Source organism: Streptomyces sp. NPDC107575 (assembly GCF_055657265.1).
This window is the reverse complement of the sequence record NZ_JBVKBG010000004.1, coordinates 108030-164204: the sequence shown is the minus strand read 5'-3', so window position 1 is coordinate 164204 and position 56175 is coordinate 108030. Positions and strand designations below refer to the sequence as shown.

The 56175-nt window shown below is 71.9% G+C and carries 52 protein-coding genes and 1 riboswitch (2 of these 53 running past the window's edge); of the genes, 29 read left to right on the top strand and 23 right to left on the bottom strand.

Translation table 11 applies throughout. The features are described from left to right. From ACZ7L4_RS20300 to ACZ7L4_RS20285, 4 genes are all read left to right on the top strand, one after another. Window positions 1–1323, top strand: partial view of an MFS transporter gene (locus tag ACZ7L4_RS20300; protein ID WP_472104329.1) — the 3' portion only. Its footprint begins 84 nt before the window's first position; 1323 of the gene's 1407 nt are visible here — the last part of the coding sequence; its start codon lies beyond the left edge, outside the window; it ends in the stop codon at window positions 1321–1323. A gap of 66 nt (window positions 1324–1389) precedes the next feature. Beyond that, the gene (locus tag ACZ7L4_RS20295; RefSeq protein ID WP_472104327.1) at window positions 1390–1866 is read left to right on the top strand and encodes a DUF2771 domain-containing protein; all 477 of its coding nucleotides are present in this window, start codon (window positions 1390–1392) and stop codon (window positions 1864–1866) included. Beyond that, window positions 1836–2531 carry a futalosine hydrolase gene (locus ACZ7L4_RS20290; RefSeq protein WP_472104325.1) on the top strand — a complete coding sequence of 232 codons (696 nt, stop codon included), beginning with the start codon at window positions 1836–1838 and terminating at the stop codon, window positions 2529–2531. The genes ACZ7L4_RS20295 and ACZ7L4_RS20290 overlap by 31 nt, the downstream gene beginning before the upstream one ends. Further along, on the top strand, window positions 2528–3400 hold the full coding sequence (locus tag ACZ7L4_RS20285; RefSeq protein ID WP_472104323.1) for a 1,4-dihydroxy-6-naphthoate synthase: 873 nt from the start codon (window positions 2528–2530) through the stop codon (window positions 3398–3400). Before ACZ7L4_RS20290 ends, ACZ7L4_RS20285 begins: the two co-directional genes overlap by 4 nt. An 18-nt stretch (window positions 3401–3418) precedes the next feature. Here the strand turns inward: ACZ7L4_RS20285 and ACZ7L4_RS20280 are convergent, their stop codons facing one another. Continuing rightward, the gene (locus tag ACZ7L4_RS20280; RefSeq protein WP_385769608.1) at window positions 3419–3802 is read right to left on the bottom strand and encodes a cold-shock protein; all 384 of its coding nucleotides are present in this window, start codon (window positions 3800–3802) and stop codon (window positions 3419–3421) included. Between the two features lie 207 nt (window positions 3803–4009). Between ACZ7L4_RS20280 and ACZ7L4_RS20275 the strand changes: the two genes are divergently transcribed. Next, on the top strand, window positions 4010–4270 hold the full coding sequence (locus ACZ7L4_RS20275) for a hypothetical protein (RefSeq protein WP_472104321.1): 261 nt from the start codon (window positions 4010–4012) through the stop codon (window positions 4268–4270). Here the strand turns inward: ACZ7L4_RS20275 and ACZ7L4_RS20270 are convergent. Further along, on the bottom strand, window positions 4249–4908 hold the full coding sequence (locus ACZ7L4_RS20270) for an HAD family hydrolase (RefSeq protein ID WP_472104319.1): 660 nt from the start codon (window positions 4906–4908) through the stop codon (window positions 4249–4251). The genes ACZ7L4_RS20275 and ACZ7L4_RS20270 overlap by 22 nt on opposite strands. Before the next feature lie 110 nt (window positions 4909–5018). On the opposite strand from ACZ7L4_RS20270, the gene ACZ7L4_RS20265 reads away from it, so the two are divergent. Continuing rightward, window positions 5019–5987, top strand: a complete 969-nt coding sequence (locus ACZ7L4_RS20265; RefSeq protein WP_472104317.1) for an ABC transporter substrate-binding protein — start codon at window positions 5019–5021, stop codon at window positions 5985–5987. 9 nt (window positions 5988–5996) lie between these two features. Here ACZ7L4_RS20265 and ACZ7L4_RS20260 read toward each other — a convergent pair whose 3' ends face one another. Further along, window positions 5997–7109: an HAAS signaling domain-containing protein gene (locus ACZ7L4_RS20260; RefSeq protein WP_472104315.1), complete on the bottom strand. Its 1113-nt coding sequence runs from the start codon at window positions 7107–7109 to the stop codon at window positions 5997–5999. Window positions 7110–8092: 983 nt separating this feature from the next. Between ACZ7L4_RS20260 and ACZ7L4_RS20255 the strand changes: the two genes are divergently transcribed. Continuing rightward, window positions 8093–10549: a helicase-associated domain-containing protein gene (locus ACZ7L4_RS20255; protein WP_472104313.1), complete on the top strand. Its 2457-nt coding sequence runs from the start codon at window positions 8093–8095 to the stop codon at window positions 10547–10549. A gap of 63 nt (window positions 10550–10612) precedes the next feature. Next, window positions 10613–12256, top strand: coding sequence for a DNA repair helicase XPB (locus ACZ7L4_RS20250; protein ID WP_450811388.1), 1644 nt, complete (start codon window positions 10613–10615; stop codon window positions 12254–12256). Between the two features lie 487 nt (window positions 12257–12743). Here ACZ7L4_RS20250 and ACZ7L4_RS20245 read toward each other — a convergent pair whose 3' ends face one another. Beyond that, window positions 12744–13901, bottom strand: coding sequence for a glycosyltransferase 87 family protein (locus ACZ7L4_RS20245; protein WP_472104311.1), 1158 nt, complete (start codon window positions 13899–13901; stop codon window positions 12744–12746). A 66-nt stretch (window positions 13902–13967) separates the two neighbouring features. Continuing rightward, the gene (locus ACZ7L4_RS20240) at window positions 13968–16253 is read right to left on the bottom strand and encodes a heavy metal translocating P-type ATPase (protein ID WP_472104309.1); all 2286 of its coding nucleotides are present in this window, start codon (window positions 16251–16253) and stop codon (window positions 13968–13970) included. Between the two features lie 200 nt (window positions 16254–16453). On the opposite strand from ACZ7L4_RS20240, the gene ACZ7L4_RS20235 reads away from it, so the two are divergent. Continuing rightward, window positions 16454–17149, top strand: a complete 696-nt coding sequence (locus ACZ7L4_RS20235; protein WP_472104307.1) for a copper homeostasis protein CutC — start codon at window positions 16454–16456, stop codon at window positions 17147–17149. Window positions 17150–17309: 160 nt separating this feature from the next. Here the strand turns inward: ACZ7L4_RS20235 and ACZ7L4_RS20230 are convergent, their stop codons facing one another. Beyond that, window positions 17310–19274, bottom strand: coding sequence for a HelD family protein (locus ACZ7L4_RS20230; protein WP_472105599.1), 1965 nt, complete (start codon window positions 19272–19274; stop codon window positions 17310–17312). A 366-nt stretch (window positions 19275–19640) separates the two neighbouring features. Here ACZ7L4_RS20230 and ACZ7L4_RS20225 point away from each other — a divergent pair, with 366 nt between their 5' ends. Both ACZ7L4_RS20225 and ACZ7L4_RS20220 read left to right on the top strand, forming a co-directional pair. Continuing rightward, window positions 19641–20297: an HD domain-containing protein gene (locus ACZ7L4_RS20225; protein WP_472104305.1), complete on the top strand. Its 657-nt coding sequence runs from the start codon at window positions 19641–19643 to the stop codon at window positions 20295–20297. Between the two features lie 163 nt (window positions 20298–20460). Next, window positions 20461–21696: a Cmx/CmrA family chloramphenicol efflux MFS transporter gene (locus ACZ7L4_RS20220; RefSeq protein WP_472105597.1), complete on the top strand. Its 1236-nt coding sequence runs from the start codon at window positions 20461–20463 to the stop codon at window positions 21694–21696. Window positions 21697–21706: 10 nt separating this feature from the next. Here the strand turns inward: ACZ7L4_RS20220 and ACZ7L4_RS20215 are convergent, their stop codons facing one another. Both ACZ7L4_RS20215 and ACZ7L4_RS20210 read right to left on the bottom strand, forming a co-directional pair. After that, on the bottom strand, window positions 21707–21967 hold the full coding sequence (locus ACZ7L4_RS20215; protein WP_422475092.1) for a DUF4031 domain-containing protein: 261 nt from the start codon (window positions 21965–21967) through the stop codon (window positions 21707–21709). 7 nt (window positions 21968–21974) lie between these two features. Continuing rightward, entirely contained in the window at window positions 21975–22355 is a 381-nt protein-coding gene (locus ACZ7L4_RS20210; protein WP_472104303.1) for a hypothetical protein, read from the bottom strand. A 75-nt stretch (window positions 22356–22430) separates the two neighbouring features. Here ACZ7L4_RS20210 and ACZ7L4_RS20205 point away from each other — a divergent pair, with 75 nt between their 5' ends. From ACZ7L4_RS20205 to ACZ7L4_RS20190, 4 genes are all read left to right on the top strand, one after another. Beyond that, window positions 22431–23360 (top strand): MurR/RpiR family transcriptional regulator, encoded by a 930-nt coding sequence (locus ACZ7L4_RS20205; protein WP_472104301.1) that lies wholly within the window; start codon window positions 22431–22433, stop codon window positions 23358–23360. Between the two features lie 194 nt (window positions 23361–23554). Continuing rightward, complete coding sequence (gene murQ, locus ACZ7L4_RS20200) at window positions 23555–24502, top strand: N-acetylmuramic acid 6-phosphate etherase (protein ID WP_472104299.1); 948 nt, start codon at window positions 23555–23557, stop codon at window positions 24500–24502. Window positions 24503–24558: 56 nt separating this feature from the next. After that, on the top strand, window positions 24559–26109 hold the full coding sequence (locus ACZ7L4_RS20195; RefSeq protein WP_472104297.1) for a PTS transporter subunit EIIC: 1551 nt from the start codon (window positions 24559–24561) through the stop codon (window positions 26107–26109). Between the two features lie 168 nt (window positions 26110–26277). Then, a complete protein-coding gene (locus tag ACZ7L4_RS20190) occupies window positions 26278–27360 on the top strand; it encodes a MupG family TIM beta-alpha barrel fold protein (RefSeq protein WP_472104295.1) in 1083 nt (360 codons plus the stop codon). A gap of 18 nt (window positions 27361–27378) precedes the next feature. Here the strand turns inward: ACZ7L4_RS20190 and ACZ7L4_RS20185 are convergent, their stop codons facing one another. After that, on the bottom strand, window positions 27379–27762 hold the full coding sequence (locus tag ACZ7L4_RS20185; protein ID WP_472104293.1) for a MerR family transcriptional regulator: 384 nt from the start codon (window positions 27760–27762) through the stop codon (window positions 27379–27381). An 85-nt stretch (window positions 27763–27847) separates the two neighbouring features. On the opposite strand from ACZ7L4_RS20185, the gene ACZ7L4_RS20180 reads away from it, so the two are divergent. The 4 genes from ACZ7L4_RS20180 to ACZ7L4_RS20165 all read left to right on the top strand — a co-directional run bounded on the left by ACZ7L4_RS20180 (window position 27848) and on the right by ACZ7L4_RS20165 (window position 29661). After that, window positions 27848–28474 (top strand): DsbA family oxidoreductase, encoded by a 627-nt coding sequence (locus ACZ7L4_RS20180; protein WP_472104291.1) that lies wholly within the window; start codon window positions 27848–27850, stop codon window positions 28472–28474. Window positions 28475–28551: 77 nt separating this feature from the next. Then, the gene (locus ACZ7L4_RS20175) at window positions 28552–28872 is read left to right on the top strand and encodes a DMT family transporter (RefSeq protein WP_472104289.1); all 321 of its coding nucleotides are present in this window, start codon (window positions 28552–28554) and stop codon (window positions 28870–28872) included. A 52-nt stretch (window positions 28873–28924) separates the two neighbouring features. Beyond that, window positions 28925–29314, top strand: coding sequence for a DMT family transporter (locus ACZ7L4_RS20170; protein ID WP_472104287.1), 390 nt, complete (start codon window positions 28925–28927; stop codon window positions 29312–29314). A 59-nt stretch (window positions 29315–29373) separates the two neighbouring features. After that, complete coding sequence (locus ACZ7L4_RS20165; RefSeq protein WP_472104285.1) at window positions 29374–29661, top strand: hypothetical protein; 288 nt, start codon at window positions 29374–29376, stop codon at window positions 29659–29661. 235 nt (window positions 29662–29896) lie between these two features. Here ACZ7L4_RS20165 and groL read toward each other — a convergent pair whose 3' ends face one another. The 4 genes from groL to thrC all read right to left on the bottom strand — a co-directional run bounded on the left by groL (window position 29897) and on the right by thrC (window position 34096). Then, window positions 29897–31522, bottom strand: a complete 1626-nt coding sequence (gene groL, locus ACZ7L4_RS20160; RefSeq protein WP_472104283.1) for a chaperonin GroEL — start codon at window positions 31520–31522, stop codon at window positions 29897–29899. 307 nt (window positions 31523–31829) lie between these two features. After that, entirely contained in the window at window positions 31830–32036 is a 207-nt protein-coding gene (locus tag ACZ7L4_RS20155; protein WP_030576453.1) for a cold-shock protein, read from the bottom strand. Between the two features lie 432 nt (window positions 32037–32468). After that, on the bottom strand, window positions 32469–32744 hold the full coding sequence (locus ACZ7L4_RS20150; protein ID WP_306322932.1) for a ubiquitin-like small modifier protein 1: 276 nt from the start codon (window positions 32742–32744) through the stop codon (window positions 32469–32471). 50 nt (window positions 32745–32794) lie between these two features. Beyond that, window positions 32795–34096: a threonine synthase gene (thrC, locus tag ACZ7L4_RS20145; protein ID WP_472104281.1), complete on the bottom strand. Its 1302-nt coding sequence runs from the start codon at window positions 34094–34096 to the stop codon at window positions 32795–32797. An 18-nt stretch (window positions 34097–34114) separates the two neighbouring features. Continuing rightward, window positions 34115–34269: riboswitch (SAM riboswitch) on the bottom strand. Between the two features lie 161 nt (window positions 34270–34430). Here thrC and ACZ7L4_RS20140 point away from each other — a divergent pair. From ACZ7L4_RS20140 to ACZ7L4_RS20130, 3 genes are all read left to right on the top strand, one after another. Continuing rightward, the gene (locus ACZ7L4_RS20140) at window positions 34431–35378 is read left to right on the top strand and encodes a glucosyl-3-phosphoglycerate synthase (RefSeq protein ID WP_472104279.1); all 948 of its coding nucleotides are present in this window, start codon (window positions 34431–34433) and stop codon (window positions 35376–35378) included. Window positions 35379–35416: 38 nt separating this feature from the next. Continuing rightward, window positions 35417–37240, top strand: coding sequence for a DUF7927 domain-containing protein (locus ACZ7L4_RS20135; RefSeq protein WP_472104277.1), 1824 nt, complete (start codon window positions 35417–35419; stop codon window positions 37238–37240). An 87-nt stretch (window positions 37241–37327) separates the two neighbouring features. After that, the gene (locus ACZ7L4_RS20130) at window positions 37328–38719 is read left to right on the top strand and encodes an alpha,alpha-trehalose-phosphate synthase (UDP-forming) (RefSeq protein ID WP_472104275.1); all 1392 of its coding nucleotides are present in this window, start codon (window positions 37328–37330) and stop codon (window positions 38717–38719) included. Here the strand turns inward: ACZ7L4_RS20130 and otsB are convergent. The 3 genes from otsB to ACZ7L4_RS20115 all read right to left on the bottom strand — a co-directional run bounded on the left by otsB (window position 38696) and on the right by ACZ7L4_RS20115 (window position 41195). Then, a complete protein-coding gene (gene otsB / locus ACZ7L4_RS20125) occupies window positions 38696–39526 on the bottom strand; it encodes a trehalose-phosphatase (protein ID WP_472104273.1) in 831 nt (276 codons plus the stop codon). The two genes, ACZ7L4_RS20130 and otsB, sit on opposite strands and share 24 nt — an antisense overlap. A gap of 159 nt (window positions 39527–39685) precedes the next feature. Next, entirely contained in the window at window positions 39686–39913 is a 228-nt protein-coding gene (locus ACZ7L4_RS20120; protein WP_472104271.1) for a DUF3263 domain-containing protein, read from the bottom strand. Between the two features lie 10 nt (window positions 39914–39923). Continuing rightward, window positions 39924–41195 carry an ABC transporter substrate-binding protein gene (locus tag ACZ7L4_RS20115; protein WP_472104269.1) on the bottom strand — a complete coding sequence of 424 codons (1272 nt, stop codon included), beginning with the start codon at window positions 41193–41195 and terminating at the stop codon, window positions 39924–39926. 141 nt (window positions 41196–41336) lie between these two features. On the opposite strand from ACZ7L4_RS20115, the gene ACZ7L4_RS20110 reads away from it, so the two are divergent. From ACZ7L4_RS20110 to ACZ7L4_RS20100, 3 genes are all read left to right on the top strand, one after another. Next, window positions 41337–42278, top strand: coding sequence for an ROK family protein (locus tag ACZ7L4_RS20110; RefSeq protein WP_472104267.1), 942 nt, complete (start codon window positions 41337–41339; stop codon window positions 42276–42278). Then, entirely contained in the window at window positions 42278–43414 is a 1137-nt protein-coding gene (gene nagA, locus ACZ7L4_RS20105) for an N-acetylglucosamine-6-phosphate deacetylase (RefSeq protein WP_472104265.1), read from the top strand. Before ACZ7L4_RS20110 ends, nagA begins: the two co-directional genes overlap by 1 nt. A gap of 104 nt (window positions 43415–43518) precedes the next feature. Further along, window positions 43519–44448, top strand: coding sequence for a 1-phosphofructokinase family hexose kinase (locus tag ACZ7L4_RS20100; RefSeq protein ID WP_472104263.1), 930 nt, complete (start codon window positions 43519–43521; stop codon window positions 44446–44448). A 71-nt stretch (window positions 44449–44519) separates the two neighbouring features. On the opposite strand, the gene ACZ7L4_RS20095 is transcribed toward ACZ7L4_RS20100, so the two are convergent. Continuing rightward, window positions 44520–45452, bottom strand: a complete 933-nt coding sequence (locus tag ACZ7L4_RS20095; protein ID WP_472104261.1) for a carbohydrate-binding protein — start codon at window positions 45450–45452, stop codon at window positions 44520–44522. A gap of 111 nt (window positions 45453–45563) precedes the next feature. Then, on the bottom strand, window positions 45564–47249 hold the full coding sequence (cdgB, locus tag ACZ7L4_RS20090; protein ID WP_450811362.1) for a diguanylate cyclase CdgB: 1686 nt from the start codon (window positions 47247–47249) through the stop codon (window positions 45564–45566). A 303-nt stretch (window positions 47250–47552) separates the two neighbouring features. Between cdgB and ACZ7L4_RS20085 the strand changes: the two genes are divergently transcribed. After that, entirely contained in the window at window positions 47553–48137 is a 585-nt protein-coding gene (locus tag ACZ7L4_RS20085) for a flavin reductase family protein (protein WP_472104259.1), read from the top strand. Between the two features lie 208 nt (window positions 48138–48345). Here ACZ7L4_RS20085 and arfB read toward each other — a convergent pair whose 3' ends face one another. Continuing rightward, the gene (gene arfB / locus ACZ7L4_RS20080; RefSeq protein ID WP_472104257.1) at window positions 48346–48771 is read right to left on the bottom strand and encodes an alternative ribosome rescue aminoacyl-tRNA hydrolase ArfB; all 426 of its coding nucleotides are present in this window, start codon (window positions 48769–48771) and stop codon (window positions 48346–48348) included. Window positions 48772–48972: 201 nt separating this feature from the next. Here arfB and ACZ7L4_RS20075 point away from each other — a divergent pair, with 201 nt between their 5' ends. Further along, complete coding sequence (locus tag ACZ7L4_RS20075; protein ID WP_399234125.1) at window positions 48973–49548, top strand: TerD family protein; 576 nt, start codon at window positions 48973–48975, stop codon at window positions 49546–49548. 279 nt (window positions 49549–49827) lie between these two features. Then, a complete protein-coding gene (locus ACZ7L4_RS20070) occupies window positions 49828–51396 on the top strand; it encodes a M4 family metallopeptidase (protein ID WP_472105595.1) in 1569 nt (522 codons plus the stop codon). Here ACZ7L4_RS20070 and ACZ7L4_RS20065 read toward each other — a convergent pair. From ACZ7L4_RS20065 to ACZ7L4_RS20050, 4 genes are all read right to left on the bottom strand, one after another. Next, the gene (locus ACZ7L4_RS20065; RefSeq protein ID WP_472104255.1) at window positions 51389–52798 is read right to left on the bottom strand and encodes a M1 family metallopeptidase; all 1410 of its coding nucleotides are present in this window, start codon (window positions 52796–52798) and stop codon (window positions 51389–51391) included. The two genes, ACZ7L4_RS20070 and ACZ7L4_RS20065, sit on opposite strands and share 8 nt — an antisense overlap. Before the next feature lie 49 nt (window positions 52799–52847). Then, window positions 52848–53975 (bottom strand): YncE family protein, encoded by a 1128-nt coding sequence (locus ACZ7L4_RS20060; protein WP_472104253.1) that lies wholly within the window; start codon window positions 53973–53975, stop codon window positions 52848–52850. After that, window positions 53972–54574, bottom strand: a complete 603-nt coding sequence (locus ACZ7L4_RS20055) for an ankyrin repeat domain-containing protein (RefSeq protein ID WP_472104252.1) — start codon at window positions 54572–54574, stop codon at window positions 53972–53974. Before ACZ7L4_RS20055 ends, ACZ7L4_RS20060 begins: the two co-directional genes overlap by 4 nt. A 224-nt stretch (window positions 54575–54798) precedes the next feature. Further along, window positions 54799–55368 carry a GlcG/HbpS family heme-binding protein gene (locus ACZ7L4_RS20050; RefSeq protein ID WP_472104250.1) on the bottom strand — a complete coding sequence of 190 codons (570 nt, stop codon included), beginning with the start codon at window positions 55366–55368 and terminating at the stop codon, window positions 54799–54801. Between the two features lie 344 nt (window positions 55369–55712). On the opposite strand from ACZ7L4_RS20050, the gene ACZ7L4_RS20045 reads away from it, so the two are divergent. Further along, window positions 55713–56175: the 5' end (the start) of a sensor histidine kinase gene (locus ACZ7L4_RS20045; RefSeq protein ID WP_472105593.1), read on the top strand. It continues 812 nt past the right edge of the window; the window shows 463 of its 1275 coding nt (coding positions 1–463); the start codon lies at window positions 55713–55715; its stop codon lies beyond the right edge, outside the window.

Below are 56175 nucleotides of genomic sequence, written 5' to 3'. Positions count from 1 at the left end.
GGCCGCGCCCTGCACCTGCCTTTCACCGGCACCGCACGCGGCATCCGCAAAGCGACGCACGCGCACGGGGCGGGCGAGTCGGGGCTCGGAAAGCTGATCGAACTGCACGCGCTGAACGGCGCGGGCGACGTCATGATCACGGTCGCCCTCGCCTCGACGGTGTTCTTCTCCGTGCCGACGGACGAGGCGCGCGGCCGGGTCGCCCTGTATCTCGCGATCACCATGGCGCCGTTCACGCTCCTCGCGCCCGTCATCGGGCCGCTCCTCGACCGGGTGCCGCACGGGCGGCGCGCCGCGATGGCCGCGTCGATGCTGGCCCGGGCGCTGCTCGCCCTCGTCCTCGCGGGCGCAGTGGCGGGCGGCGGGCTCCAGCTGTACCCGGCGGCGCTCGGCGTCCTCGTCGCGTCGAAGGCGTACGGGGTGGTGCGCTCGGCGGTCGTGCCGCGGCTGCTCCCGCCGCGCTTCTCGCTGGTGAAGGCGAACTCGCGGGTCACGCTCGGCGGGCTGCTCGCCACGGGCGCGGCGGCCCCGGTCGGGGCGGGCCTGCAGGCGATCGGCCCACGCTGGCCGCTCTACGGGGCCTTCGTGCTGTACGTGTGCGGGGTCTTCCTGTCGTACTCGATGCCGCACAAGGTGGACTCGGCGCGGGGCGAGAGCAAGGCGCTGCTCGCGGCCGACGAGGAGCATCTGCACGGTCCCGCGCGGGCCAAGGCGCGCAGGCCGGGCCTGCGGACGGTCGGCCCGGCGGTCACCCACGCCCTCGCCGCGAACGCCACGCTGCGGTGTCTGTCCGGCTTCCTGATCTTCTATCTGGCGTTCCTGCTGCGCGAGCATCCGCTGACCGGGCAGAGCGCGGCGGTCTCGCTCGGGCTCGTGGGCGTGTCGGCCGGGGCGGGGAACGCGCTGGGCACGGCGGTCGGGGCCTGGCTGAAGGCGCGGGCACCCGAGGTCATCATCGTGACGGTGCTCGCGGTGGTGCTCGCGGTGGCCGTGCTGTCCGCCGTCTTCTTCAGCGCGCTCATGACGGCGTGTCTCGGCGCGGTCGCCGGGTTCGCGCAGGCGCTGGCCAAGCTGTCCCTGGACGCGACGATCCAGCGGGACGTCCCGGAGGCGGTGCGCACCTCGGCGTTCGCACGCTCGGAGACATTGCTGCAGATGGCGTGGGTGGTCGGCGGGGCGATCGGGATCGCGCTGCCGCTGAACGGGGTGCTCGGCCTGTGTGTCGCGGCGGCGATCGTGGCGGCGGGCTGGCTGTCCACGGTGCGCGGCCTGCTGGCGTCCGCGCGGCACTCGGGGCCGACCGGCCGGGCACGAGTGGCGTAGAGGCGCAAACGCGACACCAGCTCCCCCACTCGGAGCGGGAGCGGTGGCGCCAGATAGCCTTCCGCCATGACCTCCCAGCGTTTCGCCCAGCGCCACCGCCGCGCCGCTGCCGCCGTCGGTGTTGTCGGCGCCGGACTGCTCGTCCTCTCCGCCTGCGACAAGCCGACTCCGCTGGCCACCGTCACGGTGGACCGCGAATCGGTGAACTCTGAGGCCAGCTGCTACAACGACGGCGATCCCCTGAAGCCGACCGCCCTCCAGGGCTGCCTGAAGGACAAGGACGCCAAGTCCATCAAGGTGGACCCGGACGCCACGGTCCGCTTCGGTGTCGACCCGGAGATCGCGGAGAAGGGCTGGACGCTCCTGATGAACGGCCAGCCGCTCACGGACGCCAGCAAGAAGACCTACCGCACCGTTCCGGGCAGCGTCTTCTTCAACCAGCAGTACGGCGCCTCCGGCTCCGCGACCACCGTCACGATCCTGTCGGGCGGCAACTCCAAGGCGTACGGCCTGTGGTCGTTCAAGCTCGAGAAGGACTCCTGACGAATACCGCGACACCTCGCGTCCTGATCGCCACCGCCGTCCCGGCCGAACGGGACGCGGTGGCGGGCGCGCTGAACGATCACCCCTCGCTCGATGTCGTAGCGGTCGGCGTGGGCCCCGCGGCCGCCGCGGCCGGCACCGCGACCGCGCTCACCAGGGCCGAGCTCGCGGGCACCCCGTACACGCTGGTCGTCTCGGCCGGCATCGGCGGCGGCTTCACGGCCGCGCCGGGCGCGGTCCTGGTCGCCGACGCGATCACCGTCGCCGACCTGGGCGCCGAGACCGCCGAGGGCTTCGTGCCCGTCACCGAACTCGGCTTCGGCACCGTCACCCACACGCCGCCGGAATCCCTCGTAAGGGACCTCGCGTCGGCCGCCTCCGCCACGGTCGGCACCGTGCTCACCGTCTCCACGGTCACCGGCACCGCCGACCGCGCCGCACTCCTCGCGCAGCGGCACCCCGGCGCCGTGGCCGAGGCGATGGAGGGCTTCGGGGTCGCCGAGGCCGCCGCCGCGCACGGCGTTCCGGTGGCCGAGATACGCGCCGTCTCCAACGCCGTAGGACCCCGCGACCGCGACGCCTGGCGCATCGGTGACGCGCTCGCCGCGCTGGCCTCCGCGTTCGGGAAGACCGCGCCCGTACTGGAGAGTTGGAAGAACACATGACCGACACCGCAGCGGGGGCCGAGACCGCCCGCATCGCCTTCTCGCCCTGCCCGAACGACACGTTCGTCTTCGACGCCTGGGCCCACGGCCGCGTCCCCGGCGCCCCCGCGCTGGACGTGACCTTCGCCGACATCGACATCACGAACGGCGTCGCCGAGCGCCGCGAGGACGCCTACGAGCTCCTCAAGGTGTCGTACGCGGTCCTGCCGTACGTCCTCGACGACTACGCGCTGCTGCCGTGCGGCGGCGCGCTCGGGCGCGGCTGCGGCCCTCTCGTCCTCACGCGCGAGCCGGGCGTCGACCTCTCCGACAAGCGCGTCGCGGTGCCGAGCGAGACCTCGACGGCGTACCTGCTGTTCCGGCTGTGGGCGGCCGACGTCGTCCCCGGCGGCGGCGTCGGCGAGATCGTCGTCATGCCGTTCCACGAGATCATGCCGGCCGTGCGCGACGGGAAGATCGACGCCGGGCTCGTCATCCACGAGGCCCGCTTCACGTACCAGAACTACGGCCTGCACAAGCTCGCCGACATGGGCGAGCACTGGGAGGCCACGACGGGCCTGCCGATCCCGCTCGGCGCGATCATCGCCCGCCGCTCGCTGGGTGCGGAGAAGCTGCGTTCGTACGCGGACGCCGTGCGCACCTCGGTCCGGATGGCCTGGGACGACCCCGAGGCCAGCCGCGGTTACGTCATGGACCACGCGCAGGAGATGGACCCGGCCGTCGCCGACCAGCACATCGGCCTGTACGTCAACGAGTTCACGGCCGACCTCGGCGAGGACGGCTACGCGGCGATCCGCGGTCTGCTGACCCGGGCCGCCGCCGAGGGCCTGGTCCCGGCGCTCGCGCCGGACGCGCTGTCCTTCCCGTAGCCCGTCGGACGTCGCGCGTCAGACGTCCAACTGGTCCGCCACCGCCCGGAGCAGACCGGCGATCTTCTTGCCCGCCGTCTTCTCCGGGTACCGGCCGCGCTCCAGCATCGGCGTGATGTTCTCGAGCAGCGTCGTCAGGTCCTGGACGATCGACGCCAGTTCGTCCGGCTTGCGGCGCTGCGCGGCCGCGATCGAGGGCGTCGGGTCGAGGATGGTGACCGAGAGCGCCTGGTCGCCGCGCTGTCCTGCGACCACCCCGAACTCGACGCGCTGGCCGGGCTTGAGGGCGTCCACGCCTGCGGGAAGTACGGAGGAATGCACGAAGACGTCGCCGCCGTCGTCGCGGGAGAGGAAGCCGAAGCCCTTCTCGCTGTTGAACCACTTGACCTTGCCGGTAGGCACGTGAAGTCCTCGTCCTCGTACTAGAAGAAATCGCTGGGATAAAGCGGCTGGATAGCAGGACAGCGGGCCGTGGTCCGACCCGCCGTCACCAAGACTATTGGTCTCGGGCCCGGTGACAAGATGTCGCCCGAGGGTTCGCCCGCCGGTCTCCGCCCGTCTGTGCTCGGCCCGTGTTTGTCTCTCTGCGCTGGGAACTACCCTGGTGGGGTGCGCGACAAAACCCAAGCCAATTCCGCGGTGGCCGAGACAGGACCCGGCGACGGCCTCGTGAAAGCCGGCGGCATCGTCTTCGTCGTGGGGGCGATCGCCACCCTCGTCACGATGGCGCCGTTGTTCCTCGGCACCGACCCGTTCCCGCCCATTTCCTATGCGGTGTGCATGCTGATGGGCGTCGGATTCGTCATCGCCGCCGTCGGCGTCCTACGGGGCATCGCCGCGCAGCGCCGTCAGGCGCGCTCCGCCGCGTAACCCGCAAGCCAGGCCGGGAACTCCGTCAGGTCCTTCAGCACCACATCGGCGCCCGCCGCCCGCAGTTCGGCGGCGTCGCACGGCCCTGTCGTCACGCCCACGGACAGCGCCTCGGCGGTGCGTGCCCCGCGGACGTCGCCGACATGGTCGCCGACGTAGACGCTCGCGCCGTGCTCGCGCAGGGCGTGGCCCTTGCCCTCGGCCCACAGGTCGCCGACGACGGCGTCCGCGTCGATGCCGAGGTGCGCGAGGTGCAGCTTGGCGTTCGGCTCGTACTTGGCGGTGACGACGATCGCCCGGCCGCCCGCCGCGTGCACGGCGGCGATGGTCTCGCGCACGCCCGGCATCGGCAGCGTCGGTGTGATCGCGTATGTGGGATACATCTCACGGTAGCGGTCGGCCATGGCCGGGATCTCCTCCGGCGGGCACCAGTACGCCAACTCCTCGGTCAGCGGCGGCCCCAGGCGCGAGACGATCAGATCCGCGTCGATCCGCATCCCCGTCTCCTCGGACAGTGCGACCCAGGTGGCACGGATGCCGGGCCGGGAGTCGATCAGCGTCATGTCGAGATCGAAACCGACGGTGGGGCCGGTGGAGCCGGTGGGCCCGGCGGACGTGGGGTCTGTGTGGGGAGCCATGGGCAACATTCTGCCTCTCCGCTCTCGGCGCCCCCGAAGCCGATCCCGGCGGCCACGCTTCTCCGGTGACGGGTTCCCCACAGGCGGTCCCAAGGGCACCATGGGCACTCATGAAGCACACCCGCCACACCCTCGGTGCCGCGCTCGCCCTCGCCCTCGCGCTCGGCCTCTCCGCCTGCGGCTCGGACGACGACGGGGGCGCGGCCAAGCCCGCCGCCAAGGCCTCCGGCAGCCACACGGTCGACACCGCCATGGGCGGCGTCAAGGTCAAGAACCTCCCCGAGCGCGTGGTCGTCCTGAACACCGCGGGGCTCGACTCGGCGATCACCCTCGGCATACGGCCCGTGGGCGCCACCGGATCCGGCGCCGAGCAGCCCTTCCCCTCGTACCTGCCCGCGCCGAAGACCAAGGGCATCACCGAGGTCGGCGAGCGCGGCAGCCCCGACCTCAAGAAGATCGCCGCTCTGAAGCCCGACCTGATCATCGGCGACAAGGCCCACGACGGCGGGCGCTACAAGCAGCTCACCGCCATCGCCCCCACCGTCCTCACCGGGTCCTCCGACGCCGCGTGGAAGCGGAACTTCCGCGTGCACGCCGACGCGCTCGGCGAGAGGACGCGGGCCCGGCAGGTCGCGGCCGCGTACAAGAAGCACGTCGCCGCCGTCACCAAGGCCGTCGGCGGGGCGGGCGCGGCGGCGCGGACCGAGGTCAACGTCGTCCGGTTCGTCGCGGGCTCCGACATCCGCATCCTCGGTGGGCGGACCCCGGTGGCGACGGTCCTCTCCGACGTGGGCCTCGGCCGCCCGGCGATCACGAAGCAGGCGCGCGGCGGACTCTCCTACGACGTCGGGCCCGAGGCGATCGGCAGGGCGGACGCGGACGCGATCTTCACGTCCACGTACGGGAACCCGGGCCTGGCCAAGGTCGCGGAGGCCACCACGAGCGGCCAGTGGCGCGGCATCAGGGCGGTGCGGGACAGCCGGGTCTACAACGTGAACGACGAGCTGTGGGCGCAGGGGGTCGGGTACACGGCCGCCGACCAGATCCTCTCCGAGGTGGGGTCGGACCTGGGAGTTTGAGGACCGGTTCTAGACCCGGGGTGAGCGGGCCCGCCACACCAGGTAGAGCGCGGAGGCGAACGCCGCGCAGCGCAGCACCCACGGCCACGTCTCGTCGAGCGCGCCGCTGAACCGGCCGTCGGCTATCGGATCGCCCCACCGGCCGTCGCCGCGCCCCCACAACCAGACGATGCCGGCGAGCACGGCGACCCCCGGCAGACCGAACACCGCCCATTTCTTCTGTCCCATGGTCAGCTGCCGGGACAGATAGACGACGGCCCAGCCGATCAGCAGGACGAGGACGTTGCCGAGCACGGCGCCGACGACCAGGGCGAGGGCGGCGAGCAGCAGGAACGGCTGGGTGAAGGAACGTCCGAAGGAGGCGCGGGGGACGCGGCGGGGGCGGAACAGGCGGCGGGCGCCGAAGGGGCGGGCCTTCGCGGTGTCGCCGGCGGAGTCGTGGTCCTCGTCGCCGTCGCCGTCGCTGTCGTCGTCGCCGTCCGCGTAGTCCTCGTAGTACTCGTCTGCTTCCTTTGCCCTGGCCGGTTCGGGGAGGGGGCGCTTGCGGAGGTCGGGGCCGCGGTCGGCCCCCGGCGGCTTGAGTATGTCCGGGATCTCGATGCCTCCGACGAACCCCGGAACGTCGTCGACCTCGGAGCCCGGTATGCCGCCGCCACCGGCGCGCCACCAGTCGGCGGTCTCGATCGTGCCCAGTTCGTCGGTGCCGGCGAGGTGCACGGGGGCGGGTCCTTCGTCCACCGGTGGTTCGTCGGGTGCGGCCTTGCGGCGTACGCGGGGTGGGCGGGCTGTTCGGGGAGCGCGGGGCGCGCGGGCCTTCGGCACGATGCGGCCGAGCGCTCCCTTGCCCTCCTCGGGCTCGTCGCCGCCCGCGTCGCGGAAGTCGTAGGTGCCGTCGCCGTCCTTCGCTCCGGCGACGATCTCGTCCGGGGTGCCGAGCCGGCCGATCAACCTGCGGACGGCGGCGGGACTTTCGGCGCCGCCGGCCGCGCGGCGGCGGTCGATCTCGGAGCGCAGGTCGGCGACGAGGCGCATGCGGGCGGACGACGGCAGTTGCCGCGACTGGGCCAGGTCTCCGACCTTGCTCAGGTAGTCGAAGACGATCTGATCACTCTCGATCCCCACGAAGTCCCCTCCGGGGTGGCGCTGTTGACGTTCCGACGGTATCGCGAATGCATTCGCCGGACGGCGCCCCGGTCCGTGGGGGGTGCGGGTGGGAGGGGGTTGGGGGTGCGGGGGTCGGCGCGGGTGGGCCGGGAGGCTGGTCCGGGGATCGGCGCGGGTGACCGGATCCCGGCGGGCCGGGGGTGCGTCTGTGCCTGTGCCAGGGGTCGGGCGTTGGCATCCGGCGTCGGCGTCGAACGTCGGGCATCGGGCATCGGCGTCGGGCATCGGGCGTCGGGTTCCGGTGCCGGGGCTCCCGGCTCCCGGCTCCCGGCTCCCGGCTCCCGGCTCCCGGCTCCCGGCTCCCGGGCCAGTTTCCTCGCCCATCTCCCACCCGCCCGCCCCCTCCGGGGCTTCGGCCCGAAGTCCGCGGGCCCGGTTACCAAGGCCGCGCCGGGGTTTCGCCTGGGGCTGCGCCTCAGCCCCAGGCCACCCAACGAGCTCGCCCCCTCGTCGCATCCACGAACTGACTCGCCCGCGACGAGCCACTCGCCCTTCACCAGGGCCCCTCCGCCAAGCACGTTCTGCACCCAGTGGGGCAAGGCGATTCCCGGGTGCCCTGGCCGCTTCGACCGACGCTCCGCGGCCTTGGGCGCGGAACCCCATGGCGCCGCGCAACAAAACGACGGGCACCACTCCGGTACAGGGCCCGGGGCCCGGACCACCGAAGCCCCCGGAGGGGGCGGGCGGGTGGGAGACAAGCGGAGGACACCGCAAGCAGCGCCGCGCCGCACAGGCCACAGGGCCCGCCCCCGGACCAGCGACCACACCCCTGCGCCGTGCAACACGGACGACTGCCCCCGCCCCGTCCCACCAACCACACCCCGGCCCCACCCCACACCAACCACGGACCCCCGCCCCGCCGACCGCAACACGTCAAACCCGTCCACCCCGGCAAACCGCAACAAAGGGGCACCGCACCCGCACCCGCTACCGTGGGTGGGATGAGCAGCGACGAGCAGACGCCCGCGGCAGCACCCCGCTCCCTCGCGGAAGCGCTCCGCGCGCGCGACGACGGGTCCCTCGCGGCGCTCCTGCGCTCGCGCCCCGATCTGCTCGGCCCCGTGCCGAACGACATGACGCAGCTCGCCACCCGCGCCGGCACCCGCGCCTCGGTGATCCGCGCCCTCGACCGCCTGGACCGTTACACGCAACAGGTGGCGCAGGCCCTCGCGGTGGCCCCGGACCCGACGACGTACGAGACGCTGGAGACCCTCCTGCCCGGCGAGGACTCCGTCGCCGCGCTCCCCCGCGCCGTCGCCACCCTCCGCGGCCAGGCCCTCGCCTGGGGCGGCGACGACCAGCTGCGCCTCGTCCGCACCGCCCGCGAACTGCTCGCCCCCACCCCCCAGCACCCGTCCCCGACCGGCCTCGGCCCGACGGTCGCCGAGGCCACGTCCGGGATGTCGCCGGGCCGCGTGCAGGAGATCGTCGCGGCGGCGGGCCTCCCGTCCACGCACGACCCCGTGTCGGCGATCGCCGCGCTCACCGCCCTGTTCACCGACCCGCCCCGGATGTCGGCGCTGCTCGACGAGGCGCCGGCCGAGTCCGTCGACGTACTGAACCGCCTCGTATGGGGCCCTCCGTACGGTCAGGTCACGGCCCAACCGGCGGCGCACCTGCGGTGGTTGCTCGACCGCGGCCTGCTCGTACCGACCACCCCCGGCACCGTGGTGCTGCCCCGCGAGGCCGCCCTGCACCTGCGCGGCGGCCGGGCGCACCGTGAACTCCAGCCCCTCGCACCACCCGTACGGGAAAAGGCGGCACACCGTCCACAGGTTGTGGACGCCACCGCGGCCGCCGAGGCGTACACGGCGGTGTCGACCGTGGAGGAGCTGCTGAAGGACTGGGACGAGGGGGGACCTGCTGTTCTTCGCGCGGGCGGCCTCAGCGTCCGGGACCTCAAGCGCACCGCCGTCGCCCTCGACAGCCCCGAGCCGACCGCCGCCTTCTGGGTCGAACTCGCCTACGCGGCGGGCCTGTTGGCCTCCGACGGCGAGGCCGACGAGCGGTACGCGGCGACCCCCGCGTACGACGAGTGGGTGCTGCTGCCGCCCGCCGAGCGCTGGGAGCGCCTCGCCGCGGCCTGGCTCCCGGCGACCCGCACGGCAGGACTCGTCGGCGGCCGTGACGGCAAGGACCGGACGCTGTCCGCCCTCGGCCCGCACCTGGACCGTTCGGCGGCTCCCGAGGTACGCGGCCGGGTCCTCGCCCTGCTGCTCGACGAGCTGCCGGAGGGTGCCTCCCCCGAGCCCGACTCGGTGATCGAGCGCCTCACCTGGGAGCGGCCCTCGCCCGCCGCCCTGGACCTGCGCACCCGCCTCGCCCGGTGGACGCTCGCCGAGGCCGAACTCCTCGGCATCACCGGCCGCGGCGCCCTCTCCGCCCACGGCAGGGCGCTGCTCCGGCCCCCGGCCGACGACTCCGTCGCCCCGCACCCCCTCACCCCCGCCGAGGCGGCCCTCGCCGCCGCCCGCGCCGCGAAGCTGCTGGCGCCGCTGCTGCCGGAGCCGCTCGACCACGTCCTCCTCCAGGCCGACCTCACGGCGGTCGCGCCTGGCCCCCTGGAGCGCCCGCTCGCGGACGCGCTCTCCGTGCTCGCGGACGTCGAGTCGAAGGGCGGCGCGACGGTCTACCGCTTCACGCCCGGCTCGGTGCGCCGCGCGCTCGACGCCGGGCGCACCGCATCCGACCTCCAGGCGTTCCTCAGCCAGCACTCCCGTACGCCGGTCCCGCAGCCCCTCGCCTACCTCATCGACGACGTCGCCCGCCGCCACGGCCATCTGCGGATCGGCGCGGCCTCCGCGTACGTGCGCTGCGACGACGACGCCGTGCTCGGCGAGATCCTCGCGGACAAGCGGTCCGCGCCGCTGCGCCTGCGCCGCCTCGCGCCGACCGTCCTCGCGGCCCAGGCCGACCCCGGCACGCTGCTCGAGGGCCTGCGCTCCATGGGCTTCGCGCCGGCCGCCGAGACCCCCGAGGGCGACGTCCTGATCGCCCGCGCGCACGCCCACCGCACGCCGCCCCGCACCGCGCCCGACCCGGTCCCCGACGGCCCGCCGCTGCCCGACGACACGCTCGTCGACGCGGCGCTGCGGGCGATCCGCGCCGGTGACGCCGCCTCCACGGCCCCCCGCAAGCAGGCCCCGGCCCACCCCGGCAACGGCGAGCTGCCCCGCACCGGCTCCGCCGAGACCCTCGCCACGATGCAGGCCGCGGTCCTCACCGGCGAGGCCCTGTGGATCGGCTACGTCAACGCGGAGGGCGCCGCGAGCCAGCGCGTCATCGCCCCCGTACGCGTCGAGGGCGGCTTCGTCACGGCGTACGACCACACGGCCGACGAGGTCCGCACGTATCCGCTGCACCGGGTGACGGGGGTGGCGGAGCTCTCCGACCAGTGACGCCACCCTTCTGCCGGGATGCGGCACACTGGAGGTTTGGCCCGTGCGGAAGGAAGTGCGTACGTGAACGGTCCACTCATCGTCCAGAGCGACAAGACCCTGCTCCTCGAGGTCGACCACGAGCAGGCCGACGCCTGTCGCCGGGCCATCGCCTCCTTCGCCGAGCTGGAGCGGGCTCCCGAGCACATCCACACCTACCGGGTGACGCCGCTCGGGCTGTGGAACGCGCGGGCCGCCGGGCACGACGCGGAGCAGGTCGTGGACGCGCTGGTGGAGTTCTCCCGCTACCCCGTGCCGCACGCGCTGCTCGTCGACATCGCCGAGACGATGGACCGCTACGGGCGCCTCACGCTCAGCAAGCACCCGGCGCACGGGCTGGTGCTCACCTCCACCGACCGGCCGGTCCTGGAGGAGATCCTGCGCTCGAAGCGGATCCAGCCGCTGGTCGGCGCCCGGATCGACGCGGACACCGTCGCCGTGCACCCCTCCGAGCGCGGCCAGATCAAGCAGACGCTGCTGAAGCTGGGCTGGCCGGCCGAGGACCTCGCCGGGTACGTGGACGGCGAGGCGCACGAGATCGCGCTCGACGAGTCCGAGTGGTCGCTGCGGCCGTACCAGAAGCAGGCCGTCGAGAACTTCTGGCACGGCGGATCCGGTGTCGTCGTGCTGCCGTGCGGCGCCGGCAAGACGCTGGTCGGCGCCGGTGCCATGGCCGAGGCGAAGGCGACCACGCTGATCCTCGTCACGAACACCGTCTCCGCGCGGCAGTGGAAGCACGAGCTGGTGAAGCGGACGTCGCTGACCGAGGACGAGATCGGCGAGTACAGCGGTACGAAGAAGGAGATCCGGCCGGTCACCATCGCCACGTACCAGGTGCTCACGACGAAGCGGAAGGGTGTGTATCCGCACCTGGAGCTGTTCGACTCGCGTGACTGGGGGCTCGTCGTCTACGACGAGGTGCATCTGCTGCCCGCGCCGGTCTTCAAGTTCACGGCCGATCTGCAGGCGCGGCGGCGGCTCGGGCTCACCGCGACGCTGGTGCGTGAGGACGGGCGGGAGTCCGATGTCTTCTCGCTGATCGGGCCGAAGCGGTTCGACGCGCCGTGGAAGGAGATCGAGGCGCAGGGGTACATCGCGCCGGCCGACTGCGTCGAGGTCCGGGTGAACCTCACGGACTCCGAGCGGCTCGCGTACGCGACCGCCGAGGCGGAGGAGAAGTACCGGTTCTGTGCGACGACGGCGACGAAGCAGAAGGTGACGGAGGCGCTGGTCCGCAAGCACGCGGGTGAGCAGACGCTGGTCATCGGGCAGTACATCGACCAGCTCGACGAGCTGGGTGAGCATCTGGACGCGCCGGTCATCAAGGGTGAGACGACGAACGCGGTGCGCGAGAAGCTCTTCGACGCGTTCCGGGAGGGCGAGATCTCCGTCCTGGTCGTCTCCAAGGTCGCGAACTTCTCCATCGACCTGCCGGAGGCGACGGTCGCGATCCAGGTGTCGGGGACGTTCGGCTCGCGGCAGGAGGAGGCGCAGCGGCTGGGGCGTGTGCTGCGGCCGAAGGCGGACGGGCACGAGGCGCGCTTCTACTCGGTCGTGGCCCGGGACACCATCGACCAGGACTTCGCGGCGCACCGGCAGCGGTTCCTGGCGGAGCAGGGGTACGCGTACCGGATCGTCGACGCGGACGAACTCCTCGCGGAGAGCTGACCCGTCCCCCTGTTGCGGTCGACCGCCCTCAGGCCACGGGGCTCCGCCCCGGACCCCGCGCCTCAAACGCCGGCGGGGCTGTCATTGCCGAACCGGCGTTGCGCTCCCGGGGCTCCGCCCCGGACCCCGCTGCTCAATCGCCGCAGGGGCTTGATTTGCCCACCCGTCGCGGGGGCTTGATTGCCCCCGCCGCGCAGGCCTGATCGGCCCACCCGTCGCCGAGGCTTGATTGCCCCCGCCCCTCAGGCCTGATTGGCCCACCCGTCGCAGGGGCTTGATTGCCCCCGCCGCGCAGGCCTGATGTGGCCCGCCATCCGCAGGTGACGGACCCGTCCGTCCCCGTCCGCCGCCCATCTCCCACCACCCGCCCCCTCCGGGGGCGTCGGCCCCGCGGGGTGCCGCCCCGGCTGAGCGAGTCGCCGCCAGGTCCGGCTCCCCGCCCGTGGCGGGCGAGGTCGGCCCGCCTTCGGACGTGGCGTCAGGGTCGTTACCGGCTTGGGCAATCTGCCGCCTGGGGCGGCAGGGTGGGCAAGGCGGCGCACGGTGCCGCGCGATGTGGGCGGTAGGCCCAGAGCACGGTGCAGGCGAGCAGGGCGTACGGGGAGGCCAACGGCTGTTGCCACCACGTGAGGTGGAGGTCCAGGTTGCCCTCGTGGGGCAGGAGCCACATCGTGCGGGACGTGAAGAGGGCCGCCAGCGCCCACGCCGCGCGGCGGTGGCCCTCCGACCACACCACCGCGATCAGCGGCACGCACCACACCCAGTGGTGCGACCAGCTGATGGGCGAGACCAGCAGCGCCGTGAGCGCCGCGAGGATCACCCCCTGCTGTTCGTTGGCGCGGCGCGCCGCGTACAGGCCCAGCACCGAGACGAGCCCGGCCGGCACGGCCCACCACAGCCCCGGCTCGGGGGCGTGCAGCACCCGCGCCACAAGACCCTGCAAGGACTGGTTGTCGACGATCCACGCCTTGCCGACCCGCCCCGTCTCGTACAGCCGCCGCGTCCAGAACTCCCCGCTCGCGTACGGCAGGACGAGCGCGCCCACCACGACCGTGCCGACGAATCCGGCGACCGCCTGCCCCGCCTCCCGCCGCCTGCCCGCGAGGAACAGGTAGACGATGAAGACGGCGGGCGTGAGCTTGATGCCGGTCGCGACGCCGAGTGCCAGGCCCTTGCCGGGCGCGCCCGGCCGCCGCGTCAGATCCCACAGGATCAGGCAGGCGAGCGCCAGGTTGATCTGCCCGAACAGCACCGTCTGGAAGACCGGTTCGAGCCACAGCGCGAGCGCCGCGACCGCGCACACCACCGCCCACGGCACCCGCAGCCCCGCGAACCGGCAGGACAGCCGGACCAGCGCCACGACCAGCGCGATGTTGCCGAGGAGGAAGGCCGCCTTGAGCACGGAGAGCGGCACCCACGCCGTCGGCGCGAAGAGCAGCGCCGCGAACGGCGGGTAGGTGGCGGGGAGCCGCCACTCCGTGACGGCGAACCCGTACAGATCGCCCCCGCCGGCGAGCACCGCTGCCCCCTCGGCCCGGTAGACGAGAACGTCCGCCATCGGCAGCCCCCGCAGCGCGCAGAGCGCGGCCAGCGCGGCGACGGACAGAGACAGAAGGGCGTACGCACAGCGTGAAGGGGCGGTCACAGTCCGGCGACTGTACCGCCCCTTACGGAGCCCTTCCCGGCTACGACACCGGTCCACGGCACGGGCCTACGACACCTGCCCCTTGAACCGACGGAGCCGCAGGCTGTTGCCGACCACGAACACCGAGGAGAAGGCCATCGCCGCCCCCGCGATCATCGGGTTGAGCAGCCCCGCCGCGGCGAGCGGCAGCGCCGCCACGTTGTAGGCGAAGGCCCAGAACAGGTTGCTCTTGATGGTGTTGAGCGTCCGCCGCGAGAGCCGGATCGCGTCGACCGCCGCGCGCAGGTCACCGCGTACGAGGGTGAGGTCGCCGGCCTCGATCGCCGCGTCCGTCCCCGTGCCCATCGCGAGCCCGAGGTCGGCCTGCGCGAGCGCCGCCGCGTCGTTGACGCCGTCGCCGACCATGGCCACCGAACGCCCCTCGCCCTGAAGGCGCTTGACGACGTCGACCTTGTCCTGGGGAAGGACCTCCGCGATGACGTCCGCCGGGTCCGTGATGCCGACCTCCGCGGCGACGGAACGGGCCACCGCCTCGTTGTCCCCGGTCAGCAGCACCGGCCGCAGGCCGAGTCCGCGCAGCATCTCGATCGCCTCGGCGCTGGTCTCCTTCACCGCGTCGGCGACCTCCAGGACCGCGCGCCCCTCGCCGTCCCAGGCCACGGCGATCGCCGTCCGACCGGCCGCCTCCGCCTCGGCCTTCGCCTTCGCGAGCGCCTCCGGGAGCTTGATCTCCCACTGCTTCAGCAACTGCTCGCGGCCGACCAGCACCGCGTGTCCGTCCACGACTCCCTGGACGCCGAGCCCCGCGACGTTCACGAAGTCCTCGGGCGTCGGCAGCGTGCCGACCTCGGCGGCCGCGCCCGTCGCCACCGCCTGCGCGATCGGGTGCTCGGACGCGTGCTCCAGCGCACCGGCGAGGCGCAGCACCTCGGCCCGGTCGACGCCCTCGGCGGTGTGCGCGTCGAGCAGGGTCATCCGGCCGGTGGTGACGGTGCCGGTCTTGTCGAGGACGATCGTGTCGACCTTGCGGGTGGTCTCCAGGACCTCCGGGCCCTTGATCAGCACGCCGAGCTGGGCGCCGCGGCCGGTGCCGACCATGAGGGCGGTGGGCGTCGCGAGCCCGAGGGCGCACGGGCAGGCGATGATCAGTACGGCGACGGCCGCGGTGAAGGCGGCGGTCAGCCCCTCGCCCCTGAGCAGCCAGAAGGCGAGCGTCGCGAGGGCGAGCGCGATGACGACCGGCACGAACACCGCGGAGATCCTGTCGGCGAGCCGCTGGGCCGCGGCCTTGCCGTTCTGCGCGTCCTCGACGAGCTTCGCCATCCGGGCGAGCTGGGTGTCGGCGCCGACGCGGGTGGCCTCGACGACGAGCCGCCCGCCGACGTTCAGCGTGGCGCCCGTGACGGCGTCGCCGGTCTCGACCTCGATCGGTACGGACTCGCCCGTGAGCATGGAGGCGTCCACGGCGGAGGTGCCCTCGACGACCGCGCCGTCCGTGGCGATCTTCTCGCCGGGCCGCACGAGGAACCGGTCCCCGACCTTCAACTCGGCTACGGGAATGGTCTCCTCGCGCCCACCGTGCCGTACGACGGTCACGTCCTTCGCGCCCAGGTGCAGCAGCGCCCTGAGCGCAGCGCCGGCCTTCCGCTTGGAGCGCGCCTCGAAGTAGCGGCCCGCGAGGATGAACGCGGTGACGCCGGCCGCGGCCTCCAGATAGATGTTCCCCGCGCCGTCGGTGCGGGCGATGGTCAGCTCGAAGGGGTGCGTCATGCCGGGCATGCCCGCCGTGCCGAAGAACAGTGCCCACAGCGACCACAGGAACGCGGCGGACACACCGACCGAGACCAGCGTGTCCATCGTCGCGGCGCCGTGCCGCGCGTTGGTGAAGGCGGCCTTGTGGAAGGGCCAGGCCGCGTACACGACGACGGGCGCGGCGAGGGTCAGGGACAGCCACTGCCAGTACTCGAACTGGAGGGCAGGGATCATCGACATCGCGATGACGGGCACGGCGAGCACGATCGAGGTGATCAGGCGTTCCCGCAGCGTGCGCAGTTCGCGGCCGTCCTCCTCCGTCTCCCCTTCCGCCTGGTCCTCCGCCGCCTCCGTGGGGGCGACGGGCGGAGCGGGCGGCTTCGCCGTGTACCCCGTGGCTTCGACGGTGGCGATGAGGTCCGCGACCTCGACGCCTTCCGCGTAGCTGACCTTGGCCTTCTCTGTCGCGTAGTTGACGGTCGCCTCGACGCCGTCCATGCGGTTGAGCTTCTTCTCGACACGGGCGGCGCACGACGCGCAGGTCATGCCGCCGATCGCGAGTTCCACCTGTTCGGGCGGGGCGACGGTGTGCGCCGACATGGTGCCTCCTCGATTGCGGGGTGCGGCCGAGAGTACGTTCCGCGTACCCCCTATGGGTACCTCTCAACGTGATCCAGTTATACCCCCTGGGGGTACCTGACGCAAGAGGGGCGACCGTGCGGCGGGTAGTGCTCGCGCTCGTGGTGCCCGCGGCGTAAAGTGGGCAGGCGGACCATTGGACTAGACCTGTCTGGAGCCTCATGAGCGAGCGAGCAGTCCTGGAGGTGATCGCCCTCGACGCCGAGGACGCGGTCGCCGCTCAGGCCGGGGGTGCGGACCGGCTCGAGCTGGTCACGGACATGGCGGCGGACGGGCTCACGCCGTCCGTGGAGACCTTCTCCGCGATCCGCGGGGCCGTGGACATCCGGCTGCGCGTGATGCTGCGACTGACCGACGGGTTCGCGGCGGGCGACACCGGCGCGCTCGTACGTGCGGCGAAGGCGCTGCGGGCGGCGGGGGCGGACGAGTTCGTGCTCGGGTTCCTCGACGAGCAGGGGGGTCCGGACCTGGCGGCGGTCGAGGCGCTCGTGGCCGAGCTGGACGGCTGCCGGTGGACGTTCCACCGGGCGATCGACCGGGCGGCCGACCGGTATGCGCTCCGTAAGCAGCTGGCCGATCTGCCGGGGCTCGACACGTACCTCACCGCCGGGTCGGCGGACGGCGTGGACGCGGGGCTCGACGTGCTTCTCGCGGAGGCGGGGCGCGCGGCGGGCGGGGAGCCGGGGTACGAGCAGCAGATTCTGGTGGGTGGAGGGCTGCGGCTCGACCATGTGCCGGGGTTGCGGGCGGCGGGGGTGTCGGCGTTCCACATCGGCGGGGCGAGCCGCCCCGCGGGTTGGTCGGCTCCCGTTTCGGCGGACGCGGTCCGGGTGTGGCGCGAGGCCCTGGACGGGTAACCGCCCCTACGCCACGGGGCTCCGCCCCGGCCCCCGCGCCTCAATCGCCGGCGGGGCTTGAACTGGCCGACTGAGCCTTGGGCAATCTGCCGCCTTGGGCGGCAGGGTGGGCAAGGCGGCGCACGGTGCCGCGCGACCAGGACGACGGCCCCCGCCACGGTCAGGTCAGCTGCTCCGGCAACGGGGCCGTGTGCGTCACCACCAGGCCCGATACCGCTCGCGTCAGCGAGACGTACAGGCGGCGCAGGCCAGTCCGTTCGTCCGGTTCGCCGTCGACCACCGCCGCCGGCTCGTCCAGGACCACGTAGTCGTACTCCAGGCCCTTGGCCAGGGACGCCGGGACCAGCGTCAGACGGGCGTCCGCGGTCGTCTCCTCGCCGGGGGCCAGATACGCCAACCCGGCCTCCGCCAGCGCCGCGCCCAGCGCCCCGCACCGCGCGTCCGCCGCGATCAGCCCGACCGACCCCTCGTTCCGCAGCGCCTCGACGGACGCCTCCACCACGTCCCCGACCCCGTCGACCGTCCGCACCTCGAACGCCCCCGGGTTCTCCCGTACCGACGCCACCGGCGTGAGCCCCGGCGCGATGTCCGGCAGCAGCAGGGAGGCGTAGGCGATGACGTCCGTCGGGACGCGGAAACCGGCCGTGAGTTCCTCGACCACCGCGTCCGGCTTCCCGAGGTGGGACAGCGCCTCGCCCCAGCTCCGCGTCGCCCACGGCGTCGTACCCTGCGCCAGGTCCCCGAGCACCGTCACCGAGCCCGTCGTCGCGCGCCGCCCGACCGCCCGGTACTGCATGGGCGACAGGTCCTGCGCCTCGTCGAGCACCACATGGCCGAGCGAGTGCGTCCGCCCGATCAGGTCCATCGCCTCGTCGATCAACACCGCGTCCGCGGCAGCCCACTTGGCGCTCTTCACGCTCCGCACGGGCTTGGCCCACAGCACCGTCTTCTGCTCGTCCTCGTCGAGCAGCCCGGCCGCGTGCTCGGCCAGGAAGTCGGCATCCGAGAGCAGCCGCAGCACCAGCTTCGCGGGGTCGACGGGCGGCCAGATCTCCTTGACCACTGCCTTCACGGCGGCATTGCGCGCCACCGCGTTCTGCACCCGGTCGTCGGGCGCCTCGCCCGCGCGCTCCATCTGCACGAGCACGGCGTGCGCGATCCGCTGCGGCAGCGCCTCGCGCGCGGCCCCGTACCGCATGTCGCGGGCCATCAACTCCCGGACGATCTCCTCCAGTTCGTACGACGGGACGCGCCAGCGGCGCGAGCCGCGCACCACCACGAGCCCCTCGCCCGGCAGCGCGATGTGCGAGCGCAGCGCCCGCCGCAGCACCTCGGCCATCCGCGCGTCGCCCTTCACCAGGGCGGCGGCGGGGTCGTCGACGCCCCGCACCTCCACGTGCGCGACGAGGTCGTCCACCGTCGCCTGCTTGACCTCCAACTCACCGAGCGCGGGCAGCACTTGCTCGATGTAGTGGAGGAAGGACGCGTTCGGGCCGATCACGAGCGTGCCCGTACGGGCGAGGCGCTCCCGGTGCGCGTAGAGGAGGTACGCGACGCGGTGCAGGCCCACCGCCGTCTTTCCGGTGCCGGGGCCGCCCTGCACGCACACCGATCCGGCGAGCCCGCTCCTGACGATCTCGTCCTGCTCCGGCTGAATGGTGGCAACGATGTCGCGCATCGGGCCGACGCGCGGCCGCTCGATCTCCTGCTGGAGCAGCTTGCTGGTCCGCTCCGCCTCCGACGGGTCGGTGAGGTGCTCGTCCTCGTACGCGGTGAGGTCGCCGCCCGTGTAACCGAAGCGACGGCGCAGTGCGACGTCCATCGGGTCCTTCTTGGAGGCCCGGTAGAACGGCTGGGACACGGGCGCACGCCAGTCGATCACCATCGGGTCGCCCTCGGCGTCGTGGACGTGGCGGCGGCCGATGTAGAACTTCTCGCCCTCGGCGCCCTCCGCGACGTCCGCGCCCGGCGCGTGCAGGTAGTCGAGGCGGCCGAAGAACAGCGGGGTGTGGCTGAGGTCGGCGAGTGCCTTGATCCGCTCGTCGATCTGGTGCTGCAGCACCTCGGCGTTGACCCAGTTCGCGGTGACGTCGCGGATGTCGAGCGCCTCCGCGTCCTCGCGCATCGCCCGCAGGGCGGAGCGGGACGAGACCAGGTGCGCGCGTTCGCGATCGAGCGGCGAGGTCGAGGGTGCGGACGACGACGGTGACGTGCTCACGGGGTTCTGCCTCCGGATCCAGGTACGCGGACAGTACGTTCCCGGCCGGTTTCCGTCCGGTCGGCGGCGCTCCTGCGCTCCGACGCGTGTCGGTACGGGGAGGCGGGCAGACGGGGGAGTTTACGGGACGGCTGCCATCGGGGCTAACGGTTTTCTTTCGGTCGACCGTCCTCCGGTCGCGGGGCTCTGCCCCGGGCCCCGCGCCTCAATCGCCGGCGGGGCTTGATTTGCCGCAGCTCGGGCTCGCAGATGTCGAGGTCTAGGGTCGGTCCCATGACGTACGACGACCACACGGACTTTCCGGAACTGCGTGAGCGATGGGCCCGAAGCCTGCGCGCCGCGACGGCGCACGCGGACCTCGACCCGTATCCGTACGCCGACAATCTTCTGGCCCGGTGGGCCGAGCCGCAGCGGAAGTACCACACGGTCGAACACCTGACGGCGGTGCTCGACCACATCGACGTACTGGAGGAGCACGCGGAGCGGCCCGAGCTCGTGCGGCTCGCGGCCTGGTTCCACGACGCGGTGTACCGGCCCGACCGCTCGGAGAACGAGGAGCGGTCCGCCGCCCTCGCCGAACGCGCCCTGGCGGAGGCCGGGTTGAGTCCCGGGGACGTCGCCGAGGTGGTCCGTCTCGTCCTGCTCACCGTCACCCACGACCCGGACGAGGACGACGTCGACGGCGAGGCGCTGTGCGATGCCGACCTGGCGATCCTGGCCGCGCCCGCCCCCGCCTACGCCGCGTACACCAAGGCCGTCCGCGAGGAGTACGCGTTCGTGCCGGACGAGGCGTTCCGCGAGGGGCGCGCCGGGGTGCTGCGCCAGCTCCTCGGCCTGCCGCGGCTGTTCCGCACCCCGCACGGCAGGGCCCACTGGGAGTCCGCCGCCCGCGAGAACCTGACGGCCGAGTTGGAGCTGCTCACTCCCTGACCTCACAGGTGCGTGTGGCGGTGCGTGTGAACGGCGTACGAACGGTGCGATACGAGTCGTCCGCCCGGGAATGCCATCTGTCACGCCCAGGTTGGCTCCTTACATGTCCCCACAGCCCCGTCCGGACTCCCCCGGCTCCCCAGACTCCCGCTCGAACACCCGTATGCCCCTGGCCGTCTACATCCTCGGCCTGAGCGTCTTCGCCCTCGGGACCAGCGAGTTCATGCTCTCCGGGATCCTCCCCGCGGTCGCCGACGACATGGACGTCACGATCCCGCAGGCCGGGCTGCTGATCTCGGCCTTCGCCATCGGCATGGTGGTGGGCGCCCCGCTGCTGGCCGTGGCGACGCTGCGGCTGCCGCGCAGGACCACCCTGATCTCGCTCATCACCGTGTTCGGCCTGGGCCAGGTCGCGGGCGCGCTCGCTCCTTCGTACGCGGTCCTGTTCGCGTCCCGTGTCGTCTCCGCCCTCGCCTGCGCCGGCTTCTGGGCGGTCGGCGCGGCCGTCGCCATCGCGATGGTGCCGGTGAACCAGCGGGCCCGCGCCATGGCCGTGATGATCGGCGGCCTGTCGATCGCGAACGTGCTCGGCGTCCCCGCGGGCGCGTTCCTCGGCGACGGGCTCGGCTGGCGCGCCGCGTTCTGGGCGGTGGGCGTCGCCTCCGCGATCGCCCTCGTCGGCATCGTGACGCTCGTGCCGAAGATCCCGCTGCCCGCCGAACGGCCCCGCCTCAAGCGGGAGTTGAGCATCTACGCCGACCGTCAGGTGTGGCTGTCCATCGCCATCACCGCGCTCGCCGCGGGCGGCGTCTTCTGCGCGTTCAGCTATCTCTCGCCGCTCCTGACGGATGTCGCGGGCCTGCCCGAGAGCTGGGTCCCCGCCGTCCTCGCGCTGTTCGGCATCGGCGCCCTCGCCGGTACGACGCTCGGCGGGCGGATCGCCGACGCGCACCTGTTCGGGGTGCTGCTGACCGGCATCACCGCGTCCACCGTGTTCCTCGCGGCGCTCGCCGTGCTCGGCCACTTCGCGGTCGCGGCGGTGGCCCTGTCGTTCCTGCTCGGCTTCTCCGCCTTCTACACGGCGCCGGCCCTCAACGCCCGGATGTTCAACGTCGCGGGCGCCGCGCCCACGCTGGCGGGGGCCACCACGACCGCCGCGTTCAACCTGGGCAACACGGGTGGGCCGTGGCTCGGCGGCACGGTCATCGATGCGGGGCTCGGGTATCCGGCCACGGCGTGGGCCGGGGGTGCGATGACGGTGGTCGCGCTGGTGTTGACCGGGGTGTCGGTGCGGCTGCATCGGCGGACGGCTTCTCGGGTCGTCGCAGGTTCCGGGAGCGTTCCCGACGTCTCGGGGCTCCGCCCCGGACCCCGCGCCTCAAGCGCCGGCGGGGCTTGAAAGGCCCGAACTACCGCCCCTTACGCCGCCGCAGGCCCGCCTCCGTGAGCCTGCGGACCAGTTCCTTCGAGCCGATCTCGACGGCCCCCGCCCGCACCGCGTCCGCGTACCGGTGCGACGGGAGGTCGTAGTGGTCGCGCTCGAAGGCGCGCGGCGGCACCCCCAACCGCTCGGCGAACGCGTGCAGTTCGTCGTACGAGACATCGCTGACCAGGTGCGACCACATGCGGTCGTGCCCCGGCCAGTTCGGCGGGTCGATGTAGACCGTCACGAGCGCGTCACCCCGTCACCGAGTCGAGGCCGCCGATCGGCGCCACCGTCACGCCCGCCTCCGAGCACACCCAGTGCGGGTCCGCGCCCAGCTCCGGTTCGACGTCCAGCGCGTGCGGGGCCTCCGCGCCCGAGCCGGGGCCGCACACCGGACACAGCGGCCAGCGGCCGTGCCGCTCCAGGATCCCGTCCTTGACGTCCTGGGCGACGAGCCCGGTCACGAACTCCACCCCCTCCGGCCACTGCTCCACCCACCAGCGCCGCGAGACGATCGACTCCTCCACCAGCGAGACGATGTCCGGATCCGCGACGTCGCCCGCCTTCAGATCCGCGAGCACGAGCGCGCGGGCCGCGTGCAGGGCCTGCTCCAAGGGGCTGATGGTGTCCATACAGCCAATTGTGTGCCATACGGCACGGTCGAAGGACTCTTGACCCCGACCCCTCCCGAAAATATCTTTCAATACGTGAGCAATGACGTGAAGGAAAGTTTCGGCGGGGACGCGCCGCCCGCCCCCGCGGCCCTCGCCGCCAAGGTGCGCACCCTCGCGCCCTCCATGACCCGGTCCATGCAGCGGGTCGCGGAGGCCGTCGCCGGGGACCCGGCCGGCTGCGCCGCGCTGACCGTCACCGGACTCGCCGAGCTCACCGGCACCAGCGAGGCCACGGTGGTGCGCACCGCCCGCATCCTCGGCTACCCCGGCTACCGGGACCTGCGCCTGGCGCTCGCCGGACTCGCCGCCCAGCAGCAGTCGGGCCGGGCACCCGCCGTGACCGCGGACATCGCCGTCGACGACCCGCTGACCGACGTCGTCGCCAAGCTCGCCTACGACGAGCAGCAGACCCTCGCCGACACCGCCGCCGGACTCGACACCGCGCAGCTCGGCGCCGCCGTGACCGCCATGGCGAGCGCGGGCCGCGTCGAGATCTACGGCATGGCGGCCTCCGGGCTCGTCGCCCAGGACCTCGCGCAGAAGCTGCTGCGCATCGGCCGGCACGCGTACGCGCACTCCGATCCGCACCTGGCCGTCCACAACGCGGTGACGCTCCGCGCCGGGGACGTCGCGGTGGCGATCACCCACTCCGGCACGACCGGCGACGTGATCGAACCACTGCGGGTCGCCTTCGAGCGCGGCGCCACCACGATCGCGATCACCGGCCGCCCGCGCAGCCCGGTCTCGCAGTACGCCGACCACATACTGACCACGTCCATCGCCCGCGAGAGCGAGCTGCGCCCCGCGGCGATGTCCTCGCGGACCAGCCAGCTGCTGGTCGTGGACTGCCTCTTCGTGGGCATCGCCCAGCGCACGTACGAGACGGCCGCGCCTGCGCTCTCCGCGTCGTACGAGGCGCTGGCCCACCGCCACCAGTCCGCTCCGCGGGGCGGCCGCCAGTGATCGCCCCACCGCTCCCCACGCCACGGGGCGCTGCCCCGGACCCCGCTGCTCAATCGCCGCAGGGGCTTGAAATACCCAGCTGCGCCAAATCAAGCCCCGCCGGCGATTGAGGCGCGGGGTCCGGGGCAGCGCCCCGCGACCGCACCCCCGACCCACCGCAACAGAACCTCCCGCCCACACAGAGAGCCGCCCCGATGACCGCCACCCCCGACGCCCCCTACGCCGACCTCCGCGCCCAGCTCGACACGCTCACGACGGAGGCCTTCCGCCCGGAACTCGCCGAGATCGACCAGCTCTCCACCCTGGAGATCGCCAAGCTGATGAACGGTGAGGACGCCTCCGTGCCCACCGCCGTCGCGGCCCAGCTCCCCCAGATCTCCGCCGCGATCGACGGCATCGCCGACCGCATGGCCCGCGGCGGCCGCCTCGTCTACGCGGGCGCCGGCACCGCGGGCCGGATGGGCGTGCTCGACGCCTCCGAGTGCCCGCCCACCTTCAACACCTGGGACGGCCAGGTCGTGGGCCTGATCGCGGGCGGCCCGTCCGCCATGGTCAAGTCCATCGAGGGCGCCGAGGACTCCAAGGAGCTGGCCGCCGCCGACCTGGACGGCATCGACCTCACCGAGAACGACATCGTCGTCGGCATCTCCGCCTCGGGCCGCACCCCGTACGCGATCGGCGCCGTCGAGCACGCCCGCGCCCGCTACGGCGCGCTCACCGTCGGCCTGTCCTGCAACGCGGACAGCGCGCTGGCCGCCGCCGCGGACCACGGCATCGAGGTGGTCGTGGGACCCGAGCTGCTCACCGGCTCCACCCGCCTGAAGGCGGGCACGGCCCAGAAGCTCGTGCTCAACATGCTGTCGACGATCTCCATGATCCGGCTCGGCAAGACGTACGGGAACCTCATGGTCGACGTGCGTGCCTCCAACGAGAAGCTGCGGGCCCGCTCCCGCCGCATCGTCTCCCTCGCCACCGGCGCCGACGACGCCGCCATCGAGGCCGCGCTCGCCGCGACCGACGGCGAGGTCAAGAACGCCATCCTCGTCGTCCTCGGCGACGTCGACGGCCCGACCGCCGACCGGCTCCTCACGGAGTCCGACGGCCACCTGCGCGCCGCGCTCGCGGCCGCCGCCACCAAGTAGTCCCGAACGAACCACCCGTCCCCGAGCACCACCTGCACAGCAAGGCAAGACGCACCATGGCCGATAACGCCGAGAACAAGAACCGCGCCGTCGCCGCCGCGATCCTCCCGCTCGTCGGCGGCGCAGCGAACGTCACCTCTGTGGTCCACTGCATGACCCGGCTCCGGCTGGGTCTCGCGGACCGTTCGCTCGTCCAGGACGAAGCGCTCAAGGCGCTTCCCGACGTCATGGGCGTCGTCGAGGACGAGACGTACCAGATCGTCCTCGGGCCGGGGAAGGTCGCCCGGGTCACGCCCGAGTTCGAGACCCTGGTCGAGGAGGGCAGGGCCGCCGCACCGGCGCCCGAGCCCGCCGCCGGCCACAGCGCCGACGACCTCGCCGCCCAGGGCGCCGCGCTCAAGGCCCAGCAGAAGGCGAAGAACGCGACCCCGTTCAAGCTGTTCCTGCGCAAGATCGCCAACATCTTCGTGCCGCTGATCCCGGCCCTGATCGGCTGCGGCATCATCGCGGGCCTCAACGGCCTGATGATCAACCTGGGCTGGCTGCCCTCGGTCACCCCTGCCCTCGCCGCCATCGCCTCCGGCTTCATGGCGCTGATCGCGGTGTTCGTCGGCTACAACACCGCGAAGGAGTTCGGCGGTACGCCGATCATCGGCGGCGCCGTCGCGGCGATCATCGTCTACCCGGGGGTCGCCGACATCTCGGCGTTCGGGCACAAGCTCTCCCCCGGTCAGGGCGGTGTGCTGGGCGCTCTCGGCGCGGCCGTGCTCGCGGTCTACATCGAGAAGTGGTGCCGCAAGTGGGTGCCGGAGTCCCTGGACGTCCTGGTCACCCCCACCCTCACGGTCCTCATCTCCGGCCTGGTCACGATCTTCGGCCTGATGTTCGTGGCGGGCGAGGTCTCCACCGCGATCGGCACGGGCGCCAACTGGCTCCTGGAGAACACCGGCGTCTTCGCCGGCGCGGTCCTCGGCGGCCTCTTCCTCCCGCTGGTGATGCTCGGCCTGCACCAGGCCCTGATCCCCATCCACACCACGCTCATCGAGCAGCAGGGCTACACCGTCCTCCTGCCCATCCTGGCGATGGCGGGCGCGGGCCAGGTCGGCGCGGCGATCGCGGTCTTCAAGAAGCTCAAGCACAACCACTCGATCCGCAAGACCATCAAGTCGGCGCTCCCCGCGGGCTTCCTGGGCGTCGGCGAGCCCCTGATCTACGGTGTCTCGCTCCCGCTCGGCCGCCCCTTCATCACGGCGTGCGTCGGCGGCGCGGCGGGCGGCGCGTTCATCGGCGTCTTCTCGATGCTCGGCTACCAGGTCGGCTCCACCGCCATCGGCCCGTCCGGCTGGGCGCTGTTCCCGCTGCTCGACGGCAACAAGGGCCTCGGCGCGACCTGCGCGATCTACCTGGGCGGCCTGCTCGTCGGCTACGCCGTCGGCTTCCTCGCGACGTACTACTTCGGCTTCACGCAGGACATGCTCGTCGAGTTCAACCAGGACGTCGACGCGGGCGAGTCCCCCGAGGCCCATGCCGAGGCGAACCCGGCGGTGCCCGCCGACCACAAGGACGCGCCGGAACCGCAGGACCCGAAGGAACCGGCACGGGTCTGACCGACCGCGTCACCCCTCCCTGAACCCCGGGGCCCCACGGACTTCTCCCCCGATCTCCGTGGGGCCCCGGCTCCATTTCCGTACGGCGATGGGCTCCGGCTCCATATCCGTACGGCAATGCGGCCCCCGCTCCATTCCGTACGGCCCCCGGCGACAAGGCGACCCACCATGCGCTCCCACCCCGCGCCCGCCCTCGGCGTCTCCCTCTACCTGGCCCACCTCGACGTGGCGGCCGCGGCCTGCGCCCAGGCGACCGCCCTCGGCGCCACGGAGGTCTTCGCCTCCCTGCACATGCCGGAGGACGACCCGGCGCTGTTCGCGACCCGGCTGCGCGAGGTCACCGCGCTCGCCCACGCCCACGACCTGCGCCTGACCGCCGACATCTCACAGGACTCGCTGCCCGCCCTGGGCCTGACCCCGCAGACGGCGGACGGCCTCGCGGCGTACGGCGTCGACGCGGTCCGTATCGACTTCGGGCTGCCCGACGAGGCGATCGTGGCCGTCTCCCGCGTCTTCCCGCTGCACCTGAACGCCTCGACGATCGGCCCGCAGTGGCTGCGCCGGCTCCTCGACGCGGGCCTGCGCACCGACCGCCTCACGGCCTCCCACAACTTCTACCCGCGCCGCCACACCGGCATCTCCCGCACCCTGTTCACCGAACGCACCGCCATGTGGCACGCGCACGGCATCGAGGTCGCGGCCTTCGCCCCCGGCGACGGCGTGCTGCGCGCCCCGGTCCACGCGGGCCTGCCCACCCTCGAGGCGCACCGCGCCCGGCACCCGCTGGCCGCGGCCCTCGACCTCGCCGGCCTCGGCTGCGACACGGTGTACGTGGGCGACCCGCTGCTCTCCGAGCGCACGGTGGCGCAGTGGCGGGCCTGGCGGGAGCACGACGAGATCGACCTGACCGTCGAGCTGCGCCCCGGCACCCCGCCCTCGGTCCTCGCCCGGCTCACCGCCCCGGACCGCGAGCGCACCGACCCGGCCGAACAACTCGTCCGCCTGGAGAACTCGCGGCCCGCCCTGCGCGACGAACCGACCCCGGCCCGCGGCCCGGCCGAACCCCGCCCCACCGGCACCCTCACCCTCGGCAACGACGACCTTCCGCGCTACCGGGGCGAACTGAGCATCACCCGCACCGACCTGCCACCGGACCCCACGGTGAACGTCCTGGGCGCCGTCCCGCCCGCCGAGCTCCCGCTCCTCGACCTGATCGGCCCGGGTACGCGCGTGCGCCTGACCCCGGCCTGAGCGGTCCGGCCTCCGTGGTCAGGACCGGTCCGCTGCCGCCGCTCGCGGGGCCCTGCCGGGCAGCGCCGTGTCGACGCGGAGCGCCTGCAGCGTGTCGAGTTCGCGGTCGATGTCGCGGCGCTTCGCCTCCAGGCGCTCGGCCTGCTCGGCGAACAGCCGCTCCATGACGCCGGTGCGCTCCTCCGGCGGCGCCTCCATGCAGGGCAGCACCTCGTCGATGGTGGAGCTGCCCAGGCCCGCGGCGAACAGGTGCTGGATCATGACGACCCGCTCGACCATCGACTCGTCGAAATCGCGCCATCCGCCGGGAGTGCGCTCGGAACGGATGAGTCCGTGCTGCTCGTAGTAGCGCAGGGACCGGGCACTGACCCCGCTGGCGGCCGCCAGCTCACCGATGCGCATGAGATCTACCTCCTGAAGCGTTTCTGAACTGCTCGTCGTCGCCCGTTCCTTGAAGTTGACACCGGCGTGAAGTTACACGATCTCCGTGTCGCACTCACCGGAGTGCACCGAGGAACCGGAGATCGCCGTGACCGCTCGCAGCCGCCTTCAGATCCACCTCTGGTCGGACTACGTCTGCCCGTTCTGCCTGATCGCCGACGAGCTGATCGAGCGCGCGACGGCCGGCCGCACCGACGTCGAAGTCGTCCACCACGCCCACGAGTTGAGCCACGGGCCCCCGTACCTGCCGGAGATCTGGCAGCACGCCGTGTACCCGATGGCACGCCACCACCGGGTGCCGATCCGCCTGCCGACCGTGTCGCCGCCGCCCCGCACCGGGCCTGCGTTCCGCGGCGCCCGGTACGCGGCCCGGCACGGACGGTCCCGGGCCTACCACCGGCGCGTACTGACGGCCTACTTCCGCGAGGACCTCGACATCGGGGACCGGGCGGTCCTGACCCGCGTCGCCGAGGAGTGCGGACTCGACCCGGCCGCCTACGCCACGGCCCTCGACGAACCGGAGTACGCCGACGAGCACCGGCGGGAGCTGGCCGAGTCGGCGCGGATGAACCTCACCGTCGTCCCCACCACCGTCATCGGCTCCCGCCGCATCGACGGCGTCGCCACCGAGAACGCGATCCGCGAGGCACTGCGCGAAGCGGCCCCGGCGTAACCACCACACGCACCCCATCCCCCCCTCACCCCGTCACCCCGTCACCCCGTCACCCCGTCACCCCATAAGGACACCCCATGCCCTGGCTCTACCTCTCCCTCGCCGTCGTCTTCGAGATCACCGTCGCCATCACCGCAGGCCGCGCCCAGGGCTTCACGCGGCCGGGCTGGACCGCCGCGACCCTCCTCAGCGGCGGCATCGCCACCTACCTCCTCAGCCAGGCCTTGCTGACCTTCGAGGTCGGCGTCGGCTACGCGATCTGGACCGCGTCCGCCGGCGTCGGAATCGTCGTCCTCGGCGCTCTCCTCTTCGGCCAGCGCCTGGACTGGCGCAAGTTCCTGGGCATCGCCGCCGTCATCGCCGGCGTGGTCGGCCTCCAGCTCACCGGCACGACCTGACCCTCGCCCCACCCAGCCGAGACCACCCCGCACACCCGAGGAAGGAACCCCCATGTCCACCACCGCCCCCACCACCGCCGAGAACGCCACCGCTCGCAGCGACGGCACCCGCGCCCGCGCCTGGCTGGTCCTCCTCCTGGCAGGAGCCTTCGAGATCGCCTACGCCCTGGCAGTGGGAGGCAGCCAGGGCTTCACCGTGCTCTCCTGGTCACTGATCGCGGTCACCTTCTTCCTTCTGACACTCTTCGCCCTGAGCCTCGCCCTGCGCACCATCGACGTAGGCATCGGATACGCCGTGTGGGCCGGCATCGGCGCCGTCGGAGCGGCCCTGCTCGGCCCGGTCTTCTTCGACGAGACCCTCACCCCGGTCAAGGGCCTCTGGCTCACCCTGATCATCGGCGGCGTCGTCTGGCTCAAACTCTCGGACCGCCCCCAGCGGTGACGGTCACGGACGAGGGCGCTGAACATGCGGCCTCCACGGGCCTGCCCCATGCTGGGCCCATGGCTGACAGCACCCTTTCGAAGATCTCCTGGACCGAGTTCCGCCCGGACCGGCGCCGGCTGACCGCGGGGGCCGCGCTCACCGGGGTCGGCACACTCACGGCGATGGCCGGGGTCGGCGTCCTCGTCTACGAACTGGCCCGCGCGGGCCGCAGCTGGACCGGAACCTGGGAGGTTCCCCCGTCCGAGCTCGCCTCCCGCGCCCTCCACCAGGCGCAGGCCGCCGCCACCAGCGCGGGGCGCGCGGGGCGCGACACCTGGAAGTCCTTCCAGGAGAACGCCGCGTAGACGCCCCCCGCACGGGGCTCCGCCCCGGACCCCGCGCCTCAAGCGCCGGCGGGGCTGGATTTTACCCACTCGCCGCAGGGGCTTGATTTTTCAAGCCCCTGCGGCGATTGAGCAGCGGGGTCCGGGGCGGAGCCCCGTGCGGGGGGGGCGCAACGAAAAACGCCCGAGGGCGGCACCGACTCGCGAAGAGTCGGTGCCGCCCTCGGGGTTACGGACGGGCTGAACCGCGAGCGGCTCAGAAGTCCATGTCACCGCCCGGCATGCCGCCACCGGCCGGCGCAGCGCCCGCCTTCTCCGGCTTGTCGGCGATGACGGCCTCGGTGGTGAGGAAGAGCGCGGCGATGGACGCGGCGTTCTGCAGCGCGGAGCGCGTGACCTTCGCCGGGTCGATGATGCCCTCGGCGATCATGTCGACGTAGTCACCCGTCGCGGCGTTCAGACCGTGACCGACGGTCAGGTTGCGCACCTTCTCCACGACGACGCCACCCTCGAGACCACCGTTGACGGCGATCTGCTTGAGCGGGGCCTCGAGCGCGAGCTTCACGGCGTTGGCGCCGGTCGCCTCGTCACCCTCGAGCTCCAGCTTGTCGAAGACCGCGGAGGCCTGCAGCAGGGCCACGCCACCACCGGCGACGATGCCCTCCTCGACGGCCGCCTTCGCGTTGCGAACGGCGTCCTCGATGCGGTGCTTGCGCTCCTTGAGCTCGACCTCGGTGGCCGCGCCCGCCTTGATGACGGCCACGCCGCCGGCGAGCTTGGCGAGGCGCTCCTGGAGCTTCTCGCGGTCGTAGTCCGAGTCGCTGTTCTCGATCTCGGCACGGATCTGGTTGACGCGACCCTGGACCTGGTCGCTCTCACCGGCGCCGTCGACGATCGTCGTCTCGTCCTTGGTGATGACGACCTTGCGGGCGCGGCCGAGCAGGTCGAGACCGGCGTTCTCGAGCTTGAGGCCGACCTCCTCGGAGATGACCGTGCCGCCCGTGAGGATGGCGATGTCGCCGAGCATGGCCTTGCGGCGGTCACCGAAGCCCGGGGCCTTGACGGCGACGGACTTGAAGGTGCCACGGATCTTGTTGACGACCAGGGTCGACAGGGCCTCGCCCTCGACGTCCTCGGCGATGATCAGCAGCGGCTTGCCGGACTGCATGACCTTCTCGAGCAGCGGAAGGAGGTCCTTCACGTTGCCGATCTTCGAGTTGACGATCAGGATGTACGGGTCCTCGAGCGAGGCCTCCATACGCTCCATGTCGGTGGCGAAGTACGCCGAGATGTAGCCCTTGTCGAAGCGCATGCCCTCGGTGAGCTCGAGCTCCAGACCGAAGGTCTGGGACTCCTCGACCGTGATGACGCCTTCCTTGCCGACCTTGTCCATGGCCTCGGCGATGAGCTCGCCGATCTGGGTGTCGGCGGCCGAGATGGAGGCGGTGGAGGCGATCTGCTCCTTGGTCTCCACCTCCTTGGCCTGCTCGAGGAGGGCGGCGGAGACGGCCTCGGTGGCGCGCTCGATGCCGCGCTTGAGGGCCATCGGGTTGGCGCCGGCGGCTACGTTGCGAAGGCCTTCGCGAACGAGCGCCTGGGCCAGGACGGTCGCGGTCGTCGTGCCGTCACCGGCGACGTCGTCCGTCTTCTTCGCGACCTCCTTGACCAGCTCGGCGCCGATCTTCTCGTACGGGTCCTCGAGCTCGATCTCCTTGGCGATGGACACACCATCGTTGGTGATCGTGGGGGCGCCCCACTTCTTCTCGAGGACGACGTTGCGACCCTTGGGGCCCAGGGTCACCTTGACGGCGTCGGCGAGCTGGTTCATGCCGCGCTCGAGGCCGCGCCGTGCCTCCTCGTCGAACGCGATGATCTTGGCCATGTGAAGTGGTCCTCCCGGACGGGGTGGCTAACGCAAAAGGACCGTGCTGGTGCCCGCGACGGACGGCCTGCGCGCCTTGTGGTTCCTTGCCCCACCCGGCCTGCGGACCTCACCGACCCGATCCAAGTTTTGTCACTCTCACTCGGAGAGTGCTAAGCCCAATGATTAGCACTCGACCCCTGCGAGTGCAAGGTGCTCTCCTGAACGCGAACGCCACCGGGGCAGCACGAAGGGCCCGCCCCCGGTCAACCGGGAGACGAGCCCTCCATGACGTGCGACGTACAAGCTTGCAGTCTGACGCGCGCGTTCAGCCGGCGGCCACGCGGACCATGTCGGCCTGCGGCCCCTTCTGGCCCTGCGAGATCTCGAACTCGACCCGCTGCCCCTCCTCGAGGGTGCGGTAGCCGTCCATCTGAATCGCGCTGTAGTGGACGAAAACATCCGCACCACCGTCGACCGCGATGAAGCCGTACCCCTTCTCCGCGTTGAACCACTTGACGGTGCCCTGAGCCATGCCTAACTCCCCTATTACTGGCCCTTGCGCAGGACCGCACTTCGCGGACCCGGGTCAGACCTCACGCCCCATGGGATATGGGGGTGTGCGCCGGAACGCGTCGACCGCGGCTGAATGTATCTGCCCAACTGCCGTCTGCAACAGGTCAATCGGACGAGAATTCTGGGCACGCCAGATCGGGGAAACCGGGCCAACTCACCGGATCCCCGGGCAAGTCGGGCCGCGTAAATGCCGTAAAAGGCCCGAAAGGGCTGGGCACTTTGGCTGCTTCTTGTCGGGCGACGGGCGAGAACTCATATGCGCCCGTCATGCACCGCTCGCGGAAACGCAGCAGCTTCCCCAACTGTACCGCGCTCAACCATGCAGAATTGCCCCCTCCGCTTCTCTCGCGGAGGGGGCAATTCGGATAACTCTGTGTAGACCTACAAAAGATCAGCCGCCCGCGACGGCGGGAATGATCGAGACCCCGGCGCCGTCCGGCGTCGCCGTCTCCAGGCCCTGCTCGAAGCGGACGTCGTCGTCGTTCACGTAGACGTTCACGAAGCGGCGCAGCTTGCCCTGGTCGTCGAGGACGCGGGCGGCGATGCCGGTGTGGTTCTTCTCGAGGTCGGCGATGACATCGGCGAGGGTCGCGCCCTCGGCGGCGACCTCGGCCTGGCCGCCGGTGTAGGTGCGCAGGATGGTGGGGATGCGAACGTTGACGCTCATGCGGTGACTCCCGGTGCTACAAGTTCGGTTGGCTCAGTGATCGGCTGGGCTCAGTGGTCGGCGGCGAGACCGGCGTCGCGGAACGCGTCCAGGCTCGGCCGGATGGTGGCGGTGGCCTGCGAGGACTCGGCGACCGCGTCGAGGGTCTTGAGCCCGTCGCCCGTGTTCAGGACCACCGTGGTGAGCGACGGGTCGATCTGGCCCGCCTCGATGAGCTTCTTCGTGACGCCCAGGGTCACACCGCCGGCCGTCTCCGCGAAGATGCCCTCCGTGCGCGCGAGCAGCTTGATCGCGTCGACGACCTGCTCGTCGTTCACGTCCTCCACGGCGCCGCCGGTGCGGCGCGCGATGTCGAGGACGTACGGGCCGTCGGCGGGGTTGCCGATGGCGAGGGACTTGGCGATGGTCGTCGGCTTCTGCGGGCGGACCACGTCGTGGCCGCCCTTGTAGGCGACGGAGACCGGGGAGCAGCCCTCGGCCTGGGCGCCGAAGAGCTTGTACGGCTTGTCCTCGACGAGGCCGAGCTTGATCAGCTCCTTGAGCCCCTTGTCGATCTTCGTGAACTGGGAGCCGGACGCGATCGGGATGACCAGCTGGTCGGGCAGCTGCCAGCCGAGCTGCTCGCAGATCTCGTACGCGAGCGTCTTTGAACCCTCGCCGTAGTACGGGCGCAGGTTCACGTTCACGAAGCCCCAGCCCTCGCCCAGCGGGTCGCCGATGAGCTCGGAGCAGAAGCGGTTCACGTCGTCGTAGTTGCCCTCGATGGCGACGAGGTCACCGCCGTAGACACCGGCCATGACGACCTTGCCCTGCTCCAGGTCGTGCGGGATGAACACGCAGGAGCGGAAGCCGGCGCGGGCGGCGGCGGCGCCGACGGCGCCGGCCAGGTTGCCGGTGGAGGAGCAGGAGAGCGTGGTGAAGCCGAAGGCGCGGGCGGCCTCGATGGCCTGCGCGACGACGCGGTCCTTGAAGGAGTGCGTCGGGTTGCCGGAGTCGTCCTTGACGAACAACTTGCCCTCGGCGACGCCCAGTTCGCGGCCCAGGTTGTCGGCCTTGACGAGCTGGGTCCAGCCCGGGTTCAGGTTGGGCTTCTCGGCGACGTCGGCCGGGACGGGCAGCAGCGGGGCGTAGCGCCAGATGTTGGCGGGTCCTGCCTCGATCTGCTTGCGCAGGGACTCGGGGTCACCGACGGGCAGGTCGTACGCGACTTCGAGCGGCCCGAAACACTCGGCACAGGCGAAGACGGGACCGAGCGGGACGACGGCGCCGCACTCGCGGCAGGAGAGGCCGGAAGCCGGACCGAGATCAACGGTCTTCGCGGTCGTTTCGGTGGCGACAGTCTGTACAGCCATGAGAGGCGAGGCCCTTTCTCCTCATCTTCCTCGCGACGCATCTCGCCACGAGACGGATTTGGCACCTTCACTAGCCGGGAGCCTCGCGGGCGCACTGCGATGTGCGGACGAGACCGGCTGGAGGGTTGCCGGGGCTTCAACGGGCCGTATCCCTCTGCCCCTCTGGATGAGCGGTATTCGATTGTGTGGATTCAGTTGTGTACGGCAGGCGACCCCCGACATGCGATGGTCACCGGCCTTGTTCAAGACTGTAACCGAAGGCCCGGACCCTTGAGATAGTCGTCCGAACCGCGAGATGGATCACATGGTGATCCTTAGGGAAGGAACCCAGACCGTGCTGGAAGAGGTCGAGCGCTGGCTGAACAGGCGCTCCTGGTCCGTGGCGGACCATCCGCTGCACCGGTTGGTCGCCGCCAAGCACGCGTCGGGACAGACGGTGAGTGTCGTACTGCCCGCGCTGAACGAGGAGGAGACGGTCGGCGAGATCGTCTCCGAGATCCGGCGGACGCTGATGACGGACGCGGTGCCGCTCGTCGACGAGCTCGTCGTGATCGACTCCGGCTCCACCGACCGCACCTCCGAGGTCGCGGCGGCGGCCGGGGCGCGCGTCGAGCACCGGGACACGATCCTGCCGCGGATCCCGGTCAGGGCCGGCAAGGGCGAGGTGCTGTGGCGATCCCTGTTCGTCACTTCCGGTGACATCGTGTGCTTCGTCGACGCCGATCTGAAGGAATTCTCCGCGGACTTCGTCTCCGGGATCGTCGGCCCGTTGCTCACCGAGCCGGGCGTGCACTTCGTGAAGGCGATGTACGACCGCCCGCTGGCCGGGGCGGCGGGCCAGGGCGGCCGGGTGACCGAGCTGATGGCGCGGCCGATCCTCAATCTGCACTGGCCCCAACTGGCCGGTTTCGTACAGCCGTTGGGTGGCGAGTACGCGGCCCGGCGGACGCTGCTCGAACAACTCCCGTTCCCCGTCGGGTACGGCGTGGAGCTCGGCCTGCTCGTGGACGCGCTGCACACCGTGGGCCTCGACGCGCTCGCCCAGGTCGACGTCGGCGTGCGCAAGCACCGGCACCAGGACGGGCAGGCGCTCGGCAGGATGGCGGCGGCGATCTACCGCACGGCCCAGCTGCGCCTCGCGCGCGGGCACCTCGTGCGGCCGGTGCTCACGCAGTTCGAGCGCGGCGACGACGGCTTCGAGCCGCGCACCCACCCGGTCGACACGGAAGAGCGCCAGCCGATGATCGAAATCGGTGAATATGCGGAGCGTCGCGTGGCATAAGCACGGACTAATCGTATGTTTTGCCTAAATTGCCCTTTATGTCGCTTAAACATCTTCAGGGCAAGGCGGCCTGCGCCGTCGCAGCCGCCCTCGCCGCCTGCGTGGCGGGACTGGCACCGAGCCCCGCCGCCGCGGATGTGGTCTCCCCCTTCGACAAGCGCTACGACGAATCGATCTACGGCGACTTCAAGACCATCGGCAACACCGTCATGGGCTGCCCGACCGACGACGCCACCATGGCCGCGCGCTGCGCCGTCGCCGCGAACGGCGAGGGCAGGGACAACAACAACACGTTCAACATGCAGCGGATCAACACGGCCGGGACGACGGACGGCTACGGCTCCAGCACCGGCCGGGTCACCATCCCGCCCGGGGCCGAGGTCGCCTACGCCCGCCTCTTCTACGGCGGCAACGACGGCACGTACAAGGGTCCGAGCGGGGCCCAGATGAAGCGCTGCGACATCTCGGGCGCCGACGTCGACCCCTCGCCCGGCGACCCGCTGGACGCGGCCCCGGCGGTCGGCGTCAACGGCACGGCCCCCACCAAGGTCTCCCCCGAGAACCTGGTCAAGGACCCCGCCGACACCAACGGCCCGCACTACTACACGGGCGAGGCCGACGTGACGAGCCTGTTCAGCGGGGTCACCGGCACGGGCACCCCGGTCCCGGTCTCGGTCGGCGACATCTGGGCGCCCTCGGGCAAGGGCTGCGTGGCCGGCTGGTCGATGACCGTCGTCTACAAGTACGACGCCCCGAACGAGACCTACGCCCCGGACCGCCGCAACGTCTACATCTACGGCGGCCACGTCCTGCAGCGCTCCACCTCCCCGGCCACCCGGGTCACCGTCGACGGCTTCTACCGGACCTCGGGCACCCCGCACGCGAGCGTCACCGCGTACGAGGGCGACTGGAACACGCCGGGCGACAAGTTCGCCGTCGGCGGCCAGAACATCCCCGAGAAGCACACCGGCAACACCAACAACTTCTTCATCTCCGAGGACGACGGCGCCCTCGACCCGAAGATGATCAACAACCTGAGCATCGACGCGAAGGAATTCGACGTCACGGGCAGCGGCTCCACGCGCGCCGCCGGGGACGAGCCGATCCCGGTCGGTTCGACCTCCACGACGCTCGACTTCTCCACCAAGGGCGACACGTACGTCCCCTCGGCGCTCGCCCTGTCCGTCCCGGTGCCGGACCTGGAGATCTCCAAGACGGCGAGCCCGGCGAAGGTCGAGCCCGGCGACACGGTGACGTACACGGTGAAGGCGAAGAACGTCAGCCGGCTGCCGTACCCCAACGCCAAGTTCACCGACGACCTCACCGAGAACCTCGACGACGCGACGTACAACGACGACGCGCAGGCGAGCATCGGTGACGTCTCCTACACCAAGCCGAAGATCAACTTCACCGGTGACATCCCGGCGGGCGAGACCGCGACCGTCACGTACTCGGTGAAGGTCAACGACCCGGTGAGCGGTGACGGCAGGCTCACGAACAGCGTCACCGCCGACACACCGCGCACCAACTGCGAGGAGGGCTCCACGGACGCGCGGTGCGGCATCGCGCCCGTCATCGAGCGGGAGGCACCGGCGCCCTCGCCGACCAGCCCCACGCCGACGCCGACCCCGACCCCGACTCCGACGAAGCAGCCGGGTGAGCAGACGGCCGAGCCGACCCCGGCCCCGTCGGCGAGCAGCCAGAGCCCGCAGGCGCGGCCCGCTCCGCCGAACCCGCCGAGCTCCGGTGAGATGGCCGAGACCGGCACCGACTCGAACCTGCCGCTGTACGGCGGGCTCGCCGTCGCGCTGTGCGGGCTCGGCGCGCTGATCCTCGCCGCGGTCCGCGGCCGCAAGGACTGACCCGAGCGCGACTCTCGTATACGGCCGGGCCCCCGACGGGGCCCGGCCTTACGTTTGAACGTTTCCGGGCCGGGCTAGCGTGCCCGTATGAGTTCCACGACGCATGGTGCTGCTGAGGTTCTCGTCGCGTCCAACCGCGGCCCGGTCTCGTACGTCGTCGACGACGCGGGAGGCATCGAGGCGAAGCGCGGCGGGGGCGGTCTGGTGTCGGCGCTGAGCGTCGTCGAGGACAAGCTGTGGGTGTGCTCGGCGCTCGGCGACGGCGACCGGGAGGCGGTCCGCCGCGGGATCACCGAGCCCGGCGTGCGGATGCTGGACATCGCCCCTGACGTGCACACGGACGCGTACAACGGGATCGCGAACTCGGTGCTGTGGTTCGTGCACCACATGCTGTACCAGACGCCTCTGGAGCCGTCCTTCGGCCCGGAGTTCCGCCGCCAGTGGGCGTCCTACGAGGCGTACAACCGGGCCTTCGCCGAGGCGCTCGCCGAGGAGGCGGCGCCGGGCGCGACGGTGGTCGTGCAGGACTACCACCTGACGCTGGTGCCGGGGATGCTCCGCGAACTCCGCGGCGACCTGCGGATCGGGCACTTCTCGCACACGCCCTGGGCGCCCGTCGACTACTTCCGGATGCTGCCCGACGACATCGCCGAGCAGGTGCTGAAGGGCATGCTCGGCGCCGACCGCTGTGCGTTCCTGACCCGGCGCTGGGCGGACGCCTTCACCGACTGCTGTACGCATCTCGTCGGCGGCACGTCCGGGACCAGGATCGGGGTGCACGGGCTCGGCGCCGACGCCGACTTCCTGCGCGAGCGGGCGCACCGCGACGACGTGGAGGAGCGGCTGGCGGCGCTGCGTACGCAGATCGGCGGGGACGGTTCGCGGAAGGTGATCGTCCGGGTCGACCGCACCGAGCTGTCGAAGAACATCGTGCGGGGGCTCCGGGCCTACGAGCTGCTCCTCGACGAGCGGCCCGAGTGGCGGGAGCGGGTCGTGCACGTCGCGTTCGCCTATCCGTCGCGGCAGGACCTGGCCGTGTACCGGGACTACACGGACGAGGTGGCGCGGGTCGCGGACGCCATCAACTCCCGCTTCGGTACGGAGGGTTGGACACCGGTCGTACTCCACGTGAAGGACGACTTCGCGCGCTCGCTCGCCGCCTACCGGATCGCCGACGTGGCGTTGGTGAACCCGATCAGGGACGGCATGAACCTGGTCGCCAAGGAGGTGCCGGTCGTCTCCGACGACGGGTGCGCGCTGGTGCTGTCGCGGGAAGCGGGGGCGTACGAGGAGCTCGCCGAGGACGCACTCATCGTCAACCCCTACGACGTGAGCGGTACGTCGCGGGCCCTCGCGGAGGCGCTCGCCATGCCGACGGACGAGCGCGCGGAACGCACGAAGCGACTCGCGGCGGCGGCTACGGCGCTGCCGCCGGGGGCGTGGTTCCTGGACCAGCTAGAGGCGCTGCGCCAGGACTGACAGGAACGCGGCCAGTTCGGCGGGGCCCTCCACCAACAGGTCGGCCCTGTCGGCGAGTTCGGGCACGACCGTGTCCGCCGCCACCAGGAGGCCCGGCACGCCGTCGGAGCGCAGCTTCTCCACTGCCGCGAAGGCCGGGAGGTCGCCGAGGTCGTCGCCCGCGTAGAGGACGGACTCCGCGCCCACCTCCCGTACGTACTCGGCGAGCGCGACGCCCTTGTCGACGCCGGGCGGTCGCAGCTCCAGGACCATGCGGCCGGGCTCCACGATCAGGCCGTGCCGGGCGGCGAGCTCCGACAGGGGTTCACGGAGGGCCTCGAAGGCGGCCTGCGGGTCGCGGGCGCGGCGCGTGTGGACGGCCACGGCGCGGCCCTTCTCCTCGATGTACGTGTCGTGCCACAGACCCAACTCGCCGAGTACGCCCGGGAGTTCGGCCCGGACGGTGGCCACGCCCGGGTGCGGGGCGGGGGCGGTGACCGTGCCGGTGACGGCGTCCCAGCGTTCGGCGCCGTAGTGCCCGAGGACGACGAGGTGCTCCAGGCCGGGAACACCGGCGAAGCCGCCGTGGCGGACGGCCACGGAAGCCGGGCGGCCGGTGATGACCGCGACGGAGGCGACCTTGGGGGCCAGCGCGGCGAGGGCCGGGACGGCGGCGGGGTGGGCGCGGGCCTGGTCGGGGTCGGGGACGATGGGGGCGAGGGTGCCGTCGAAGTCGATGGCGACGACCGCGCTCCGCGGGTGGGCCAGGAGGGCGTCCAGTCCCTCGCGTCCTGCGGTCGTCCGGGGGGCGTGCTCATGGCGGGCCATGCGATTGACGATAACCGGGGTTGACGCCTCGGGGCTCCGCCCCGGACCCCGCTGCTCAATCGCCGCAGGGGCTTGATGATGCCGACCGAGCCTTGGGCAATCTGCCGCCTTGGGCGGCAGGGTGGGCAAGGCGGCCCCCGGTGCCGCTCGCACCGACGGTCAGCGTTCCGCGCGTCTCGCTTCTCGGACGCGCCGCAGGCGGTTCACCGTCACCGGGGCGAATTCCAACGCCCGCGGGTCGTCCAGGAGCGCGTTCAGGAGCTGGAAGTAGCGCACCGGCGCCATGTCGAGTTCCTCGCGGATCGCGCGCTCCTTGGCCCCCGGCGAGGCCCAGCTCCGGCCCTCGAACACGAGCACCGCGCGCTCGCGGGCGCCGAGAGGATCCATGCCCGCCACGCTACTCCGCGGACTCCGCCGCCGCCGCGTCGTTCTGGATCGCGCCGAGGGTGCCCGCCGCGCTGCCCTGCGGCGTGACGGTGGAGCCGATCTGCTTCTTGATCTCGGCGCTGACCTCGGGCCAGGACGTCTTGTTGGCCGGGTAGTACGTGGCGCCCGCGAGTTCGTCGATGAACGGCCGCAGGGCCTTGTCCTTCGCCGAGGACGTCATCGCGTTCGACGCGGAGACCGTGACCGGCGCGACGGTGTACTTGCGGGAGAAGTCGAGGACGTTCTTCTTGTTGTAGGCGTAGTCGAGGAACGCCCCGGTCTCCTTGGGGTGGCCGCCCTGCTTGAACGCCATCATCCAGTCGGTGACGCCCATCGTGGACTTGGGCGTGCCGTCGGGGCCGGGGATCGCCACGTCGCCGTAGTCGACGCCCTTGGCCTGCGCCATGTTCATCAGCGTGGGGTGGCCGGACAACATGCCGACCTGGCCCTTGGCGAAGGCCTGGAAGGCGGGCGTGCGGTTGAGCTCGCCGGGCTCGGTGGGGCCGGTGAGGCCCTTGGTGACCAGGCTGTTCTTGAGCCAGGACAGCGCCTCGACGTTCTTCTTGTCGTCGAGGGCGTAGGAGCCGACGTTGTCGGTGTAGCCGCCGCCGTTGCTGAGCATCCAGATCAGCGTCTCGGCCTGCGCCTCTTCCGTGCCGAGCGGCAGCGCGAAGGGGTAGCGCACGCCCTGCGCCTTGAGCGCCTTGGCGTCGGAGACGAGGTCGGCCCAGGTCTTCGGCGGCGTGATGCCGGCCTCGGTGAAGAGCTTCTTGTTGTAGAAGAGGCGGCGCGTGGAGGCGGCGAACGGCATGCCGTACTGCGCGCCCTTGCTCTCGCCCGCCTGGCTCATCTGGCCGACGAAATCGGCCTGCACCGGCACGGAGAGCAGTTTGTCGACGGGGTAGAGCTTGTCCGCCGCGGCGTAGTCGGCGTACGCGCCGATCTGCGCCATGTCGGGGGCCTTGCCCGCGGCGACCATGTCCTTGACCTTCTTGTCGACGACGTCCCAGCTGTAGACGTCGACGTCTACCTTGATGTTCGGGTGGTCCTTCTCGAACCCGGCGGCCACGTCGTCCCAGTACTTCTGGGAGCTGTTGGCCTTGGAGTCGCCGTAGTCGGCCGCGACCAGCCTCAGCGTGACGGCGTCGTCGGAGTCGCCGCTTCCGCAGGCGGTGAGCAGCGACGACGCCGCCACCACCCCGAGCGCGGCCGCCACGGTCAGAGTCGTCCTCCCCTTGCGCACTGCCGCACTCCACCCTTGTCCTTCACGCCACAGGCCTCTCCCATGGTCACCTGGAAGGTCTACACCACATGGGCGCCAGAGCGGAAACGAGGGGGCGACTGGACTAGACCTCTCACGGGTGGACGCGCGAGACTGTCCCCCGTGAAACATGTCATCGCCCTGGACGTGGGCGGCACCGGGATGAAGGCCGCCCTGGTCGGGGCCGACGGCAATCTGCTGCACCAGGCGCGCCGGGCCACCCAGCGCGAGCGCGGCGCCGACGCGGTCGTGGAGTCGATCCTCGACTTCGCCGCCGAACTGCGCGCGTACGGCGAGAAGCACCTCGGCGAGCCCGCACACGCCGCGGGCGTCGCGGTGCCCGGCGTCGTCGACGAGACGAACGGGATCGCCCTCTTCGCCGCCAACCTCGGCTGGCGCGACGTCCCCATGCGGTCCCTGCTCAGCGAGCGGCTCGGCGGCATCCCCGTGGCGCTCGGCCACGACGTGCGCACCGGCGGGCTCGGCGAGGGGCGGCTCGGGGCAGGCAAGGACGCCGACCGCTTCCTGTTCATGCCGCTCGGCACCGGGATCGCGGGCGCCATCGGCATCGACGGGCGCATCGAGCCCGGCGCGCACGGCTCCGCGGGCGAGATCGGCCACGTCGTCGTGCGCCCCGGCGGGGTGGACTGCGGCTGCGGCCAGCGCGGCTGCCTGGAGCGGTACGCCTCCGCCTCCGCGGTCACCCTGGCCTGGCAGGAGGCGAGCGGCGAGGAGAAGGCGACCGCGGCGGACTGCGCGAAGGCCGTCGACGCGGGCGACCCGAAGGCGGCCCGGGTCTGGCAGGACGCGGTGGACGCGCTCGCCGACGGCCTCGTGCTCGCCCTCACTCTGCTGGACCCCCGCACGCTCATCATCGGTGGCGGGCTCGCCGAGGCCGGGGAAACCTTGTTCACACCCCTGCGCGCGGCCGTCGCGGAGCGCGTCACCTTCCAGGCGCTCCCCACGATCGTCCCGGCCGTCCTCGGGGACAGCGCCGGGTGCCTGGGCGCGGGACTGCTCGCCTGGGACCTGCTCGCCGACGACAACACGGAGGTAACCGCCTGATGACAGAAGCAAAGGTGCTCACCGGCGCCAAGGTGGTGCTGCCCACCGGGACCGTCACCGACGGCCGCGTCATCGTCGACGGCACGAAGATCGCCGGGTCCGCCCCGGAAGGCGCCGGGACCGTCGACCTCTCCGGCCACTGGGTGGTGCCCGGCTTCGTCGACATGCACAACCACGGCGGCGGCGGCGCGTCCTTCACCTCCGGCGCCATCGACGAGGTCCTCACGGGCGTGCGCACGCACCAGCAGCACGGCACGACCACCATCGTGCCGTCCCTCGTCACCAGCGACATGGACTTCCTCGTGCAGCGCGCGGGGCTGCTCTCCGAGCTGGCCGAGCACGGCGAGATCGCGGGCATCCACTTCGAGGGCCCGTTCATCTCCCCCTGCCGCAAGGGCGCCCACGACGAGACGCTCCTGCGCGACCCCGACCCGGCCGAGGTCCGCAAGCTGATCGACGCCGCCCGCGGCCAGGCGAAGATGGTCACCCTCGCCACCGAACTGCCCGGCGGCATCGACTCCGTACGGCTCCTCGCCGAGCACGGCGTCATCGCCGCGATCGGCCACACCGACGCCACGTACGAGCAGACGGTGGCGGCCATCGACGCGGGCGCCACGGTCGCCACGCACCTGTTCAACGCGATGCCGCCGCTCGGCCACCGTGACCCGGGGCCGATCGCGGCGCTCCTGGAGGACGACCGGATCACCGTCGAACTGATCAACGACGGCACGCATCTGCACCCGGCCGCCCTCGAACTCGCCTTCCACCACAAGGGCGCCGAGCGCGTCGCGTTCATCACCGACGCGATGGACGCCGCCGGGTTCGGCGACGGGCGCTACATGCTCGGCCCGCTGGAGGTCGAGGTGAAGGACAGCGTGGCGCGGCTCGTCGAGGGCGGCTCCATCGCGGGCTCGACGCTGACCCTGGACCGGGCGTTCAAGCGGGCCGTGACGATCGACAAGCTGCCCGTCGAGGACGTCGTCCGCGCCATCTCGGCCAACCCGGCCCAGCTCCTCGGCCTCTACGACAAGGTGGGCTCGCTGGAGCCCGGCAAGGACGCCGACCTCGTGGTCCTGGACGCGGAGTTCGAGGTCAAGGGCGTACTGCGCAAGGGCGATTGGCTGATCGAGCCATAACTCCCGGCCGGTACAAGGCGGTTGGTCCGCGGCCTGGGCCAACCGCCTTGACTTTGGCATGATCGGGCCCCGTTACTGGAAGTACGCAAGGGGGGTGGGGTCCTGTGATCCTCACGGTCACGCTGAACACCGCACTCGACATCACGTACCGGGTGCGGTCCCTGCGCCCGCATGCCACGCACCGCGTCACCGAGGTCACCGAGCGGCCCGGCGGCAAGGGGCTGAACGTGGCGCGGGTGCTGGCCGCGCTCGGTCACGAGGTGACCGTGACGGGATTCGTGGGCGGCGCGACGGGCCGCACGCTCCAGGACCAGCTGCTCGGCACGCCGGGCGTCGCGGACGCGCTGGTGCCCGTCTCCGGCGCGACCCGCCGCACGATCGCCGTCGTCGACGCGTCGAGCGGCGACACGACGCAGCTCAACGAGCCGGGCCCGACGATCACGCCCGCCGAGTGGACGGCCTTCCAGGAGGCGTACGCGGATCTGCTGCGCTCGGCCTCCGCGGTGGCGCTGTGCGGCAGCCTGCCGCCCGGCGTCCCGGTCGGCGCCTACGCGACGCTGGTGCGGGCCGCGCGCGCCGCTTCCGTCCCCGTCCTCCTCGACACCAGCGGCGAACCGCTGCGGCGCGGCGTCGCGGCCCGCCCCGACCTGGTGAAGCCGAACGCGGACGAGCTGGCCGAACTCACAGGGCAGCACGAGCCGTTGCAGGCCATGAAGGACGCACGCCGGCGCGGCGCGCACGCGGTCGTGGCCTCGCTCGGGGCGGAGGGGCTGTGCGCGCTCACTCCGGACGGCGAGTGGCGTGCGCCCGCTCCGGGGCGCCTGCGCGGCAACCCCACGGGCGCGGGCGACTCGGCGGTGGCCGGCCTGCTCTCCGGCCAGGTGGACCACCTGCCGTGGCCCCAACGCCTCGCCCGCGCGGTGGCGCTGTCCGCGGCGACGGTGGTGTCCCCGGTGGCGGGCGAGTTCGACCCGTCGACGTACGAGGACCTGGTGGGTCGTGTGACCGTCGCCGAACAGGTCGGCGCGGCGTAGGCCCTTCTAGCCCGATCAAGCCCCTGCGGCGATTGAGCAGCGGGGTCCGGGGCGGAGCCCCGGGGGGTGGCTCAGCCCTGCGTGAGCCACATCCGGTCGAAATTGGCATCGCACTTGTTGCCCTGCTCACAGGAGACCGTGATCGCGTTGGTCCCCTTCGTGAGCTGGACGATGGCCCACGTGTTCGTCCAGCCCTTCTCCCAGTCGCCTTCCTTGGCGCCGGCGAAGTTCGTCATGTTCAGCGGGCGGGACTGCTTCTTGCCGTTGACGTCGATCGTGGCGTCGGAGTCCTTGCCGGGCACCCCGTAGTCGACGTGCAGCTTGTAGGCGCCGTCCTTCGGGATGTCGTTGACGGTCCAGGTCAGGCTCGCGCCCACCTTGTTGAACCCGGCGACGTACACCCCGCCGTCGGCCTTCGCGCCCTGCACGTCGGAGGCGGTGGCCGTGCCGCCCGCCAGCTTCAGCGTCTTCGCGTCGGTCTTGGGCAGGTCGACCGGCGCCGCGGACGCCGACTTCGAGGGCTTCTCGCTCGGCTGCACCGACTGCGAGCCGCCGGACGGCTTGCCGCCGGCCTCGCCCTTGTCGTCGCCCGAGTCGTTGCTCAGCATGGCGACGCCGATGCCGATGACGACGGCCGCGACGACGGCGACCGCGCCGATGAGCAGCGCCTTCGTGTTCGGACCGCGCCCGCGGCCGCCCCCGCGCATCGGCGCCGTCGGCGGACCCGGCTGCGAGGGGACCCCGCCGCCGGGCACCGTCTCGGGTGCCTGGTAGTGCGCGTTCGGCTGCTGGTACGCCTGGGTCGGCTGGGTCTGCCCGTACTGGCGCTCACCGACCGTACGGATCTGATTGGCCCGGTAGGAGGACCGCGGGTTCGGGTAGCCGTACCCGCCGCCCGCGCCCTCGGGCGGGGTCGCCCCGGCCGCCTGCCCGTCGGCGTACAGATAGCCGAACGGGTCGTCGTCCTCGGGCGTGGTGCTCCCGCTGTTGTTGCCGGGCGCCATCCCAGATCACTCCCTACACGTTGCTTACCTCGGCGAGGGTACCCGCTGCGAGTGACCCCACGGCGTGGCCTTGACCTCACCGGGTCCGCGGAACCGCGCCCAATGTAGGGGCTATCCGGCCCGCCTGTGCTGCTTACTGCGTGATCTTTTCTCTACGTACATCCGCTGGTCAGCGGATTGCAGCACTTCCTCCGCCGTCATGCCGCAGTGGGCCCAGCCGATGCCGAAACTGGCCCCTACCCGCACCGCGCGGCCATCCACCCGAATCGGCGGAATGATGGCGTTCCGCAACCTGACGGCGAGGTCCTGGGCGTCCTCGCGGCCGAGCCCGTCGGCGAGCACCACGAACTCGTCACCACCGAGCCGGGCGACCGTGTCCCCGTCCCGTACGACGCTGGTCAGGCGGCGGGCCACCTCGATGAGGACGGCGTCGCCCGCGTTGTGCCCGAACCTGTCGTTGATCGACTTGAAGCCGTCGAGGTCGCAGAAGAGGACGGCGAGGCCCTTCGTGCCGTTGTCCGCGCCGGAGGACTCGTCGTGCTCGGGCGCGGCGACGTGCACATGGTGGTCGAAGCCGTCGAACCCCTCGTAGAGGTTCGACTGGTGCGGGACGGGGGCACCGAAGTCGAAGCCGATCCCGTTCGCGTCCGTGCCGCGGTGGTCGCCGTAGGCCGCGTCGAGGGAGTCGATGGCGCTGGGGCCCGGCTCCTGTGGGCGACGGCACAGCCGGGCGGACAGGCGGGCGCGCAGCTCCGCCGAGTTCGGCAGGCCGGTGAGCGAGTCGTGCGAGGCGCGGTGGGCGAGGTGCAGCTCGCGGCGCTTGCGCTCCTCGATGTCCTCGACGTGGGTGAGCAGGAAGCGCGGCCCGTCGGCGGCGTCGGCGACCACCGAGTTGCGCAGGGACACCCAGACGTACGTGCCGTCGCGGCGGGCCAGGCGCAGCTCGGCGCGGCCGCCCTCGGCGGAGGTGCGCAGCAGGGTGCCGATGTCCTCGGGGTGCACGAGGTCGGAGAACGAGTAGCGGCGCATCGCGGAGGCCGGGCGGCCGAGGAGGCGGCACAGCGCGTCGTTGGTCCGCAGGATCCGGCCGTGCTGGTCGCCGCCCATCTCGGCGATGGCCATCCCGGAGGGCGCGTACTCGAAGGCCTGCCGGAAGCTTTCCTCACTGGCCCGCAGCGCCTGCTGCTCGCGCTCCAGGCGGACCAGGGCGCGCTGCATGTTGGACCGCAGCCGGGCGTTGCTGATCGCGATGGCGGCCTGGAAGGCGTACATCTGCAGGGCCTCGCGGCCCCAGGCGCCGGGGATGCGGCCGTTGCGCGGGCGGTCGACGGAGATCACGCCGAGCAGTTCGCCGCCGGAGGTCCCCGTCGCGTACATCGGCGCGAAGAGGCGGTCGGCGGGGTGCCACTCGTCCTCGAAGCGGGGCGGCGGGCCGGCGGTGAACCACTGCGGCACGTCGTCCTCGTCGAGGACCCAGCCCTCGGTGTGCGGGATGAAGCGCAGCTCGCCCCACTGCTTGCCCATGGCGAGGCGGCGGTCCCACGCGTCGCGGGAGCCCACGCGGCCGGTGATCAGGGCCTCGGCCGCGGAGTTGCCCGAGAAGGCGGCGACGACCAGGTCACCGTCGGGACGTACGAGGTTCACGCACGCCAGCTCGTAGCCGAGCCCGCTCACGACGCCGTCCGCGACGGTCTGCAGGGTGTCGGCCAGACTGCGGGCGGTGTTCATGTCCGCCATCACCTGGTGCAGCTGACGCAGGGTCGCAAGACGGACGTACGGCTCCGACTCGGTCTCCATGCTCAGTTCTCCCCGAGACCTCGACAGCACTCCAGAATTCGGATCGGTTCGCTTCGCACGTGCAGCAGCACGTTCATTAGCAGTGTCGACGCCACTGAATCACAGCGAGCTGTGCACCCGGTACACAGGGTCAACAAATTATGGCTCCTGTGACTCAAGTCACAGCAGGAGATGAAGGGTTGGGTCGCATTACTGGGTGGGTTCTGTGCGTTTCCTGAACACGAACCGCGCCCATGGTCCTAGGACCGGCCTCGGTCATCGGCCCGATGCGGGGCGCGTGGGGTCGAAGCTAGCGTTGAAGGCGTGTTGAAGACGTCCCCCGCCACTTCGGTCCCCTCCCCCACGGCCCCCACGGCTCCCTCCGGGCATGCTGAGGGGGTGAGCAACGACGAGTTCCGTGCCGCCCTGTCCCGCCTGGCCGCAGGCGTCGTCCTGCTGACCTCGCACGAGCCGCAGCTCGACCCCGACGGTCCGGCCGGCGAGGACGCGGGCATGACGGCGACGGCCTTCATGTCCGTCTCCCTCGACCCGCCGCTGGTCATGGTCTCGCTGCGGAACAGCTCCCGCATGGACGACCTCCTCGACGAGCAGCCGCTGTGGGCGGTGTCGGTCCTCTCGGAGTCCCAGAGCCACATCGCGGGCCGCTTCGCCATGAAGGGGCGGCTCAGCGACCGGCTCCTGTTCCAGGACATCCCGTACGTACGGGGGGAGCACACGGGCGCGCCGCTGGTGGGCGGGGCGTTGGCGACACTGGAGTGCCGGACGGAGAACACGGTGCCGGCGGGCGACCACACGTTGGTCATCGGCCGGGTGTTGTCCGCCTCCCTCCCGAGCGCGGAGGGCGGCCCCCTCCTGTACTTCCGCGGCAAGTACCGCAACTTGGGCTAGGCCCTCACATTTCAAGCCCCGGCGCCGGGTGGGCAAATCAAGCCCCGGGGCGGATGACCATTTCAAGCCCCTGCGGCGATTGAGCAGCGGGGTCCGGGGCGGAGCCCCGGGAGCGCAACGCCGGGCAGCCGTGGCTGGGCTTGGGGCTCTGCCCCATACCCCGCGCCTCAATCGCCGGCGGGGCTTGATTGTCCGGCCTGGGCCGGAACTACCAATCCCGCCCCGACCGCCCCCGCTTCGTTTCGGAGCGGGCCTTCTTGGCGCGGAGGCGGCGTTCGTTGACGCCGCGGGAGACGCGGGTGGGGCGGCGCGGCTTCGGCGGGGGCGCGGTCGCCTCCGCCAGGAGCGCCGCGAGGCGCACCGTCGCGGTCTCCCGGTTGCGCCACTGCGAGCGATGCTCCGAGGCCCGTACGGAGATCACGCCGTCCACGAGGCGTGAGGCGAGCCGCTCCAGGGCCCGCTCCTTCCACACACGCGGCAGCGATTCCGTCGCCGCGAGGTCGAAGCGCACCTCCGCCGCCGAGTCGGACGTGTTCACGTGCTGGCCGCCCGGCCCCGACGACCGCGAGAAACGCCAAAGGAGCTCGGCCTCCGGAAGGACGACCGAACCGCGGATGGGATAGGGACCGGACATGCGTCCATGGTCGCGCGTTCGTACGGTCCCCGTCACCCGCATTTCGGGGGCCGAGGGGCCTGTGACGACGTCCGGGTAAAGAAAGTAAAGAGACCTGGAACCTTCCCCACCCCTCACGGCGTTGCTACTGGTACGAGTAGCTTCGGCTGCACACGTACAACCGAGTACGTCCGTATTTAACGAGGGAAGGACTCCCGAACCATGGCAGTAAGCCTGTCCAAGGGTGGCAACGTCTCGCTCACCAAGGAGGCTCCGGGCCTGACCGCTGTCACCGTGGGCCTCGGCTGGGACGTCCGCACCACCACCGGCACCGACTTCGACCTCGACGCGTCGGCCATCGCGGTCAACCCCGAGGGCAAGGTCTACTCGGACGGCCACTTCGTCTTCTTCAACAACAAGCAGACGCCGGACCAGTCGATCGTGCACACCGGCGACAACCGCTCCGGCGAGGGCGCGGGCGACGACGAGGCGATCAACGTGAACCTCGCGGCCCTGCCGGCCGACGTCGACAAGGTCGTCTTCCCGGTCTCGATCTACGACGCCGAGACCCGCACGCAGAACTTCGGCCAGGTGCGCAACGCGTACATCCGGATCGTGAACCAGGCGGGCGGCACCGAGATCGCGCGCTACGACCTCTCCGAGGACGCCGCGACGGAGACCGCGATGGTCTTCGGCGAGCTGTACCGCAACGGCGCGGAGTGGAAGTTCCGCGCCGTGGGCCAGGGCTACGCCTCGGGCCTGGTCGGCATCGCGCAGGACTTCGGCGTGAACGTCTGACGTTCGCCGAGCAGTTGGGGCCGGGCCCCGGTTCGCCGCGCACAGCGGCGGGCCGGGGCCCGTTCCTTTCGGCCACACCCATCGATTAACGGACAATCACCGGCGCCATTCGGACACGAACCGGCAAAGTTTTGACAGGTCTCTGTCACCGGACTGATCGCAGGTGCCACTCTCCCTCCGAACCCCCCACGCACCCATCCCCACACGGGTACCTAAGGAGTCCGAGTGAGAATCCGCTCTACCGCTCCCCGCCTCGCCGCTCTCGCCGCGTCCGCCGCCATGGTGGTCGTCGGTGTCACGGCCGGCACCTCTGCCACCGCCGCCACGGACCGTGCGGCAGGCGCCACGGCGCTCCCGCTCAGCGCCTCCCAGCGGGCCACCGCCCTCAAGGACGCGCAGGCCGAATCCGCCACCATCGCCGAGAAGTTGAAGCTCGCCGACGGCGAGAAGCTGGTCGCCCGCGACGTCGTCAAGGACGCCGACGGCACCACGCACACCCGCTACGAGCGCACCTTCGACGGACTGCCCGTCCTCGGCGGCGACCTCGTCGTGCACACCGCCAAGGGCGGCGACCTCAAGGGCACCACCAAGGCGCGCAAGGGCTCCATAACCGTGGCGTCCACGGACGCCGCCACCAGCACCGCCACCGCCAAGAAGTCCGCGAAGTCCGCCGCGGGCGACTCGGTCAAGGGCGCCACCGCCGGCTCCGCGCACAAGGTCGTCTGGGCCGCCGACGCGAGCAAGGCGCCCACCCTCGCGTACGAGACCGTCGTCAAGGGCACCCAGCGCGACGGCACCCCGAGCGAGCTGCACGTGATCACCGACGCCGACAGCGGCAAGGTGCTCTACCAGTACCAGGCCATCGAGAACGGCACCGGTACGAGCATGTACAGCGGCTCCGTCGACGTCGGCTCGACCGCCGCGTCCGGCGGCTACGACCTGGTCGACGGCGCCCGCGGCGGCCACAAGACGTACGACCTCAAGGGCGGCACGTCCGGCACCGGCACCCTCTTCCACGACACCGACGACAAGTGGGGCGACGGCACCGCGGCCGACCGGCAGACCGCCGCCGTCGACGCCGCCTACGGGGCCGCCGAGACCTGGGACTTCTACAAGGAGTCCCTGAACCGCAGCGGCATCGCGGGCGACGGCAAGGCCGCCTACTCCCGCGTCCACTACGGCAACGCCTACGTCAACGCGTTCTGGGACGACAGCTGCTTCTGCATGACGTACGGCGACGGCATCGGGAACACCCACCCGCTGACCTCGCTCGACGTCGCCGGTCACGAGATGAGCCACGGACTGACCTCCGCCACGGCGAACCTCAACTACAGCAAGGAGTCCGGCGGCCTCAACGAGGCGACGTCCGACATCCTCGGCACGGCGGTGGAGTTCCACGCGAACAACACCGCGGACGTCGGCGACTACCTCGTCGGCGAGAAGATCGACATCAACGGCGACGGCTCCCCGCTGCGCTACATGGACAAGCCGAGCAAGGACGGCAAGTCCGCCGACTCCTGGTCCCGCAACACCGGCCGCCTCGACGTGCACTACTCGTCCGGCGTCGCCAACCACTTCTTCTACCTGCTCAGCGAGGGCAGCGGAAAGAAGACGATCAACGGCGTGAACTACGACTCGCCCACGTCGGACGGCTCGACCGTCACCGGCATCGGCCGGGACAAGGCCGTGCAGATCTGGTACAAGGCGCTGTCCACGTACATGACGTCGACGACCGACTACGCGGCCGCCCGCGCGGCCACGATCAAGGCGGCCGGTGACCTGTACGGCGCGAGCGGCACGGAGGCGACCACCGTCGCCGCCGCCTGGAAGGCCGTGAACGTCAACTAGCCGTATCCGGCTTGCCGTTCCCGTACAGCCAGGTCTCCCAGACCCCGGCGAGGGCCTCGCCCTTGCCGGGGTTCTCGCGCTCCACGTACGCCGTGAAGTCGTCCGTGCCGGCGTTCTTGTACTTGTTGTCCCGCGCCCAACTCTTCAGCAGGGAAAAGAAGTTGGCGTCGCCGATCGTTTCGCGGACCTTGTGCAGCACCATCGCGCCGCGGTCGTAGACCGGGTCGTCGGAGAGGTGCGCGGCGTTCGGCGGCTTCGCGGGCGGGAAGGACCAGACGGCGTCGCTCGCGGGCCGCTTCATGACCGCGTCGAAGGTCTCCTGCGCCGTGTCCCCGCCGTGGTCCTCGTCCCACAGCCACTCGGCGTACGTCGCGAAGCCCTCGTTCAGCCACATGTCGCGCCACGACTTCGGGGTGACCGAGTCGCCGTACCACTGGTGCGCCAGCTCGTGGACGAGCAGGCCGAGGTCGGGGGCGCCGGGGAAGACGGGCCGGTTCTGGGTCTCCAGGGCGTAGCCCACGTCGCCGGCCCGGTCGACGATCGCGCCCGTGGACGAGAACGGGTACGCACCGAACCGCTTCGCCTCCCAGTCGACGACCTCCGGCAGCCGGTCGAGCACCTTCGCGCTCGCCTTCGCCTCGGACGGGTCGACGGCGGTGTACACGGGGATCCCGGCGGGCGTGCGGCCCCGCTCCGTCTCGAACTCCCCGACGGCGACAGTCGCCAGATAGCTCGCCATCGGCTGCCGCACCCGCCAGTCGTACGCGGTGCGCCGCCCGTCGGACGACTTCCTCGCGCTCCTCAACTCCCCGTTGGAGATGGCCTGTACACCGGTGGGGACCGTGACCCGGATGTCGTACCTCGCCTTGTCCGAGGGGTGGTGGTTGCCGGGGAACCAGGCCATGGAGCCGGTCGGTTCGCCGAGCGCGAGGGCGCCGTCGGCGGTGCGCAGCCAGCCCTCGCCCGTGCCGTCCGGGTCGGTGATCGTGACGGGTTCGCCGTCGTAGCGGACGGTCGCACGGAAGGTGTGCCCCTTGGGGAGCTCGTCGTGCGGCCGCACGGTCACCTCGTGCCCGGCGCGGCTGGCGACGGCCTTCTCGCCGTCGACGGTGACCTTGCGGACGGTGAGCCCCTTGAGGTCCAGGTTGAACGCGCTGAGCGCCTGCTCTGCGGTCGCGGTGATCTCGGCGGTCCCGGAGAGGTGGCGGGTGTCCGGGTCGTAGGAGAGGTCGAGGGCGTAGTGCCCGACGTCGTAGCCGCCGTTGCCGAGCTTGGGGAAGTACGGGTCGCGCAGCCCTGAGGCGCCGGGCGTGCCGTGGACGCCGCCGTCGCACGCGGCGACGGCGGCGAGGAGCGTGAGGACGCTGAGGAGGGCGGCGGGGAGGCGGAGTCGGCGGCGCACGCCGAGATCTTATGACCCCGATGTCCGTGTACGGGCGTCCGGCGGGGCCTCAGAGGACGGCGATCCCCAACGGCCGCTCCCCTGCCGCCAGTCGGCGGGTGTCGCCGCTGTCGATGTCGACGACGGTGATCCCGTTCCAGTAACCGTCGCGGGTGAAGCCGCCGGTGACGTACGCGGTCCGGCCGTCCGCGGCGACGGCGACGTCCTCGTGCGGCCCGTCGAGCGGCACGACCTTCTCCTTGCCGCCGGGCGTACGGACGGTGAGCGAGGGGCCCTCGTCCTCGGACGGGTCGATGGGGCCGGTGCCGACGGCGAGGAGCGTGCCGTCGGGGGTGATCGTGACGCCGTGCTGATGCGTGTTGGCGGTCATCCGCTCGACGGTCGAGCGGCCGGTGTCCGGGTCGACCACGACGAGCTTCTCGCCCTCGAAGGGGAGGAGCAGCTTGCCGTCGGAGGGCCGTACGGCGGCGTAGTGCGGCTTCAGCCACGAGCCGAGGCCGCCTTCGGTGCCGTACGGGGCGACCTCGATGCGGCGGGTGTCGCCGCTGCCGGTGTCGAGGACGGTGACGTCGAAGGAGTCGTGATCGGTGGCGTACACCTGGCGTCCGTCGCGCGACACGTCGACGTCGAAGGGCCGTCGGCCGACGGAGGCGGTATCGGTGACCCTCCCGGTCCGGGTGTCGATGGTCTCCAACGACCCGTTCCCGTTGGGAACGTTGACCCCTACGTACACGTGGTCGCCATCGGGCGCGAGGGCGATGCCCATGCCGCCGCCGCGGTACTCGCCGTCGGTGACGGGGCCGAGGCCCTCGGTCTCGTACGGGATGAGGGCCTCGCGCTTGCGGCTGTCCGTGTCCACGACCGCGACGCCCTCGGCGGTGGCGACCCAGGCCCGGCCGTCGTCCCCGACGACGAGCCCGTACGGGGCGTGGCCGACCTTCACCGAGGCGAAGACGCCCTTGCCGGGGGCCGGGTCGGCGAAGGAGACGGTGTCGGAGCCGAAGTCGGCGAGGAGGAGGGTGCCGTCGGGGGTCTTGGGGGTTCTGGGGGTTTCGGAGGGCCGGTTCGTTGTGGGTGAACTCGCCTTACGGGGAGGGGTGTTGGTTTCATCCTGCGTCGCGGCGCAGCCGGTCGCGAGGACCGCGACGGCGATCGCCGCGAGGACCGCGCGCCTCACCGTACGGCCCGCAACAGGCCGGCGATCTCGGCGAAGCCGCGGCGCTCGGCGTGTTCGAGAGGAGTGATGCCGTCGCCGTCGGGCAGGTCGGGGGTGGCGCCCGCCGTGATGAGCAGCTCGACGATCTCCTGGTGCGCGCGGCCGCCGTCGCCGAGGATCACGGCCTCCAACAGGGCGGTCCAGCCGAGGCGGTTGACGTGGTCGACGTCGATGTCGGTCTCGCGGAGCACGGCGCGCACGTAGTCGACGTGGCCGCGTTCGGCGGCCGGGATGACGGAGATGCCGCCGAACCGGTTGGTGACCTTCAGGTCGGGTCGGGCGGGCAGCAGGGCGCGCATCATCTCCACGGAGCCGGTGACACCGGTGGCGAGCCACGCGCTGTCGTCCCGCTCGTCCTGGGCGTTCGGGTCGGCGCCGGCCGCGACGAGTGTCTCGGCGACGGCGACGTGGTCGTTCAGGGAGGCGAGGAGGAGCGGCGTACGGCGGTGCGCGTCACGGGCCTCGACATCGGCGCCCGCCGCGAGCGCGGTCCGGACGGCGTCGGCGTCGCCGTGCGCGGCGGCGGCGAGGAGCGTGCGGTTGGTCTCGGTGTGCTGCATGGTGCGGCTCCATAGGTCCCCTGCGCGCCGCAGGATCGTGCGGTTCTTCGGTATCAGGTGTGCCGCGTACATCGTGGCTGGTCCGCTCCATGCCGGTAAATCAAGCCCCCGGCGGCGGGTGGGCAAATCAAGCCCCGCCGGCGATTGAGGCGCGGGGTCCGGGGCAGAGCCCCGAGGCCGCAACACCGTTGCCGGTGAAACGCGCCCCGGGGCCGAGACACCCGTTACTTGAGGGTCGCCACGCCCGCCTGGGCGAACTTCTCGTCCAGGTCACCGGAGGGCGCACCGGCGACACCGATACCCGCGATGGGCGCACCGTCCGCGGCGACCGGCGCCCCACCCGCGAGGAACAGCGTGCCGGGAATGTCCTTCAGGTTCGGCGCCTGCTCGAGCCGCTTCGTCAGCTCGGACGTCGGCGCGTTCCAGGACACCGCGGTGTACGCCTTCTTCACGGCGGACTCCGGCGACTGCGGTCCCGCACCGTCCCCGCGCAGCTCGACGATCGTGTTGCCGTTGCGGTCGACGACGGCGACGGAGACCTTCTGGTTCTCCTTCTTCGCGGCCTTGAGCACGGCCTGCGCGGCGTCGGTCGCGGCGTCCACGGTGAGGTGCTTGGACTCGAAGGTGTTGCCGGCCTTCGCGGCGGCGGGCTTGGCGGCGGCGGCCTGCGCGGCCGGCTCCGAGTCCGCGGCGCTCGCCGAGTACGCCCCGAACCCGCCGACGGCGATCGCGGCGGCCAACGTGGTGCCGGTGACGATGCGGGTGCGCTTCGAGATCTTCTTGGCGTGCTGCATGGGAACGACTCCTGAGTGAAGGGGGAGGTGCGAGCAGAGGGAGGAGAGGTCGACCGGGAGGCGCTTGCCGTTCCGCCGTCCCGCTCTGCCTTCAATCCTGGGTCCGGAACCGGCCCCCACCCCTCGACGGACCGGCTCTTCGCGGCGCGCCGGGCGGTCGACGCCGGGGTCATCCGATCGGTTGACCCCAGGGGCGTACAACCCGGTGACAATGGGATTGTTTGCCCAGGTCGACGCCGTGAGGAGGTGCGGGAACCGTGACCCGGAACCGACCGGAGCCCGCCGCCGACGGCGTCCACCACAGCGACGGCTACGACACCGACATCCGCCGCCTCACCGCGGTCATGCACGCCTCGTTCTTCCTGCTTCTGGCCGTGGCCCTGGCGCGCTTCCTGCTGCGCCACTCGCACGACGGGCGCACCCCGTGGATCGTCGCGCTCTCCGCGGTCGTGGCCCTTGTGTACGGGGCCGGGCTCGTGCGGGGCGTCGCGGAGCGCGCCACGGTGGGGCAACGGGTGTGGCTGACGCTGGTCGTCGCGGTGTGGGTGGTGCTCGTGGTGCTCGCGCCGAGCTTCGCGTGGTGCGCCGTACCGCTCTTCTACACGGGGCTGCGCACCCTGCCGACGCGTGCCGCGCTCGTCCTGGTGGGGCTCCTGACGGTGCTCGTCATCCTCGCCCAGCTGCGGCTCGCCGGCCGCCTCGACCCGGACCTGCTGCTCGGCCCGCCGGCCGTCGTGGTGATCGCCACCGCCGTGTTCCTGCAGATGAAGCGGCAGGCCGCCCGGCAGCGCAGGCTCATCGACGACC

Excerpts from the sequence above, each read along its gene's own strand:
- ACZ7L4_RS20295 (WP_472104327.1), top strand. The coding sequence starts at position 1,390 with ATGACCTCCCAGCGTTTCGCCCAGCGCCACCGCCGCGCCGCTGCCGCC.
- ACZ7L4_RS20285 (WP_472104323.1), top strand. The coding sequence starts at position 2,528 with ATGACCGACACCGCAGCGGGGGCCGAGACCGCCCGCATCGCCTTCTCG.
- ACZ7L4_RS20270 (WP_472104319.1), bottom strand. The coding sequence starts at position 4,908 with ATGGCTCCCCACACAGACCCCACGTCCGCCGGGCCCACCGGCTCCACC.
- ACZ7L4_RS20265 (WP_472104317.1), top strand. The coding sequence starts at position 5,019 with ATGAAGCACACCCGCCACACCCTCGGTGCCGCGCTCGCCCTCGCCCTC.
- ACZ7L4_RS20255 (WP_472104313.1), top strand. The coding sequence starts at position 8,093 with ATGAGCAGCGACGAGCAGACGCCCGCGGCAGCACCCCGCTCCCTCGCG.
- ACZ7L4_RS20240 (WP_472104309.1), bottom strand. The coding sequence starts at position 16,253 with ATGTCGGCGCACACCGTCGCCCCGCCCGAACAGGTGGAACTCGCGATC.
- ACZ7L4_RS20235 (WP_472104307.1), top strand. The coding sequence starts at position 16,454 with ATGAGCGAGCGAGCAGTCCTGGAGGTGATCGCCCTCGACGCCGAGGAC.
- ACZ7L4_RS20230 (WP_472105599.1), bottom strand. The coding sequence starts at position 19,274 with ATGCGCGAGGACGCGGAGGCGCTCGACATCCGCGACGTCACCGCGAAC.
- ACZ7L4_RS20225 (WP_472104305.1), top strand. The coding sequence starts at position 19,641 with ATGACGTACGACGACCACACGGACTTTCCGGAACTGCGTGAGCGATGG.
- ACZ7L4_RS20220 (WP_472105597.1), top strand. The coding sequence starts at position 20,461 with ATGCCCCTGGCCGTCTACATCCTCGGCCTGAGCGTCTTCGCCCTCGGG.
- ACZ7L4_RS20210 (WP_472104303.1), bottom strand. The coding sequence starts at position 22,355 with ATGGACACCATCAGCCCCTTGGAGCAGGCCCTGCACGCGGCCCGCGCG.
- murQ (WP_472104299.1), top strand. The coding sequence starts at position 23,555 with ATGACCGCCACCCCCGACGCCCCCTACGCCGACCTCCGCGCCCAGCTC.
- ACZ7L4_RS20195 (WP_472104297.1), top strand. The coding sequence starts at position 24,559 with ATGGCCGATAACGCCGAGAACAAGAACCGCGCCGTCGCCGCCGCGATC.
- ACZ7L4_RS20190 (WP_472104295.1), top strand. The coding sequence starts at position 26,278 with ATGCGCTCCCACCCCGCGCCCGCCCTCGGCGTCTCCCTCTACCTGGCC.
- ACZ7L4_RS20185 (WP_472104293.1), bottom strand. The coding sequence starts at position 27,762 with ATGCGCATCGGTGAGCTGGCGGCCGCCAGCGGGGTCAGTGCCCGGTCC.
- ACZ7L4_RS20175 (WP_472104289.1), top strand. The coding sequence starts at position 28,552 with ATGCCCTGGCTCTACCTCTCCCTCGCCGTCGTCTTCGAGATCACCGTC.
- ACZ7L4_RS20170 (WP_472104287.1), top strand. The coding sequence starts at position 28,925 with ATGTCCACCACCGCCCCCACCACCGCCGAGAACGCCACCGCTCGCAGC.
- ACZ7L4_RS20165 (WP_472104285.1), top strand. The coding sequence starts at position 29,374 with ATGGCTGACAGCACCCTTTCGAAGATCTCCTGGACCGAGTTCCGCCCG.
- groL (WP_472104283.1), bottom strand. The coding sequence starts at position 31,522 with ATGGCCAAGATCATCGCGTTCGACGAGGAGGCACGGCGCGGCCTCGAG.
- ACZ7L4_RS20155 (WP_030576453.1), bottom strand. The coding sequence starts at position 32,036 with ATGGCTCAGGGCACCGTCAAGTGGTTCAACGCGGAGAAGGGGTACGGC.
- ACZ7L4_RS20150 (WP_306322932.1), bottom strand. The coding sequence starts at position 32,744 with ATGAGCGTCAACGTTCGCATCCCCACCATCCTGCGCACCTACACCGGC.
- thrC (WP_472104281.1), bottom strand. The coding sequence starts at position 34,096 with ATGGCTGTACAGACTGTCGCCACCGAAACGACCGCGAAGACCGTTGAT.
- ACZ7L4_RS20135 (WP_472104277.1), top strand. The coding sequence starts at position 35,417 with ATGTCGCTTAAACATCTTCAGGGCAAGGCGGCCTGCGCCGTCGCAGCC.
- ACZ7L4_RS20130 (WP_472104275.1), top strand. The coding sequence starts at position 37,328 with ATGAGTTCCACGACGCATGGTGCTGCTGAGGTTCTCGTCGCGTCCAAC.
- otsB (WP_472104273.1), bottom strand. The coding sequence starts at position 39,526 with ATGGCCCGCCATGAGCACGCCCCCCGGACGACCGCAGGACGCGAGGGA.
- ACZ7L4_RS20120 (WP_472104271.1), bottom strand. The coding sequence starts at position 39,913 with ATGGATCCTCTCGGCGCCCGCGAGCGCGCGGTGCTCGTGTTCGAGGGC.
- nagA (WP_472104265.1), top strand. The coding sequence starts at position 42,278 with ATGACAGAAGCAAAGGTGCTCACCGGCGCCAAGGTGGTGCTGCCCACC.
- ACZ7L4_RS20095 (WP_472104261.1), bottom strand. The coding sequence starts at position 45,452 with ATGGCGCCCGGCAACAACAGCGGGAGCACCACGCCCGAGGACGACGAC.
- cdgB (WP_450811362.1), bottom strand. The coding sequence starts at position 47,249 with ATGGAGACCGAGTCGGAGCCGTACGTCCGTCTTGCGACCCTGCGTCAG.
- arfB (WP_472104257.1), bottom strand. The coding sequence starts at position 48,771 with ATGTCCGGTCCCTATCCCATCCGCGGTTCGGTCGTCCTTCCGGAGGCC.
- ACZ7L4_RS20075 (WP_399234125.1), top strand. The coding sequence starts at position 48,973 with ATGGCAGTAAGCCTGTCCAAGGGTGGCAACGTCTCGCTCACCAAGGAG.
- ACZ7L4_RS20070 (WP_472105595.1), top strand. The coding sequence starts at position 49,828 with ATGGTGGTCGTCGGTGTCACGGCCGGCACCTCTGCCACCGCCGCCACG.
- ACZ7L4_RS20055 (WP_472104252.1), bottom strand. The coding sequence starts at position 54,574 with ATGCAGCACACCGAGACCAACCGCACGCTCCTCGCCGCCGCCGCGCAC.
- ACZ7L4_RS20050 (WP_472104250.1), bottom strand. The coding sequence starts at position 55,368 with ATGCAGCACGCCAAGAAGATCTCGAAGCGCACCCGCATCGTCACCGGC.